43 protein-coding genes and 2 pseudogenes (1 of these 45 running past the window's edge) are annotated in these 57,671 nt (G+C 62.4%); 13 read left to right on the forward strand and 32 right to left on the reverse strand.

All coding sequences use genetic code 11. The annotated features are described in order from the left end of the window. From TK06_RS06935 to TK06_RS06960, 6 genes are all read right to left on the reverse strand, one after another. On the reverse strand, positions 1–894 hold the start of the coding sequence (locus TK06_RS06935) for an efflux RND transporter permease subunit (protein WP_063321431.1). 1,527 nt of this gene lie to the left of the window's left edge; the window shows 894 of its 2,421 coding nt (coding positions 1–894); its start codon is at positions 892–894; the stop codon falls past the left edge of the window. Between the two features lie 52 nt (positions 895–946). After that, positions 947–2,050, reverse strand: a complete 1,104-nt coding sequence (locus TK06_RS06940) for a WD40/YVTN/BNR-like repeat-containing protein (RefSeq protein ID WP_063325091.1) — start codon at positions 2,048–2,050, stop codon at positions 947–949. Between the two features lie 68 nt (positions 2,051–2,118). Further along, the gene (locus TK06_RS06945; RefSeq protein WP_063321432.1) at positions 2,119–3,480 is read right to left on the reverse strand and encodes a DUF1329 domain-containing protein; all 1,362 of its coding nucleotides are present in this window, start codon (positions 3,478–3,480) and stop codon (positions 2,119–2,121) included. A 15-nt stretch (positions 3,481–3,495) separates the two neighbouring features. Then, positions 3,496–5,145: a DUF1302 domain-containing protein gene (locus tag TK06_RS06950; RefSeq protein ID WP_063321433.1), complete on the reverse strand. Its 1,650-nt coding sequence runs from the start codon at positions 5,143–5,145 to the stop codon at positions 3,496–3,498. 87 nt (positions 5,146–5,232) lie between these two features. Beyond that, complete coding sequence (locus TK06_RS06955; protein WP_013693262.1) at positions 5,233–6,000, reverse strand: coniferyl-alcohol dehydrogenase; 768 nt, start codon at positions 5,998–6,000, stop codon at positions 5,233–5,235. A 69-nt stretch (positions 6,001–6,069) separates the two neighbouring features. Next, complete coding sequence (locus tag TK06_RS06960) at positions 6,070–7,542, reverse strand: benzaldehyde dehydrogenase (protein WP_063321434.1); 1,473 nt, start codon at positions 7,540–7,542, stop codon at positions 6,070–6,072. Positions 7,543–7,826: 284 nt separating this feature from the next. Here TK06_RS06960 and TK06_RS06965 point away from each other — a divergent pair, with 284 nt between their 5' ends. Beyond that, entirely contained in the window at positions 7,827–9,602 is a 1,776-nt protein-coding gene (locus TK06_RS06965; RefSeq protein ID WP_063321435.1) for a sigma-54-dependent Fis family transcriptional regulator, read from the forward strand. 150 nt (positions 9,603–9,752) lie between these two features. Here TK06_RS06965 and TK06_RS06970 read toward each other — a convergent pair whose 3' ends face one another. Further along, complete coding sequence (locus TK06_RS06970) at positions 9,753–10,655, reverse strand: AraC family transcriptional regulator (RefSeq protein WP_063321436.1); 903 nt, start codon at positions 10,653–10,655, stop codon at positions 9,753–9,755. A gap of 199 nt (positions 10,656–10,854) precedes the next feature. Between TK06_RS06970 and TK06_RS30660 the strand changes: the two are divergent. The 3 genes and pseudogenes from TK06_RS30660 to TK06_RS06980 form a co-directional block, all read left to right on the forward strand. After that, positions 10,855–11,037 (forward strand): annotated as a pseudogene (locus TK06_RS30660) (sugar ABC transporter substrate-binding protein); the annotation flags it as partial. A gap of 157 nt (positions 11,038–11,194) precedes the next feature. Further along, positions 11,195–11,968, forward strand: a complete 774-nt coding sequence (locus TK06_RS06975) for an L-iditol 2-dehydrogenase (protein WP_063321437.1) — start codon at positions 11,195–11,197, stop codon at positions 11,966–11,968. 194 nt (positions 11,969–12,162) lie between these two features. Then, positions 12,163–13,014: a CAP domain-containing protein gene (locus TK06_RS06980; protein WP_063321438.1), complete on the forward strand. Its 852-nt coding sequence runs from the start codon at positions 12,163–12,165 to the stop codon at positions 13,012–13,014. Positions 13,015–13,130: 116 nt separating this feature from the next. Here the strand turns inward: TK06_RS06980 and mqo are convergent, their stop codons facing one another. The 12 genes from mqo to pedF all read right to left on the reverse strand — a co-directional run bounded on the left by mqo (position 13,131) and on the right by pedF (position 28,084). After that, on the reverse strand, positions 13,131–14,774 hold the full coding sequence (mqo, locus tag TK06_RS06985) for a malate dehydrogenase (quinone) (RefSeq protein ID WP_063321439.1): 1,644 nt from the start codon (positions 14,772–14,774) through the stop codon (positions 13,131–13,133). Between the two features lie 384 nt (positions 14,775–15,158). After that, entirely contained in the window at positions 15,159–16,364 is a 1,206-nt protein-coding gene (locus TK06_RS06990; RefSeq protein ID WP_063321440.1) for a DUF1624 domain-containing protein, read from the reverse strand. Between the two features lie 174 nt (positions 16,365–16,538). Then, positions 16,539–17,909: an ATP-binding response regulator gene (locus tag TK06_RS06995; RefSeq protein WP_063321441.1), complete on the reverse strand. Its 1,371-nt coding sequence runs from the start codon at positions 17,907–17,909 to the stop codon at positions 16,539–16,541. After that, complete coding sequence (gene ercA, locus TK06_RS07000) at positions 17,893–19,050, reverse strand: alcohol dehydrogenase-like regulatory protein ErcA (protein WP_086936767.1); 1,158 nt, start codon at positions 19,048–19,050, stop codon at positions 17,893–17,895. The genes TK06_RS06995 and ercA overlap by 17 nt, the downstream gene beginning before the upstream one ends. Positions 19,051–19,182: 132 nt before the next feature. Beyond that, positions 19,183–19,254: a pyrroloquinoline quinone precursor peptide PqqA gene (gene pqqA / locus TK06_RS30665; RefSeq protein WP_003253598.1), complete on the reverse strand. Its 72-nt coding sequence runs from the start codon at positions 19,252–19,254 to the stop codon at positions 19,183–19,185. 275 nt (positions 19,255–19,529) lie between these two features. Then, the gene (gene exaC, locus TK06_RS07005) at positions 19,530–21,050 is read right to left on the reverse strand and encodes an acetaldehyde dehydrogenase ExaC (RefSeq protein ID WP_063321443.1); all 1,521 of its coding nucleotides are present in this window, start codon (positions 21,048–21,050) and stop codon (positions 19,530–19,532) included. A 305-nt stretch (positions 21,051–21,355) separates the two neighbouring features. Further along, positions 21,356–23,131 (reverse strand): PQQ-dependent methanol/ethanol family dehydrogenase, encoded by a 1,776-nt coding sequence (locus tag TK06_RS07010; protein ID WP_063321444.1) that lies wholly within the window; start codon positions 23,129–23,131, stop codon positions 21,356–21,358. Positions 23,132–23,539: 408 nt separating this feature from the next. Then, on the reverse strand, positions 23,540–24,640 hold the full coding sequence (locus TK06_RS30670; protein WP_086936593.1) for an RHS repeat-associated core domain-containing protein: 1,101 nt from the start codon (positions 24,638–24,640) through the stop codon (positions 23,540–23,542). A gap of 386 nt (positions 24,641–25,026) precedes the next feature. After that, on the reverse strand, positions 25,027–25,956 hold the full coding sequence (locus TK06_RS07020; RefSeq protein WP_063321446.1) for a quinoprotein relay system zinc metallohydrolase 1: 930 nt from the start codon (positions 25,954–25,956) through the stop codon (positions 25,027–25,029). Between the two features lie 16 nt (positions 25,957–25,972). Beyond that, positions 25,973–26,731 (reverse strand): quinoprotein dehydrogenase-associated SoxYZ-like carrier, encoded by a 759-nt coding sequence (locus TK06_RS07025; protein WP_063321447.1) that lies wholly within the window; start codon positions 26,729–26,731, stop codon positions 25,973–25,975. A 10-nt stretch (positions 26,732–26,741) separates the two neighbouring features. Continuing rightward, positions 26,742–27,617 carry a substrate-binding periplasmic protein gene (locus TK06_RS07030; protein WP_063321448.1) on the reverse strand — a complete coding sequence of 292 codons (876 nt, stop codon included), beginning with the start codon at positions 27,615–27,617 and terminating at the stop codon, positions 26,742–26,744. A 5-nt stretch (positions 27,618–27,622) separates the two neighbouring features. Next, a complete protein-coding gene (gene pedF, locus TK06_RS07035; RefSeq protein WP_063321449.1) occupies positions 27,623–28,084 on the reverse strand; it encodes a cytochrome c-550 PedF in 462 nt (153 codons plus the stop codon). A 254-nt stretch (positions 28,085–28,338) separates the two neighbouring features. On the opposite strand from pedF, the gene exaA reads away from it, so the two are divergent. Both exaA and TK06_RS07045 read left to right on the forward strand, forming a co-directional pair. After that, on the forward strand, positions 28,339–30,195 hold the full coding sequence (gene exaA, locus TK06_RS07040) for a quinoprotein ethanol dehydrogenase (RefSeq protein ID WP_063321450.1): 1,857 nt from the start codon (positions 28,339–28,341) through the stop codon (positions 30,193–30,195). Positions 30,196–30,342: 147 nt separating this feature from the next. Further along, entirely contained in the window at positions 30,343–30,987 is a 645-nt protein-coding gene (locus TK06_RS07045; protein WP_063321451.1) for a pentapeptide repeat-containing protein, read from the forward strand. A gap of 165 nt (positions 30,988–31,152) precedes the next feature. Here TK06_RS07045 and TK06_RS07050 read toward each other — a convergent pair whose 3' ends face one another. Continuing rightward, the gene (locus tag TK06_RS07050; protein ID WP_063321452.1) at positions 31,153–31,791 is read right to left on the reverse strand and encodes a response regulator; all 639 of its coding nucleotides are present in this window, start codon (positions 31,789–31,791) and stop codon (positions 31,153–31,155) included. Next, positions 31,791–33,045: pseudogene (locus TK06_RS07055) on the reverse strand (HAMP domain-containing sensor histidine kinase). Before TK06_RS07055 ends, TK06_RS07050 begins: the two are co-directional and overlap by 1 nt. A gap of 285 nt (positions 33,046–33,330) precedes the next feature. Here TK06_RS07055 and TK06_RS07060 point away from each other — a divergent pair. The 6 genes from TK06_RS07060 (at position 33,331) to TK06_RS07085 (ending at position 38,437) form a co-directional block, all read left to right on the forward strand. Continuing rightward, the gene (locus TK06_RS07060) at positions 33,331–34,497 is read left to right on the forward strand and encodes an ABC transporter substrate-binding protein (protein WP_063321453.1); all 1,167 of its coding nucleotides are present in this window, start codon (positions 33,331–33,333) and stop codon (positions 34,495–34,497) included. Positions 34,498–34,524: 27 nt separating this feature from the next. Next, a complete protein-coding gene (locus TK06_RS07065; RefSeq protein WP_063321454.1) occupies positions 34,525–35,514 on the forward strand; it encodes a YVTN family beta-propeller repeat protein in 990 nt (329 codons plus the stop codon). Beyond that, a complete protein-coding gene (locus TK06_RS07070) occupies positions 35,511–36,242 on the forward strand; it encodes an ABC transporter ATP-binding protein (RefSeq protein ID WP_063321455.1) in 732 nt (243 codons plus the stop codon). Before TK06_RS07065 ends, TK06_RS07070 begins: the two co-directional genes overlap by 4 nt. Continuing rightward, complete coding sequence (locus TK06_RS07075; protein ID WP_063321456.1) at positions 36,239–37,030, forward strand: ABC transporter permease; 792 nt, start codon at positions 36,239–36,241, stop codon at positions 37,028–37,030. The genes TK06_RS07070 and TK06_RS07075 overlap by 4 nt, the downstream gene beginning before the upstream one ends. 147 nt (positions 37,031–37,177) lie before the next feature. Beyond that, positions 37,178–37,711 (forward strand): PQQ-dependent catabolism-associated CXXCW motif protein, encoded by a 534-nt coding sequence (locus TK06_RS07080; protein ID WP_063321457.1) that lies wholly within the window; start codon positions 37,178–37,180, stop codon positions 37,709–37,711. Positions 37,712–37,771: 60 nt separating this feature from the next. After that, the gene (locus TK06_RS07085) at positions 37,772–38,437 is read left to right on the forward strand and encodes a response regulator transcription factor (protein ID WP_063325092.1); all 666 of its coding nucleotides are present in this window, start codon (positions 37,772–37,774) and stop codon (positions 38,435–38,437) included. A 159-nt stretch (positions 38,438–38,596) separates the two neighbouring features. Here the strand turns inward: TK06_RS07085 and nahK are convergent, their stop codons facing one another. The 8 genes from nahK to nosR all read right to left on the reverse strand — a co-directional run bounded on the left by nahK (position 38,597) and on the right by nosR (position 50,439). After that, on the reverse strand, positions 38,597–41,236 hold the full coding sequence (nahK, locus tag TK06_RS07090; RefSeq protein WP_086936594.1) for a hybrid sensor histidine kinase/response regulator NahK/ErcS': 2,640 nt from the start codon (positions 41,234–41,236) through the stop codon (positions 38,597–38,599). Then, positions 41,166–42,329, reverse strand: coding sequence for a nitric oxide-sensing protein NosP (gene nosP, locus TK06_RS07095; RefSeq protein WP_063321459.1), 1,164 nt, complete (start codon positions 42,327–42,329; stop codon positions 41,166–41,168). The genes nahK and nosP overlap by 71 nt, the downstream gene beginning before the upstream one ends. A 332-nt stretch (positions 42,330–42,661) precedes the next feature. Beyond that, positions 42,662–43,189, reverse strand: a complete 528-nt coding sequence (locus TK06_RS07100) for a nitrous oxide reductase accessory protein NosL (RefSeq protein WP_063321460.1) — start codon at positions 43,187–43,189, stop codon at positions 42,662–42,664. Positions 43,190–43,219: 30 nt separating this feature from the next. Continuing rightward, a complete protein-coding gene (locus TK06_RS07105; protein WP_046062341.1) occupies positions 43,220–44,050 on the reverse strand; it encodes an ABC transporter permease in 831 nt (276 codons plus the stop codon). Beyond that, positions 44,047–44,964, reverse strand: a complete 918-nt coding sequence (locus TK06_RS07110) for an ABC transporter ATP-binding protein (RefSeq protein WP_063321461.1) — start codon at positions 44,962–44,964, stop codon at positions 44,047–44,049. The genes TK06_RS07105 and TK06_RS07110 overlap by 4 nt, the downstream gene beginning before the upstream one ends. Continuing rightward, complete coding sequence (locus tag TK06_RS07115) at positions 44,961–46,274, reverse strand: nitrous oxide reductase family maturation protein NosD (protein WP_063321462.1); 1,314 nt, start codon at positions 46,272–46,274, stop codon at positions 44,961–44,963. Before TK06_RS07115 ends, TK06_RS07110 begins: the two co-directional genes overlap by 4 nt. Before the next feature lie 25 nt (positions 46,275–46,299). Further along, positions 46,300–48,219: a TAT-dependent nitrous-oxide reductase gene (nosZ, locus tag TK06_RS07120; protein WP_063321463.1), complete on the reverse strand. Its 1,920-nt coding sequence runs from the start codon at positions 48,217–48,219 to the stop codon at positions 46,300–46,302. A 51-nt stretch (positions 48,220–48,270) separates the two neighbouring features. Next, positions 48,271–50,439, reverse strand: coding sequence for a transcriptional regulator NosR (nosR, locus tag TK06_RS07125; protein WP_238992597.1), 2,169 nt, complete (start codon positions 50,437–50,439; stop codon positions 48,271–48,273). Between the two features lie 982 nt (positions 50,440–51,421). Between nosR and TK06_RS07130 the strand changes: the two genes are divergently transcribed. Further along, positions 51,422–54,079, forward strand: coding sequence for an excinuclease ABC subunit UvrA (locus TK06_RS07130; RefSeq protein ID WP_063321464.1), 2,658 nt, complete (start codon positions 51,422–51,424; stop codon positions 54,077–54,079). A gap of 146 nt (positions 54,080–54,225) precedes the next feature. Here the strand turns inward: TK06_RS07130 and hemN are convergent, their stop codons facing one another. The 3 genes from hemN to TK06_RS07145 form a co-directional block, all read right to left on the reverse strand. Further along, positions 54,226–55,614 (reverse strand): oxygen-independent coproporphyrinogen III oxidase, encoded by a 1,389-nt coding sequence (gene hemN / locus TK06_RS07135; protein WP_063321465.1) that lies wholly within the window; start codon positions 55,612–55,614, stop codon positions 54,226–54,228. Further along, entirely contained in the window at positions 55,611–56,984 is a 1,374-nt protein-coding gene (locus TK06_RS07140; RefSeq protein ID WP_063321466.1) for a hypothetical protein, read from the reverse strand. Before TK06_RS07140 ends, hemN begins: the two co-directional genes overlap by 4 nt. A gap of 95 nt (positions 56,985–57,079) precedes the next feature. After that, positions 57,080–57,523 (reverse strand): CopD family copper resistance protein, encoded by a 444-nt coding sequence (locus TK06_RS07145; protein ID WP_063321467.1) that lies wholly within the window; start codon positions 57,521–57,523, stop codon positions 57,080–57,082. Positions 57,524–57,671 lie beyond the last annotated feature (148 nt).

The raw sequence follows: 57,671 nt of genomic DNA on the forward strand, positions 1-57,671 counted from the left end.
GGCCGAGTAAGGGTCCAGTTCATAACCGAGCAGCGCCAGCAGCCCCAGTTGCCAAAGCACCGCCGCCAGTGAACAGATCACCACCACCAAGGTGCTTCGCGCGCAACGGGTGTAGCCAAACAGCACCAAGACCGTCACCAGCACCGCCACCACGAAAAACAGCAGTACCTGGGTCATGCCCTCGATCAGGTCGCCGACGATCTTGGTAAAGCCAGTGACATGAATCCGCAGGTCATCGGTCTGGTACTTGTCTCGCAGCGCCTCCAGTTGTCGGGAAAACTCGCCATAGTCCAGCGCCTTGCCCGTCTGCGGATTGATTTCCAGCAACGGCACGAAAATCACGCTGGACTTGAAGTTGCCGGCGACCAATTGACCGACTTCCCCGGAGCGGGCGACGTTGGTTCGCACCTGCTCGAGGCTGGTGGCCGAGCCATCGTAGTCGTCAGGGATCACCGTGCCGCCGTCGAGCCCGTCTTCGGTCACGGCGGTCCAGCGCGTGGTCGGGGTCCATAATGATTTCATGTAGGGGCGGTCGACGCCCGGCAGCAGATAGAGCTCGTCGTTGAGCCTGGCCAGGGTGTCGAGGTAGTCCTTGGTGAAAATACTCCCCTGCTTGACCTCCACGGCGATGCGCAGCGAGTTGCCCAGGCCGCTCAGTTCCTTGCGATTCTCCAGGAAATTGGCGACATAGGGATGCCCCGTGGGAATGGTCTTCTCGTAGCTGGCATTGATGCCGATGCGCGTGGCTTGCCAACCGAGCACCAACGTCACCAGCAGGCACAGCAGGATCACCAGCGGTCGATGGTTGAAGATCGCTCGCTCAGCGAAGTTGCCAGACGCCCGGTCAAAGTCTTCCTGGCGGCCGATCACGGTTTGAGTTTTATCGTCTTTCAAGTTTGACTCCTGTTGCACGAGCCGTGGCCCGATAGCGCTACACCGTGAAGTTTCAAGGTTGACCTGCGGCCCGCGGATCCTGGTCAGCGGCCACGCCGGTCAAGCCGACACTGGTCAGGCTGCCGTCGACCGCCTGCTGCACGGCAGCGAGGGTCCCGCCGCTGCGGCTCTGCCGCTTGTCAAAGCTTCGCCCCTGGTCATGGCTGAATAAAAGCTCACCACTCTGGCTGGCCAACAACAGGCCGCCGTCGCGCAGTTGGAGGGCACTCGCCAGTGTCGATTCGATACCGGTATCAAGGCGGCGCCAACTGTTGCCACGATCCCCGGACCACCAGGCGTTGCCGCGCAGGCCATAGACCACCAAGGCCCCGTCGCGGGTGCCGAGCAGACCGAAGAAGCTGCCCTCATACGGCGACTTCAAGGCCTGGAATGACTGCCCTGCGTCGGTCGAACGCAACAGCAAACCGCGCTCACCCACCAACCACAGATCGTTGCCCACGGCGCGGATGCCATACAGGTTCAAGCCCTGGGGATTGTCCACATGCCGCATCCACGGCTGCCAGCTTCGCCCGCCGTCGTCGGTACGGAAGATCTGGTTGTAGGCACCCACGACGTAGCCGTGCAGGCGGTCACTGAAGTACAGGTCGAGAAACGGTTTATCCGGTCCGTCATCGAGCATGCGCCGTGCCTGCGCCAAGTGGCTGGTACCGTCGGGTTGATTGACATCGCGCTCAGCGAACTGCACCGCCAAGGCGATGGCACGCTGACCGTCGAGTTGCTTTTGCCAGGTTTCCCCGCCGTCCTGGGTGTGCAACACCACGCCCAGATGACCGACCGCCCAACCCTGCTCGGCATCGACGAATTGCACCGCCGTCAGGCTGACACTGACCGGCACGCGGGCCTGGCGCCAGGTCGTCCCGGAATCGTCCGAGAGCAACACAATGCCGCGCTCACCGACCGCCACCAGACGCTCCCCGGCCCGGGTCAAGCCAAGCAACACCGCACGCGGTGCCTTGGCCGTCGGTAAGGCCGATTGCTGGAGCGCGGCGAACGTCGTGGCCGGTGCCGCGATGGCACTATTGGCCAACAGGCACGACGCCAGGACACAGGCTCCCCAGCGCCGGGCAAAACTCGCAAAGCATTGTTCAACGTTCATGTCTTTTCCCACTTCGAAAATCGCCAGCATCCGCGACGAGCCTCTCACCCGCCGCGGTGCTCCAGGGTTCAACGCATGTTTTCGTTCGCCATGGCATCCGGGGTGTAGAAGGACGCCGAAGGCGTGGCGATCTTCTGGTACTGGACCGCCAGGTCGTTGCTCGACGAATTGAGGAAATAGGCGCCGGTATCGAGGTTGTAGCTGCCCCACATGACCTGTGAAGTGAGCACCGGCATGTCCGGGGCCAACAGCGTCAGCGAATACATCTGCCGTCCCAACTTGCCTTGGGCGTCATAGCCGTCGACCAACAGGATCTGCCACGAATCCTCATCGATGTAATAGGTCCGACGCGGCACCACATGGCGCTTGCCGGATTTGAGCGTGGCCTCGACCACCCAGACCCGATGCTTCTCCCAACGCACCAGGTCAGGGTTGAGGAAGTTCGGCTTGACCAGCTCGTCGCTCTTGACCAGGCCGGCGCGATTATTGTTGTAGGGAACGATCAGTTCTTTCTTGCCCGCCAGCTTCAGGTCGTAGCGGTCGGTGGGGCCGAACAGCATGAACGCTTCGTCGAACAGACCGACGCCAGAGGTGACGAAGTCCGGCGTGTCATAGGCGATGTTCGGCGCCCGCCGCACTCGGCGCTGGCCGACCAGGTATTGCCAGGCCGCACGGTTGCCCGGGTCCAGGTCCCAATGAGTCATCAGGCCTTCTCCGGCCTTGGAGGACGGCAGCTCAGTCAATAACTTGCCGACCTGGTACTTGCCAGCGAATTGTTCCGGGCTACCGTTCTCGGAATAGTAGGGAAACTGGTAGCTGAACAGGGCACGGGTGGCCTGGACTTTCTTGCCGCCAGCGGTCATCAGCCACGTATCGAACGGCGCACTGATGGTCTCGGCCCCCTGCCAGGACAAGCGGTAATTCCACAACACCTGCGTGCCGTTGTCCGGGATCGGGAACGGAATGCCGCCGAAGGCACCGCTGACTTTCTCGGTCTCGACATCCAACGTGGCGCGGCCGGCATTCTTGGCGGTGTTGTCATACACCCATTGTGGTGCCGCCGCCGAGCGATGAGTGGGGTACACGTCCAGTCGGTAGTCCGGGTATTTCTTCAGCAGAAGCTTGGTACCTTCCGCCAGTTGGCCGGCGTACTGCTCCATGTTCGACGCCTTGATCGAGTACAGCGGCTTGTCGCTGGCAAACGGATCGGGCCGCTTATCGCCCGGTTTGTAGCCGGCCACGACCTTGGTGTAGCCACCGTCCCAGGCCGGGATACTGCCATCGGCGTTACCGGCGCGCTCGGCGCCGAGGGGCGTGAGTTCAGTCTTCAAGCGTGCCACCTGTTCAGGCGACACCGCCGCCTGGGCCAGGCTCACCCCGGCCAGGGCCAGCGTCAGGAGGCAGGTGTTGAGCAATGTGTTGTTCTGCATGGCGAATCCACCTTATTAGAATGAGGTTTTCACGTAGAGCGAGACGAAGTCGCGGTCGGCCAACGACTGTCCGTAACTGAAATTGCCGTCCTCGCGCAGCCCGGCTTTCGGTGCGCCGAAGAAGTTCACGTAGTTCAGGCCGACGTCCCAACGCTGCAGGTAGGTTGCCTTGACCCCGACGCTCCAGTCACCGGAGTGGGTGTTGCCGAAGCCTGCCTTGCTGACGGCCGATGAACGCCCATCGAGTACCACGCCCATACCAATCGGCACGGTCAGGTCGATGCCGTCGATCACCTGGAAGTACGCCGGTTCCAGCAGTACCCGCAACGCCGTGGCATCGCGGGTGGTATTGGAGTCCAGGGCCGCCGCGTTCTTGGTCACGCTCAAGGTACGGTTCCAGGCCAGTTCGGCCAGCGCGGAACCGCCGTCCCAGAACGAGGTGGGCGACAACAGGTAAATCGCCGACAGGTTGGCGTGGGCGGTCTTGCCTCGGGCAAACAGCTCATCGTTACCGCCATCGACGTCCAGGCCTGGCGCGACCACTTGCAGATTGCTGACCAGCGGCGCGTTCCAGCGCACGGAGGTTTCACCGGCGAAGTTGAACGGCCCGTGGGCGGTGGAGAAACTGACGCCGGCGGTCTTGATGTCTTCGGCGTAGACCTGGCGATAGGAACCCAGGATCGGCAAGCCAGTGGCCGCCGAGGCGGGCCCGTCGAGGTAGGCGTACAGGCCACTCGGGGCTTTGTCGTGGTACTGCGCGGCGTAGAAACCCAGCTCCAGTTCGGTCCCATCAGGCTTGTAGCGGATCTGCATACCGCCCTGCCCCGAATTGCGCGGCTTCAAGTCACCGGCATTGACGGTGTCGTTGCCAAACACTTCGCGCAACGGACCACTACCGTAGCCAATGGCATCGACATCGCTCAGGTAGCTGCCGGCACCGGGAACGTTGGAGCGCTCCCACTCGAACTGATAGTAAGCCCCCACCGACAACTGCGGGTTGATCTGCAACTGCCCGGAAATCTGATTGACCGGCCGCAGGATCTCCTTGAACTGGGTCCCCGGCACGCTGAGCAACTTGACCACATCGCTCGGCCCCTGGGCATTGGCGATGCCGTTGCCGCCGTAGAACAGGCTTTCACCGTAGATGAGACTGTGCCGGCCCACGCGCACCACGCCCTGGGAGTCTTCGCCAAGGTCACCGCGCAGGAACACGAAGGCGTCGAGAATTTCCGCATCACGGCCGTGGAGCTTGCGGGTTTCGCTGAGGAAGTGGGGCTGCTCGCTGCTGTCGGTGTCCTGGTTGTAGATATCGTCGTACCAGGCTGCGCCGCTCACGCGCAGACCATAGTTTTGCCGGCTCAGGTCCATTTCGGAAAACAGGTCCAGGCGATTGGAGACCAGGCCGCGACTGAAATTCTTGTCGCCCTGGCTCTGGATCGAAGGGTACAGACCGTTGGCGGTCGAGGCGTTGGTCAGGCGGCTGTCCTGCCCTCGCAGGCGCCAGGCCTGGCTGTACTTGATGGTGTTGTCCCAGCGCAGTTTCCAGTCGGAGTCACCCAGGTCCATTTGCATGGCCTGGACCCTTTCGACCATCACACCGGTGCTGCATAACGCCAGGAACAGGGCGCAATGCTTGAAACCAAAGCAATCTTTGAGGTTATCCATGGACGCTTCTCATTATTGTTATTTTTGGGCATGGCTTTGCAGCCAACACGCTCGGGTAGCGGCTTGCACCGTTCTACGGATGCGCATTCAGATGTAGGTGGAGGCCAATCCACCATCGACCGGCAGGTTGACGCCGTTGATCCAGCGCGACTCGTCGGCACACAGGAAAGCGATCACCGCCGCCACCTCATCGGCGTAAGCAGGACGTTTCATGCGATGGGCATCGGCCTGGGTCCGGGCCTCGCCGAGCATGCTCACGAAGTCGTCGAGGATCGGCGTGAACACTGGGCCTGGCGCAACACTGTTCATGCGCACCGAATGCTCAAGAAACCAGGGTTGGGCCTGCAGGTAGGTCCAGACGATCAAGGCTTCCTTGAAGTACTGGTAGCAGGTCTGGTCCGGCACCCGGTGGTCGGCCAGCCAGGCTTGCGCGGCGGTAAAATCCTCGATGCGCGCCAGCGCCTTGTGCTGTTCCAGGCGCAACGGCCATTCGGCGCCGAGGATCGAGGCGATATTGACGATGCTGCCGCCAGCGTTGATGCGCGGCAGCAGCGCACGGCTCAAGTGGCGCAACCCAAGGTAGTTGACCCGCGCCAGCAGTTGCGGGTTTGCGGTGCCCGGCACCCCGGCGATGTTGCACAGGCTGTCGAGCCGTGCGGGTAGCTGCGGCAGCAACCGTTCGATGTTTTCGGCGCTACTCAAATCGCCTTGCACAAAACCGTCCAGGGTCATGTGCGGCGCCTTGAGATCGACGCCAATCACCTGGGCACCATGAGTGCGCAGCAGGCTTGCCGTGGCAGCACCAATGCCTGACGAGACACCGGTGACCAGCACAATCTTGTTGTCGAGTTTCATGTTGAGTCCTCTTATTATTTTTGTGTACTCGCAGGGCCCTCAGCTCATCGGGCCCTGTAATCCTGTCTGTCAGAAGGGGTAGACCGGCGCCTTGTCCTTGACCGTCACCCACTGCCATTGGGTGTATTCGTCCCAGTCCGCCGGGCCGCCGACGCTGCCGCCATTGCCCGAGGCGCCGCGTCCGCCGAACGGGTTGATGCACTCGTCGGCGACGGTCTGGTCATTGATGTGCAACATGCCGCACTGCAACCGCTCACCGATGGCCATGGCCCGGCCCACCGACGACGAAATGATCGCCGCCGCCAAACCGTACTCGGTGCGGTTGGCCAACTCGACGGCTTCATCATCGGTGGCGAAGCTGACCACCGTTGCCACGGGGCCGAAGATTTCCTCGTCGAAGGCACGCATGCCCGGTTTCACGCCGCTGAGCACGGTGGCCTGGTAGAACAGTCGATCGTGCTCGCCGCCTGCCTCCAGCCGGGCGCCGGCGCGCACGGAGTCGCTGACGATGTCGTGCACCCGTTTCAGTTGGCGCTGATTGATCAGCGGCCCCAACGCGGCTTCGCCCTGGGCGGCGTTGCCTACCGTCAAGGCCCGGGCCTTTTCCACCAGTTTGCGGGTCAGTTCTTCGGCGATGGATTCATGGGCGAGGATCAACCCCGTGGCCATGCAAATCTGCCCTTGATGCAGCCAGGCGCCCCAGGCCGCATTGCGCGCGGCGAGGTCGAGGTCGGCGTCTTCAAGAATGATCAGCGGGTTCTTGCCCCCCAACTCCAGCGCGACCTTCTTCAGGTTGCGCCCGGCGACTTCAGCGACCTTGCGACCGGCACCCGTGGAACCGGTAAAGGCGATCATGCGCACGTTAGGGTCGCGGCACAGCGCCTCACCGGCATCCGCCGCGCCGGGCAACACTTGCAACAGGCCCTTGGGCAGCCCTGCCACCTCGAACAACCGAGCGATGAGGAAACCGCCGCTCACCGGGGTCTGCGGATCCGGCTTGAGCACCACCGCATTGCCCGCCGCCAGGGCTGGCGCAACGGAGCGCATGGACAGCACCAGGGGGAAGTTGAAGGGCGAAATCACGCCGACCACGCCATGGGGCTGGCGCCGCGCATAAGACAGGCGCCCCGCCTCGCTGGGCAGGACCACCCCATGGGCCTGGGACAGCAGGCCGGCGGCCTGATGCAACAGCACGATGGCTTCGCGCACTTCGTGTTGCCCCTTGAACAGTGCGGCGCCGGTCTCCCGAGCCACGTACAGTGCCAGTTCGTTGAAGGAATGCTCGGCCACCTCGGCGGCCTTGCGGAAGATCGCCGCGCGTTGCCGCGGGCCCAGCGCCGCCCACCCCGGCTGCGCCAGGGCTGCGTCGCGGCTGGCCTTGGCAATGTCGGCGGAGTCAGCCGTGGCACAGCGCATCAACCGCTCACCGGTGGCCGGTTCAATGATCGATTGCAATGGCCCCGACGCAGGCACCCAGTCACCGTTGAAGACACATTCCGACTCGATCACCTGGGACAACAGGTGGCTTTTGGATGCAGACATTTAACACTCCCGGCTCTTTGTTGTTGTCATCGTTTGCCGCACCTGGAAGGTATCGAGGCAAACGCCGTGCAAGTGCTTGAGCAAGCGCTGTGCCGGTTTCGCCTGCGGACGTTGATAAACCTGGCGCAGGGCTCTGGATCAATGCTTTGCATCGAGTGCAAGCCTGATGACGCATCTGCCGACGTGGCCGTTGGCCAGCTGCCACTTGTTCATTTGATAAAGTTATGCTTAATAACTATCTCGCCAGATGATCATTTCGATCACCCGCCATCAGGGGCATAACAATGAATAATCCCCACTGCCAATTGCCGGATCACCGGATCGCCACCGAGCACTTCCGTCCACGGGGTGACAGCAACGAGCTGACCGACAACAGCTCGCCCACGACGGCAGAACTCACCGCATGTCTGTTTTTCTCCCCCGACGATGGCCGTATCTGGCTCAACGACCAACGCATGTTGCTGCTGCACAGCTCATCCTTCGGTGCGTTGCGCCGGGAAATCATCGAACGCCAGGGGCTGGAACAGGCCCGCGGGATGCTCACCCGCACCGGCTATTCCTCCGGCGCCCGGGACGCCCGGCTGATTCGCGAACGTTGGCCCCACGCCGATGCCGCAGCGGTATTTCGCGCCGGCACGCATCTGCACACCCTTGAAGGCATGACCAAGGTCGAGCCACTGCATTTCAAGTTCGATGCCGACTCCGGGTTCTATGAAGGGGAATTTCTCTGGCACCACTCCTGTGAGGCCGACGAGCATGTCGCCGCCTATGGCACCGGGCAGGATCCGGTGTGCTGGACCGAGCTGGGCTATGCCATCGGTTTCGTCAGCGGGTTGTTCGGGCAACTGGTGATCTTCCGCGAAGTGGAATGCCGAGGCATGGGACACGAACGCTGCCGAGTCGTCGGCAAGACCGCCGAGCAATGGGGCGATGTCGAGCAGGACCTCAATTACCTCAATGCCTCACCGCCAGCGGTCGTCGCGCGCACCGACAGCCAGTCCGACAGCGTTGCCGGCACCGCCCCGCTGCCGGACAGCGAACAGCCGCTGATCGGTGCCAGCGCCGCCTTCAACGCCGCGACCCAAGCCTTGCGGCGGGTGGCCTTGACCCCCGCCACCGTACTGGTCAGCGGCGAATCCGGCGTCGGCAAGGAGATGTTCGCCCGCCAGCTGCACCAACTGAGTCGCCGACGCGATGGTCCGTTCATCGCCCTCAACTGCGCGGCCATCCCCGACAACCTGATCGAAGCCGAACTGTTTGGCGTCGAACGCGGTGCCTATACCGGGGCCACCCATTCACGTCCCGGTCGTTTCGAGCGAGCCCATGGCGGCACGTTGTTCCTGGATGAGATCACCTGCCTGAGCCTGGCCGGGCAAAGCAAGTTGCTGCGCGCCTTGCAGGAGCGGGAAATCGAACGGATCGGTGGTGGCCACGGCATCAAGGTCGATGTGCGGGTCGTGGCGGCCACCAACATCGACCTGCGCAAGGCCGTGGCGGACGGCGCGTTCCGTGAAGACCTGTTCTATCGGCTCAACGTCTACCCCATCGCCCTGCCGCCCTTGCGCGAGCGTCGCGATGACATACCGCTGCTGATCAATGCCTTCCTCAAGCGCTTTTGCCAGGAATACGGCCGCACCCCGATGGGCCTGACCATGCGCGCCTTGAAGGTCCTGCTGCGCTATGACTTCCCGGGCAACGTGCGCGAATTGCAGAACCTCATCGAGCGCGGCCTGATCGCCAGCGAAGAAGGCCAGGCGATTGACCTGGTCCATCTGTTTCGCAATGAGCAACTGCCGGTGGATGCGTATTCCGTAGACCTGCACGGCGGCCTCTCGCCGATGGGCACGGCCGCCAACGACCCCGCGGAAAAACCGGCGTTGCTCCAGTCCCTCAGCCAACTGGACTCGGACTTCTCCATTGACGGCCTGGAGTCACGGCTGATCAACGAAGCCCTGCAACTGAGCAGCGGCAACCTGGCAGCGGCCGCACGCTCATTGGGGCTGAGCCGGGCACAGTTCGCGTATCGGTTGAAGAAGCATCAAAAAGGTGTACCGGACTGAACACCGAACCTGGGAGATGCTGCGAAGGCAGGTCTTGGGGCCGCTTCGCGCCCCAGCGGGAGCAAGCTCCCTCGCCACGGGTATATCGCCGGCCTTGAGTGAACAACATTACCTGTTGGAGTTCAACGACGGTCAACATGGCAGGCTCCGTCAAGCAGGGGCAAAAGCGCCCCGCCGGTACTCGCTGGGGGTCTGGTTCATTTCTATCCGAAAATGCCGGTTGAAGTTGGACAAGTTGTTGTAGCCCACTTCAAAACAGATATCGGTCACGGGCATTTCACTCTGCAACAGCAAGCGACAGGCACGCTGGACCCGCAGCTTGCGCATCAAGTCAATGAAACCGTGCCCGGTGATGCGCTTGAAGAACCTCGAGAAGCCTGGCTCGCTCATGTCCAATTGGCGGGCGATCACCGACAGGCGCAGGTCGCCGGTGAGTTCGGCCTGCAAGTATTCGAAGGCTTTATGGATGCGCTCGGAGCTGCGCGCATCGAGGGTCGGCGCATAGCAAGGGCTCGCCAGGCTCAAGGCTTCGTCGCCAGGGGCTTGGTTGAGGGTGTGAAGCAGTTCCAGGAACAGCGCCAACCGCGCCAGTCCCTGGGCCGGGCCGATGGCTTCCAGCAGGTGCGCGGCCTGCCGCGCGGTGTTGCCGCCGAAGGCCAGGCCGCGGCGGGCGCGTTCGAACAAGCCCTGCAAATCGCCCAGTTCGGGCAGGGTTCGGCGCAAGGTCAGCAACGTGGCACCGTCGAACTGCAAGACCACGTCGCGCCCGGGCAGGTGCTCGCCCGACGCCAGGTCGCCCATCCAGTCGTGGGGCAAGTCCGGGCCGATCATCGCCACATGGCCAGGGCCAAACGGACCGATGTAGTCGCCCGCCAACAGCTTGCCGCTGCCCTGGCGGATCAGGTGGATTTCAAATTCAGGGTGATGGTTCCAGCGCGCCATCGGGTACGGGTAATCATGCTCGTACCAGCGAAAACTGTGTTCGGGCTCAGGCAGGATGACTTCCAGTTCGGCTGGTCGCTGCTCGAACAGGGGCGTTCGGGGATCAGGCATGTCGCGCCTCTTTTATCGTTATAGCGGGCACCTTACGCCGAGTGCGCAGCGCTTCGCCAGCCTCGGCCTGACCGGCCACTGATACTTTTTTAACCCGCACCTGTCGCCCTCAAGGCGTTAAAAAAAGTATCAGCGCACGATCCTCCCTGCGTTTGCCGGCCTCCACGGGCGCTGCTGTAATCGGCTTGCCATTGGCGACGAACCGGTGCCGTACGTGGGCATCCAGTACGTGACGATTCCAGAGTTCCAAGCCATCGGCACCTCCGTCGGCCAGCTGTTTACCGCCGCCATCACCGGACAGATCACAGTGGAACAGGCATTGGCCTCGGCGCAATCGAGTACCGAGCGGGAGATGAAACGGGCCGGGTATCCAAAGTTATAACGATTGGTACCGGCCTTTTGTGGCGAGGGAGCTTGCTCCCGCTGGGTGGCGCAGCGGCCCCACATCGGCGAGTGCTACGCACTCGAGCGGGAGCAAGCTCCCTCGCCACACGGCTGTGTGCGCCGCCTACTACCTAGACTGAAGACAGGACAACCCCATGAAAAGACTGGAAGGAAAAAGTGCCCTGGTGACCGGTGCCGCCCGCGGTATCGGCAGGACATTCGCCCAGGCCTACATCAACGAAGGCGCCACGGTAGCGATCGCCGATATCGACCTGGAGCGGGCCCAGGCCACCGCCGCCGAACTGGGCGATAGCGCCTACGCGGTCAAAATGGACGTGACGGACCAGGCTTCGATCGACCAGGCCATCGAGGCCGTGGTGGCCCGGGTGGGCAAGCTGGATATCCTGATCAACAACGCCGCGCTGTTCGACCTGGCGCCCATCGTGGAAATCACCCGCCAGAGCTACGAGCGGCTGTTTTCCATCAATGTCGCCGGCACGCTGTTCACCCTGCAAGCGGCGGCGCGGCAGATGATCCGCCAGGGCCATGGCGGCCGGATCATCAACATGGCCAGCCAGGCCGGTCGGCGTGGCGAAGCGCTGGTCGGTGTCTATTGCGCCACCAAGGCAGCGGTGATCAGCCTGACCCAGTCCGCCGGGCTGGATCTGATCAAGCATCGGATCAACGTCAACGCCATCGCCCCCGGCGTGGTGGATGGCGAGCATTGGGATGGCGTGGATGCGTTGTTCGCCCGCCACGAAAACCTGCCGTTGGGGGAAAAGAAGCGCCAGGCAGGGCAACAGGTGCCCTATGGCCGGATGGGCACTGCGGAAGACCTCACCGGGATGGCGATTTTCCTCGCCTCGACGGAGAGCGAGTACGTGGTCGCGCAGACCTATAACGTCGATGGCGGGAACTGGATGAGCTGATAATCTGCAATTTTATGGCCTTGAAACGATGGAAATGGACTTATTCGCCTGAAAGTTGATCCCACTATTTGAGGATCATCCCGAACGCTACCCAACGGTGCCGTTCCAAGGGATTTCAAAAGAGCGTGAATACCGTTGCCCCAGCGGGGCAAAAATTGCGCATCATAGGCGCCGTCCGCTCAAGGGAGATTTACATGCGTGCCATTTCATCCGTCATGGGTCTTGTCGTGCTGTCGCTGGGCCTGCTATTCACCACCGGTGCCACGGCCACCGAAGAGACGCAACTGGTCGAGTCCATCAACCTTTACCGCAGCCAGTCCCAAAGCTGTGCCGGCCAGGCCTCGCTGGAGTTGCCACCGCTGGCGATGGATTCCCGGCTGATCCTGTCGGCCAATGGCATCGGCGACCTGCAGCAGGCGCTGGCGCGGGCGGCCTATCCAATGGTCAACGTGCAGGCCATCAGCCTGTCCGGGCCGCGCGACGCGCAATCAGCCATGAAAGCCGTCCAGGAAAGCTTCTGCCAGGTAGTACTCGACCCGCAGTTCATCGACATCGGCGTCAGCCGCCTGGACCGCGAATGGCGTATCGTGCTGGCGCGCCCACTGTTGTCGGCGCGCCTGGGTGATTGGCAAGCCGAGGGCCAGAAGCTGCTGAAACTGATCAACAGTGCCCGCACCCAGCCGCGTCGCTGTGGCACCGAAACCTTCGCCGCCACCACGCCGCTGGCCTGGAACGCCACCTTGGCCCTGGCCGCTGTGAACCACACCCGGGCCATGGCCAACAACAATTTCTTCGACCACAAGGACCGCGACAACCGCATGCCGGGCGACCGCGCCGAACTGGCCGGCTATCTGGGCCAGTTGATCGGCGAGAACATCGCCGCCGGACAGGACACTGCGCTCAAGGTGGTGGACGGCTGGCTGGCCAGCCCGGGGCACTGCGCCAACCTGATGAACCCGCAGTTCCGCGAATTGGGCGCCGGGTACGCGAGCGACCCGAAAAGCGATGCCGGGATCTATTGGACGGCGATGTTTGGCACTCAATAGCGCGGTGGCCGGGCCATCGCTATCGCGAGCAGGCTCGCTCCCACAGGGTTAACCGAGCCCAAAAAAAACGCCGCTCAATGAGCGGCGTTTTTGTACCTCACCAGACGGCGTCCGGTTTACAGCGCCATGTCAGCCGCTGGGTTGGCTTCACGGGCTGCGCCCGGCTTGGCCGGTGCCGCGGTGGCGCCTGGCTTGCCAATCGCCGGCGGAGGATCCAGTTGCAGGACCTCGCTGGTGTAGGCCCATTCCTGGGCGACACGCTCAGGGCTATCGTTGAGCTTGGTGCCGTAGCTTGGCACGATCTGGTGCAGTTTTTCCTGCCAGGCCGGGCTGGCGACCTTGTCCTTGAAGACCTTTTCAAGCACGGTCAGCATGATCGGTGCGGCGGTCGAGGCGCCTGGCGAGGCACCCAGCAGGCCGGCGATGCTGCCGTCCTGGGACGCGACCACTTCGGTGCCGAGTTTCAGCACGCCGCCCTTCTCTTCGTCACGCTTGATGATCTGCACGCGCTGACCAGCCTGCCACAGGCGCCAGTCTTCCTGCTTGGCCTCCGGGAAGTACTCTTTCAGGGCGTTGAAGCGATCTTCATCCGACAGCATCAGTTGACCGGCCAGGTACTCGACCAGTGGGTACTGTTCGATACCGACCTTGGTCATCGGCCACACGTTGTGGGTGGTGGTGCTGGTCAGCAGGTCGAAGTACGAACCGTTCTTCAGGAACTTGGTGGAGAAGGTTGCGAACGGGCCAAACAGGATCACGCGCTTGCCATCGAGCACACGGGTGTCCAGGTGCGGAACCGACATCGGCGGTGCGCCCACCGAAGCCTTGCCGTAGGCCTTGGCCAGGTGCAGCTGGGCGACGGTCGGGTTTTCGGTGACCAGGAACGAACCACCCACCGGGAAACCTGCGTATTCACGGGCTTCCGGAATGTCGGACTTCTGCAGCAGGTGCAAGGCACCACCGCCGGCGCCGATGAACACGAACTTGGCGTCGGTCTCGGTTTCGGTACCGTCTTTCAGGTTCTTGTACGAAACGCGCCAGGTGCCGTCTTCGTTGCGGGTGATCTCTTCCACTTCGCTGGACAGCTTGAGGGAGAAGTTCGGCTTGGTTTGCAGGTAAGCTGCGAATTGACGCGTGATTTCGCCGAAGTTCACGTCGGTGCCCAGTGGACTCCAAGTGGCCGCGACTTTCTGGCTCGGGTCACGCCCTTGCATCATCAGCGGCACCCACTTGCTGATCTGCTCGCGATCTTCGGAATACTGCATGCCGGCGAACAACGGGCTGGCCTGGAGGGCTTCGTAGCGCTTCTTCAGGAACGCGATGTTCTCGTCGCCCCACAAAAAGCTCATGTGCGGCGTGGAGTTAATGAACGAACGCGGGTTCTTCAACACGCCGTTCTTGACCTGCCAGGACCAGAACTGACGGGAGATCTGGAAGGCTTCGTTGATTTCGATGGCCTTGGAGATATCGACCTTGCCGTTCTTGTCTTCCGGCGTGTAGTTCAGCTCGGCCAGCGCAGAGTGACCGGTACCGGCATTGTTCCAGCCGTTGGAGCTCTCTTCGGCAACACCGTCCAGGCGCTCGACCATTTCCATGGTCCAGCCCGGCTCCAGCTCATTGAGCCAGACGCCGAGTGTCGAGCTCATGATGCCCCCACCAATGAGCAAGACATCCACTTTTTTTGGCTCGGCGGCATGCGTGGTCGCAAGACCCATCGCCATCGCCAGGCCCAGTAGCGCCGTGTGTGTTTTCTTCAACATGTGTGTATCCCTAGGATGAACGCCATTCCGTCCACCTGTCCTGATCACGGATAGCCCACGTCCATGGCCGGCAACGCCAGCAGGGCGGCTATCGAGAAGGACCGGAGGATGGACCTACAGGGCCGAGCAATACGTCGGCCTCTCGTTTATATCTCTCCGGCGCTGACTTCTTGTAGGTCTTGGCTTCAGCTGGGGTGAGGGACGCTGCGAACGGTGTTCATCGGGCATGGCGCGGCCGTGTCCGATTGTCGCAGCGGGGGGAGTTTACATAAGGAAATAAACAGACCGAAACGTCTTTTTACATTCCTGACAAAAACGCCGACCAAATGACGGCATTTTAATAGCCCTGATCGCCATCGTTCGCGCGACCAGAGCCCCTGCGGGTCAAAGATACTTGAGGATCGCGATATCACGCCGCCGTTGCTTGAGCCCGGCAAACCAACGTGTCGGAAAAAACAGCACGACACCCAGCAACACACTCCACAACCACACCATGGGTAAATCATCGAATCCGAAATAGGTACCCTGGTTGGTGCCCCAGATGGCAACGGCGGTCAGGTACAGGGCCTTGAGCACGTAAAGGTGCAGCAGGTAGAAAAACATCGGTGCGCCGCCATAGATCGCCAACAGCGCGATGGCTCCCCGATCCTGGGCTTTTTCAAAGAGTGCCAGCAACATCAGCCCTATTCCCAGGGTCGGCATCAGGAACATCAGCGACGGCGGATACTTCGTCGCGCTCATGAAGCTCATGAAGGTGCGTAGCGCGTCGCCGGTCTGGAGCCAGGGTTTGTCGCCGTACACGTTCAGGTAACGAATGAGCACAAAGGCCAGCAGCAGGCCCAGGCCCATCTTGAACAACCGTCGCAGGCGCACGGCGGGTTCAACATCCTTGCCAAACCACGGCCCGATGGCCCAGCCCAGCAGGATCACGCCGATCCACGGCAGCACTGGATACGTGGTACGGGCCCGGGTGAACTCGGTGATATCGATGAATGCCCGTTGATGAAGAATCGACCACGGCACGAAAAACGGTGAGTCAGGCCCTGGCACCACACCGTCCAACAGATTGTGTCCAGCAACGATGGCAACGCCGAGGAGAATCAGCCAACGGCGCTTGAGGTGCAACAACGCAGCCAGGACAATCATGCAAATGCCAATGCACCAGATCACTTGCAACCACAGTGTCTTGGGCGGGAACTCGGCGTTCCAGGCGAAACACACGAAAGTCAGTTCCAGGAAAACCAGGAACAGGCCACGCTTGAGCAGGAACAACGAGGTCTGGCCGGCGGTGTGTTTCTGGCTGTAGAGCCAGGCCGACAAACCGGTGAGGAAGATGAAGACCGGGGCACAGAGCGTACTGAGCAGGCGGGTGAAATACAGGTCCGGGGTCACGCTCAGCGCATCGATGGGGTCGGTGACCTGACGGTGCAGCAGGAATGTCTCGCGAACATGATCCACCAGCATCAGCAGCATGACGAAACCTCGCAAGGCATCGATGGCGAGCATGCGCACATGGGTTTTGGCGGCGCTGATTGCAAATAAAGGCACGATGACGCCGGACGGGCTCGTCATGCTTGAAGGTAGGCTCATGGCTTTACTCGGATGGAGGTCGTTGGTCCGTGCAAGGCAGGGAATGAGAACTCCTACCAAACGGGAACGGATAACATAACACTAATTTGTTATCGCGCGCAGCCTCGCTGCCACTGGGGATTGTGGTGGAGACGGTTTCGGGGACCTCACCAGGTGAGGCCTGCCTCGGGTCCCCTACCCGAGCATCTGACTCAACACCGCCCGCAACTTGCCAGGCTTGAGCGGTTTGTTGAGCAGCGGCGCACCCAGTTTGCGCAAGGCGCGGCGGCACTGGTCGCTGCGGTCGGCGGTGATGATCACCGCAGGGATCGCCTGGTGGAAATGCTCGCGCAGATGCTTGACCACTTCACAGCCCACGACCCCGTGATCCAGGTGGAAATCCGCCAGGATCAGCTCCGGCGCACGGCCTTGCAGCACATCCAGGGCGCCCGCTTCGTCGGTGGCGGTCAAGACTTCGCAGCCCCACTGCCCCAACAACGCCGCCATGCTTTGCAAGATGCTCAACTCATTGTCGATCACCAACAAACGGCGTCCCGGTAGCGGGTTGCCCGCGACCGCCTGTACCGGAACCTGGGACACTGGCAGGGGTTTTTCGCTGGACAGCGGCACCTCGATACTGAACACCGAGCCCCGTCCCGGCCGAGAACGCACCTTGACCCGGTAACCGAGGATGTGGGCGATACGTTCGACAATCGCCAACCCCAGGCCCACGCCTTTGCGATCCGCCGCCCGGCCGACATCGAGTTGGTTGAATTCGAGGAAAATCGACTCCAGGCAATCGGCAGCGATGCCCCGCCCAGTGTCCCAGACCTCGATGCTCAAGCGCCCTCCCCGGCGCCGGGCCGCCAGGAGAATACCGCCCTGAGTGGTGTAGCGGCAGGCATTGCTCAGCAGGTTGCGCAGGATACGGCTGATCAATCGCAGGTCGGTCAGCACGGCTTCATCGCCAAACCGCACCCGCAATTCCAACCCCGCGGCGCCGGCCACCGATTGAAACTCGGAAACCAGCGGCCCCAACAACTCATCCAGCCGATACGGCGCCAGGTCGGGCTTGACGGCGGCCTGGTCCAGCCGGGAAATGTCCAGCAAGTCGGTGAGCAGGTCTTCGGCCCCTTCGAGCGCCTGATGAGTCCGTTCCACCAGCACATGCTCGGCGGTAGGTAAATGGCGCTCACGCAACGTGGCGATCAGCAGGCGGGCCGCGTTGAGTGGCTGCAACAGGTCATGGCTGGCGGCGGCCAGGTATTTGTCCTTGCTGCGGTTGGCGGCCTGGGCGGCGTCCCGGGCATCGCGCAACTGTTGCTCGATCAGTTCGCGCTGGACAATCTGCTGCTGCAGGTTGTGGTTAGCCTCCAGCAACGCGTCGGTGCGCTCGGCCACCCGCTGTTCCAGTTGATCATTGAGCTGTTGCAGGTGTTGCCGGGCCTGCTCCAGTTCATCGAGGCGCGCCGCCAGTTCCGGGTAGTGACTCTTGCGCGTTGAGTGATTGCCCAGCCCCAACAGCCCCGCCAGGGCTTTTTGCTGCTCGTCAGAGGGCTTCGCCATAGACGACCTCGACATCCCGCTGGCTCGACTCCCGAGGGTTGGTGAGGATGCACGGGTCGTGCATCGCATGCTGCGACAGGAACGGAATGTCCGAGGTGCTCACGCCATGCAGGCCCAGCGTCTCGTGGAAGCCGATAGTGTGCTTGAGGGCAATCAGGTGCTCCACCAGCCGAGTGCGGATCTGCCGGTGGTTGAGCCCTCGGCAGTCGATGCCCAGCGTCTCGGCAATCACCTTGAAACGCTCCGGCGCCGAGTTGTAGTTGAACGCCACCACGTGCTCCACCAGTACCGCGTTGCACAAACCATGGGGCAAATCGAGGAAACCGCCCAGGCTGTGGGACATCGCGTGCACCGCGCCGAGGATTGCGTTGGAAAACGCCAGCCCGGCCTGCATGCTGCCCAGCATGATTTTTTCCCGCAGGGCGATGTCCGCCGGGTTGGCGATCATCTGCACCAGGTTGCTGTTGATCAGGCGCATCGCCTCTAGGGCATGGGGGTCGGTCAACGGCCCATGGCCGGTGGACACGAACGCCTCGATGGCATGCACCAGCGCGTCGATGCCGGTACAGGCGGACAGGAACGGGTCCATGCTCAGGGTGGTTTCCGGGTCGATCAGCGACACGTCCGGCACCGCCGCCTTGCTGACGATGGAGAATTTCATGCGTTCTTGCTGGTTGGAGATGATCACGAACTGCGACACGTCCGCCGACGTCCCCGCCGTGGTGGGGATCAGGATCAGTGGCGGGCTGGGCACGTGCAGGGTGTCGACGCCTTCGAACTCGAGGATGTTGCGACCGTGGGCAACGACAATGCCGATGCCTTTGCCGCAATCCATCGGGCTGCCACCGCCCACCGCGACGATGACATCGCAATGGTTTTCCCGGTAAAGGTCGGCACCGAGCATCACTTCCTCGACCCGCGGATTGGGCGAGACTGCGCTGTAGACGCAGTAGTCGATGCCTTGGGCCTGGAGACTGGCTTCGACGTCAGCCACCCAACCGGCGGCGATGACCCCGGGATCGGTGACGATCAGCACCTTGCGTGCACCGAAAGTCTTGGCGTAATTGCCGACATTGTGCCGACAACCGGCACCGAACATGATTTCAGGGGAAACGAACTTGCGCAGCGGGCTGAGGCTCATCTTTTCAGGTACGTGGCTCATCGGTAAGCCTGTTGTTATTGTCTTGGGATACCTTGAGCCTAAAGCATCCCACCGCGATTGCAATCAGACCAATGGGTAGCCCGGCCTGAACGCGTCAGGCCGGGCTGGCACTCATCGGTTGGCGAAGTACATCGTCACTTCGAAGCCAATACGCAGGTCGGTAAACGCGGGTTTAGTCCACATGGGTCTTTCCTCTTCTTGTACCGGGCGATTCCGGCAAGTCATTAATGCATACCCCGCCCAAGGCTCGAATGCTACTTTCGAAGCGGTGGAGGGAGTGCGTTGGTACTACTGGAGAGCGGGCACCTGTGGCGAGGGAGCTTGCTCCCGCTGGGGCGCGAGGCGCCCCTTCTTCAAGGCACTGCATTTGAGTGCTTGATGATTACTTTTGGGGCCGCTGCGCGGCCCAGCGGGAGCAAGCTCCCTCGCCACAGTGTTCACTCACTCGATGTCGGGGGTTAGAAGAACCCCAACGGATTGATGTCGTAGCTCACCAGCAGGTTCTTGGTCTGCTGGTAGTGATCGAGCATCATCTTATGGGTTTCACGGCCGACACCGGACTTCTTGTAGCCACCGAACGCGGCGTGCGCCGGGTACAGGTGGTAGCAGTTGGTCCAGACGCGACCGGCCTTGATCGCCCGGCCCATGCGGTAGGCGCGATTGATGTCGCGGGTCCACAGGCCGGCGCCGAGGCCGAACTCGGTGTCGTTGGCGATCGCCAGGGCTTCGGCTTCGTCCTTGAAGGTGGTCACGCCCACTACCGGGCCGAAGATCTCTTCCTGGAACACACGCATTTTGTTGTGGCCCTTGAGCAGGGTCGGCTGGATGTAATAGCCGCTCGACAAATCCCCCTCGAGTCGCTCGGCAGCACCGCCAGTGAGCAGCTCGGCGCCCTCTTGCTGGGCAATTTCAAGGTACGACAGGATCTTGTCGAATTGCTGCTCGGACGCCTGGGCGCCGACCATGGTCTCGGTGTCCAGCGGGTTGCCACGCTTGATCTTGGCGATCTTTTTCATCACCTCGGCCATGAACGGCGCGTAGATCGACTCTTGCACCAGGGCCCGGGATGGGCAGGTGCAGACTTCGCCCTGGTTGAAGAACGCCAGCACCAGGCCTTCGGCGGCTTTCTCGATGAAGGCCGGCTCGGCCTGCATGATGTCTTCGAAGAAGATGTTCGGTGACTTGCCGCCCAGTTCCACGGTGGACGGGATGATGTTCTCGGCGGCGCATTTCATGATGTGCGAGCCGATCGGGGTGGAACCGGTGAAGGCGATCTTGGCGATGCGCTTGCTGGTGGCCAGGGCTTCGCCGGCCTCGCGACCGAAACCATGGACGATGTTCAGCACGCCGGGCGGCAGCAGGTCGGCGACCAGCTCGATGAAGACCATGATCGATAGCGGCGTCTGTTCAGCCGGCTTGAGCACGATGCAGTTACCGGCAGCCAGGGCCGGGGCGAGTTTCCAGGCGGCCATCAGCAGCGGGAAGTTCCACGGGATAATCTGCCCGACCACGCCCAGCGGCTCGTGGAAATGATAGGCCGTGGTCAATTCGTTGATCTCGGCCGCCCCACCCTCTTGGGCGCGGATGCAGCCGGCGAAATAACGGAAATGGTCGGCCGCCAGCGGCACGTCGGCATTGAGGGTTTCGCGTACGGCCTTGCCGTTGTCCCAGGTCTCGCTGACAGCGAGGATTTCCAGGTTCTGCTCGATACGGTCGGCGATTTTCAACAGCACCAGGGAACGGTCCTGCACCGAGGTCTTGCCCCAGGCATCGGCGGCGGCATGGGCGGCATCCAGGGCCTTGTCGATGTCGGCGGCGCTGGAACGTGGGAATTCGGCAATGACTTCGCCATTGACCGGGGACGTGTTCGTGAAGTATTCGCCGTTGACCGGCGCGACGAATTCGCCGCCGATGAAGTTGCCATAGCGCGGCTTGAAGGAAACGACGGCGCCTGGAGTTCCGGGTTGTGCGTAGATCATGATGGGCCTCTGCCTGGTCGATGCCTGTCGCGGGACAGGCGATAGACCGATGGTAGAGAGCCCCGCGCGGCGGACGAATGCGTCGTTGGCAGGGGGACTCTCGTTATTTGGTCGTAGATTCAGAGCAAGGCATCCGCGAACGTGAACCCATCGCAGATACCTTTGTGGCGAGGGAGCTTGCTCCCGCTGGAGTGCGAAGCGCTCCCCTTACCTCGGTTCATGGCCGAAAAACCTGGCCCGCCGGGTTGGCGACTGCTTCGCAGCCGAGCGGGAGCAAGCTCCCTCGCCACGGTTCAGTGCGGATATCAGCGTTTGGCCACCAACGCTTTCGGCAACTTGAAGGTCCAGAGCATCCCGCCCTGGTTGAAGTCCTTCACGCGCTTGGCCACCTCGCCCCCCCACAGCGGCACCGCGCCGCCCCAGCCGGAGACCACGGAGACGTATTGCTCGCCGTCCATTTCCCAGGTGATGGGCGAACCGAGCACGCCGGAGCCGGTCTGGAATTCCCAGACCTTTTCCCCGGTCTTGGCGTTGAACGCCTGCAGGAACCCTTCAGGCGTGCCGGTGAACACCAGGTTGCCCTTGGTGGTCAGCACCCCACCCCACAGCGGCGCGTAGTTCTTGTGGCGCCAGACTTCCTTGCCAGTCTTGGGGTCGATGGCCCGCAGCACGCCGATATAATCCTCGTTCAGCGGCTTGATGGTGAAACCGGCGCCGAGGAACGCCGCGCCTTTCTTGTAGGCGATGCCTTCGTTCCAGATGTCCATGCCCCATTCGTTGGACGGCACGTAGAACAACCCGGTGTCCTGGTTGTAGGCCATCGGCATCCAGTTTTTCGCGCCGAGGAAGGCCGGTGCGACGAACACCGAACTGCCCTTGGCTTCGCTGCCCGGCGCGCCCGGACGGCTGGCCTCGTTGTAGATCGGCCGTCCATCCTTGTCCAGGCCAGTGGCCCAGGTGATCTTGTCGACAAACGGGAAGCCGCGGATGAACTTGCCGTTGGTGCGATCGAGCACGTAGAAGAAGCCGTTACGGTCGGCGGTCGCTGCCGCCTTGATGTCCTTGCCACCTTCCTTGTAGTTGAACGAGATCAGCTCGTTGACACCGTCATAATCCCAACCGTCATGAGGCGTGCTCTGGAAGTGCCATTTGATGGTGCCGTCGTCCGGGTTCAGGGCCAGGCGCGACGACGAATAGAGGTTGTCGCCAGGCCGCAGGTGGGAGTTCCACGGCGCCGGGTTACCGGTGCCAAACAGCAGCAGGTTGGTTTCCGGGTCGTAGTAGCCGCCCAGCCAAGGTGCGGCACCGCCGGTTTTCCAGAGATCGCCCGGCCAGGTCTTGCCCGCCTCGCCGCCGGAAATGCCATTCTCGACGGCCTTGCCGTCCTTGTAGACGTAGCCCATGTGGCCTTCCACGGTGGGGCGGGTCCACAACAGCTCACCGTTCTTCGGATCATAGGCACTGATCTGGCCCACCACACCGAACTCGCCACCGGCCACGCCGGTGATCAGCTTGCCATTGACGATCAACGGCGCGGCGCTGATGGAGTAGCCTTCCTTGTGGTCGGCAACCTTCTTGCTCCACACCACTTTGCCGGTGTCCTTGTTCAAGGCCACCAACTTGGCGTCGAGGGTGCCGAAGAACACCAGGTCGCCGTACAGCGCCACGCCACGGTTGATCACGTCGCAGCAAGGGCGGATGTCATCGGGCAGGCGCGCATCGTATTGCCACAGTTTCTTGCCGGTGCGCGCATCCACCGCGAACACCCGTGAATAAGAACCGGTGAGGTACATCACCCCGTCCTTGATCATCGGCTGGGCTTGCTGACCGCGCTGCTTTTCGCCCCCGAAGGAAAACGCCCAGACCGGCCGCAGGTCCTTGACGTTGTCAGTGTTGAGGGTATCGAGCGGGCTATAGCGCTGGCCCTGGACACCCAGGCCGTTGGTCACGATCTGCTCGGGGTTCTTCGGATCCTGGAGAATTTCCTGATCGGTCACGGCTGCAAGGGCCGAACCGGACAGCAGCATGGCACTGAGCAGCAGGCTCACGGCGAACGGTTGGCGACGTGCGGGTTGACTCATGACGGCTACCTCTGCGGTTATTGTTATACCCGGGAAATTTTCCCGGTCTGTCGCAGATTCTTGGCCCCAGGGCCGCTGGCAACAATTGCCCGCAGTGTTGAGTTTTCTAGTTCCTTGGTACATGCCAAAGGCGGCTTGGTCGGCCAACGCAACGCCCCCGTGGTGAGGAAATGAGCAACTGCTCCCTCTTATTTGAGCACCCTGACGTTTGTGCGGCGGTCTCGTCGGTAAAAACCACAACTCCTTGGGCATCTGTCCAATGCAGTCTGCTTAAGGTCTTTCTATCCACCGCCCAAGTACTCTATGCGTGAGCTCGGTTACGTTCCTTCACCAATGTAGCAACCTCTTGAAATGTGGCTGATTGCAGTCTAGCGCGATACGGATTCAACTATTTCCGGGGCGATGCCCTCAAGGAAGATCAGTCAAGTATTTATCGCGAATTCGGTTTTGCTCTGCAACCAAATCAGACTCAGACCTAGCTTTCAGTGCATACAATCGCAACCTAAGTTTATATGCATCAACTATTTCCTCGTCGAACTTGAGACTGTTGTCTTCTAGGGCGCCTGCAAGATACTCGTTTTCATCCGCTACCTTCTTCTCCAAATAATCGAAGATACCACGATGCTTAGTTTGTTCGATGGCCGCTTGGCGCTGCATCGGCTCTAAATGAGGTTTTTGGAATTTGTCTGTCAGTGAAGAAAACGGATGGTTTTCAGGGCGCGCCGCCTTATAAGCAAGGTTATCAAGTCGGATTCCGGTTTGTGGCGTGGTGTTTTTTTTGGGGCCGCCCCCCGCGTTCAATACCTTCTTATCTGCTTGGAAGAGCTGCCTCTGAGCATCACGTTTAATCGCCTCAATCGGTTCATCTAAAGCTTGAATTCTTTTTAACGCACGTTTTCCTTCAAAGCTGGTGACCCCTTTCTTTGTCCAAAGACCTTCACCCACGTACGTTTTTTTCAGGCCGAACAATTCCAGTGGAGTGTTCCCTGTAGGATCGCATCTATTAATCGGGTCGCCCAAGCAGTATGCATATCCATTTAGTCCACCTTCCCCAAACGGACTAAAACTGTCTGGACTGTTAAATCGCATCAACACCGGGCTGAACGCCCGACGCCCATTACCCAATAAATAATGCCCGGTCACCGGATCCGCTCGTTCGCCGTTGAACCCCAGCAAACTGGCTACACCGCGTTCAATGGGGCGATGGCCGTAAGGTGAATAGGCGATGGGTTGTCGCTGGCTGTTTTCACTGAGCCTGTGCAACACCGACCGCTGGCAATCGGTTATCAGCAGCGCAGTGTCAAACTTAACGCCATGACACTGTTGCGCGAGTAGCTGGTCGTTGTATTGGAATATTGAATTTTTTATCGTGCCTCGAATCTCTGTGACCAGGCGCTTTCTGCAGTAGAAACGCTGAGATTCAGGCCCATTCAGCAACGTACAGCCGATCAAACGGTCGAGCGGGTCGTAATGGTATCGACAGAGCAACGATTCGTGTTGGGTAGGCATAGGATGACACCTAGTAAGTTTTGACGTGCAACTGAAGGGTAGTGGGTAACTGCATCAGGCGACTACTAACAGAACTGTTAGGTTAGCGAATTGGAACACCGCGCTTTTGGATGCTTCAGGCAGCTGCGCAGCCCTGCGGGAGCAAGCCTTCATGAAAAAAATCACAACCTGCTGATTTTTAAAAAACTCTGCTAAACACAGTTCGGCAATGTGGCCTCAGTTAGGCGAGCACCTCCCTTTGTGGCGAGGGGATTTATCCCCGCTGGGCTGCGCAGCAGCCCCATGAGCCCGTCCAGTCACCCCGATAGTCGGCAGAAGATAGAGGGCCGCTTCGCGCCCCAGCGGGGATAAATCCCCTCGCCACAGAGGATTTGCTCAGCCAACGGTCATTGGGCGTCCACCCGCTTCATCCCCGCCCGCTCATAGCGCGGATAGAGATGGCTGACACTGCGAATCAGCTCATAACGACTCAGGCTGATCCCGGCAAAGCGCTCGGGAATGGGGCTGCGGATCATCTCGGCCATGTCATCGCCCCGCGCCGCGCCGTCGCGCATCAGTTGGTCGAGCCAGCCCAGGTAATCGCGCATCTGCGCAAAGGGTTGGGCGCCGGTCGCCACTGGGCCGTGGCCGGGCACGATCTGTTTCCAGGGCAAGGCCTGCAAGGTGTCGAGGTCCTGGAGCCAGACCTCCAGCCCCGGGCTGTTGGGGGTGGTCAGGGCGCGTTCGTAGAACACCAGGTCGCCGGCGAACAGCACGCCCGTGGTTTCGTCGAGGATCGCCAGGTCGGCCCCGGTGTGCCCGGCCAGTTGCAGCAGCCGCAACGCGTGATTGCCCACCTTGAGCACACCGAGCGTCAACGCTTGGGTGGGCAGCACCACCTCGGTGCCGCGCATCCAGTCGCCCACCAGCCGGTACATGTTCTCCGCCATGGCGTCGCCCTGCTGGCGCAGCAGGTCCGTGGTCCCGGCCAAGGCGCCGATGGGGACGTCGCTGAAGGCCTGGTTGCCCAGTACGTGATCGGGATGATGATGGGTCAGCAGGACCTGGATCACCGGCTTATCCGTCGTTGCCGCAATGACCTGGCGCAGGGCTTCGCCGTAGCGCTTCGACGGCCCGGTGTCGATCACCACCACGCCGGCATCGGTGACGATGAACGCGGTGTTGACGATGTTGCCGCCGTTGGCCTTGGCAAAATTCTCGGTGCTGCCTTCCAGCAGCCAGGTGCCTTCGGCGATCTGCCGGGGCTTGAGCGCGTAGTCCGTCCCGGCCCACGTCGGCCAGCACAGGCTCAGAAACATCAGCAACAACCAGCGCATGGCGCGCTCCTTGTGGTCAGGGGATCGCCGCCTCGAACGTATTGCCGCTGTTGTCGCGCAGCAGCAGGCGGGTCTGGCCCGGGCCTCGGATGTCGAAGCCCAGGTTGGGGTTTTCACTGACCGCCGGGAACAGCTCCAGGCGCGCCAGCACCTGGCCGTGGGCGTCCAGCAGTTGCGCCTGGTTGAGGAAGAATTCCGGGATACCGCTCACCAGGCCGTTATCCATCGGGTGGGCCACCTGCAGGCGCAGGCGACTGCTGTCACCACGGGGATAACGGGCGCCGAGCACTTCGCCCAGATGTTCCTCCCAACCCGGCTGGGTGCGCACCACACTGGGCGCGGTGCAGCCGCCACCGGCCGCGTCGATCAGGGTCGAGCCGACGTGCCACAGGCCATCGCGGGTCTGCACGGCAGCACGCAGTGGCGTGGCTTGCTCGATACGAATCCGGATCGACAGCCAGGGCAGCACCCGCTCCCCCGGTTGGAAGTCGACGATTTTCGGCAACGGGTTCAGTTCGGCCCAGGCCAGCACCCGTACGACGTCGCCAGTGAAGGCCCGGGCATCGATTTCCAGTGGCACCTGGCGTGCGTCTTCGGCAAAGGGTGGGGCCAGCAGGCGCACCCGGTCATCGAACACGAACGGCGCATCGCCCAGCAGTTGCTTGTGATAGAAGGCCCACATCACCGAGGGTACCGAGTCCTTCCCCGGTTCGACCGCCGCCAGCGCAATCGTCGGCAGGCCGCACCACAGCAGGCACCACATGGCCCATTTCATCCCTGCGCTCCTATTGATACATCTCCGGCACTTCGTAACGCAGGCCGTAATGGGCATAAAGAGTCTTGACGCTGCCGTCGCGGATCAAGCCTTCCAGCGCCTCTTCCACCGCATAGGCCAACTGACGGTTGCTTTCATGCACCGCCATGCCGATTTCCCAACGTTGCTTGCCCATGCTCGGGTAGGCGTTTTCCGCCAGCGCCAGTTGCGGATCAGCCGCCTCGTGCACTTGCCAATCGACCTCACCGCGCATGGCCATGACGGCGTCCACCTCCCCGGCCTGCATGGCCTTGAAGGCCTGGCTGACACCGGGGTAATGGCGGGTCTTGGCACTGAGCATGCCGTTGAACACCGAGATCAGGTAGAACGACGGCACACTGTCGACTTCCACCCCGATGGGGTGTTGCTGGAACACTGCGACACTGCCCACCGAATCCAGTCGGCGGCGGTCATATGCCACCTGCCAACATTCCTGCTGATAAGGTCCGAACATCACCACCTGGGCATTTTCCAGCTCACCGATGTCGTTGCGCTTCTGCACGTAGTCGTGGTCGTACGGCACACGCATCATCAGGTCGGCCAGTTGCCGGTCGTGCAGCGGGCTGCTGCGCCAGATGTAATCGCGCAAATCGTCATCAAGCTTCTCGCCGGGAGGCGCCCACATCAATGTCAGACGCACGCCCATGGCCTTGGCCAATGCCTGCGCTAGCTCCACGTCGACGCCCCGGGGCTGGCCTTGGTCTTCGAAACTGTAAGGGGCGAAATCCTTGTAGACCGCCACTTTCAACTCTCCGGCGGCGATTATCTGATCATAGCTGCGCACCTGCGCCTGCGCCGCCTGGCCACACAGCAGCAGGCTGCACATCACCCACGCGAACAGGCGCATGGCGATCACTCCTCGACGTGTACGCTGTCGAGATAGGTGCGCACCGCCCACAAGGCTTCCTGGCTCAGGTAGTCGGCCATTTTCGGCATGTAGACCCGGCCGTCGCGCACCGCGCCGTGACGTACGCGCTCGACGAACCATTCATCCCCGGCTTCGGCGGCGTCCAGCATCCGCAGGTCCGGGGCGATTCCGCCCGACTTGGCCTCCAGGCCATGGCACGCGGCGCAGTTCTGGTTGTAGGCCGAAGCGCCGATTTCTATGGCTTTGTCACGCTCGGGGGAACTGCGATAGGGGTTCTGGGCGGCCCAACCATCACCGTCCAGCGGCAGGTTGGTGTCCTTGATCGGGGTCAATCCCTTGGTTTCCACTGCCTGGGGCACTACGTTGCCATGGGCCCATGCGGAGCCTGCGCCGGTCAGCCCCATCAGCAGTGCGGTAGCGATGATGGCGTTGCGTTTTGTTGTCATTGTTATGCCCTCTGGATTGCACGCAAGACCTCTGTGAAGAAGCCGTGCCGTCATCTTAGGAACCGCCCTGCCCCAGCCGAATGCTGCTTTGGTGGCCGGGGTCTAGTTCCTTGGTAGCAGGCCATCCGACGCAGGTCGTAAAGACAGGTGGTTTGGGAAGTCTTCCCGGCAAGGGCGGGACTTTTTCCGTATCGGCCGGGTCGTGGCACCACTCACCCTAGTCAGGCCAAAACCTTTCACTGGGAACTGCCACCATGAGAATAAAAACGCTACCCGCCCTCTCCTCCCTGACGGTCGCCTTGCTGCTGGCCGGCAGTCTGTCAACGAGTCCGTTGGCGCGCGCTGCCGTCACCTGGGAAGACATCGCCAACGACCACCTGACCACCCAGGACGTGCTGCAATACGGCATGGGCACCAACGCCCAGCGCTGGAGCCCGTTGGCCCAGGTCAACGACAAGAACGTGTTCAAGCTGACCCCGGCCTGGTCCTACTCATTCGGCGACGAGAAGCAGCGCGGCCAGGAATCCCAGGCCATCGTCAGCGACGGCGTGGTGTACGTCACCGGCTCGTACTCGCGGGTATTCGCCCTCGACGCCAAGACCGGCAAGCGCCTGTGGACCTACAACCACCGGCTGCCGGACAACATTCGCCCGTGCTGCGACGTGGTCAACCGTGGCGCGGCCATCTACGGCGACAAGATCTACTTCGGCACCTTGGACGCGCGAGTCGTCGCCCTGGATAAGAACACCGGCAAAGTGGTGTGGAACAAGAAGTTCGGCGACCACGCCGGCGGCTACACCATGACCGGGGCGCCGGTGCTGATCAAGGACAAGACCAGTGGCAAGGTCCTGCTGATCCATGGCAGTTCCGGCGATGAGTTCGGCGTGGTCGGCCAGTTGTTCGCCCGCGACCCCGATACCGGCGAAGAAGTCTGGATGCGCCCGTTCGTCGAAGGCCACATGGGCCGCCTCAACGGCAAGGACAGCACCCCGACGGGCGATGTCAAGGCGCCCTCCTGGCCCGACGACAAGACCACTGAAACCGGCAAGGTCGAAGCCTGGAGCCACGGCGGCGGCGCACCTTGGCAGAGCGCCAGTTTCGACGCCGAGACCAACACCATCATCGTCGGCGCGGGCAACCCTGGCCCTTGGAACACCTGGGCGCGCACGGCCAAGGATGGCAACCCTCACGATTACGACAGCCTCTACACCTCCGGCCAGGTGGGCGTCGACCCAAGCACTGGCGAAGTGAAGTGGTTCTACCAACACACGCCCAACGACGCCTGGGACTTCTCCGGCAACAACGAGCTGGTGCTGTTCGACTACAAGGACAAGGACGGCAAGGTGGTCAAGGCCACCGCCCACGCCGACCGCAACGGTTTCTTCTACGTGGTGGACCGCAACAACGGCAAGCTGCAGAACGCCTTCCCGTTCGTCGACAACATCACTTGGGCCAGCCACATCGACCTCAAGACCGGTCGCCCGGTGGAAAACGCCGGCCAGCGTCCGGCCAAGCCATTGCCGGGTGAAACCAAGGGCAAGCCGGTGGAAGTCTCGCCGCCCTTCCTCGGCGGCAAGAACTGGAATCCCATGGCCTACAGCCAGGACACCGGCTTGTTCTACGTCCCCGGCAACCAGTGGAAAGAGGAATACTGGACCGAGGAAGTGAACTACAAGAAGGGCTCGGCCTACCTCGGCATGGGTTTTCGCATCAAGCGCATGTACGACGATCACGTTGGCAGCCTCCGGGCGATGAACCCCACCACCGGCAAGGTAGTCTGGGAGCACAAGGAACCGCTGCCACTGTGGGCCGGAGTACTGGCGACCAAGGGCAACCTGGTGTTCACCGGCACCGGCGACGGCTTCTTCAAGGCCTTCGACGCCAAGACCGGCAAGGAGCTGTGGAAGTTCCAGACTGGCAGCGGCATCGTCTCCCCACCCATCACGTGGGAGCAGGACGGTGAGCAATTCATCGGCGTGACCGTCGGCTACGGTGGTGCCGTACCGTTGTGGGGCGGCGACATGGCCGAACTGACCAAGCCGGTGGCCCAGGGTGGGTCGTTCTGGGTATTCAAGATTCCGAGCTGGGATAAGGCAACGGCGCAGAAATAACCTGAGCCCAACTGGGTCCTGACCCACACCACAACCCCCTGTGGGAGCGAGCTTGCTCGCGATAGTCCAGTGTCAGTCAACATGAATGCCGGCTGAACCACCGCCATCGCGAGCAAGCTCGCTCCCACAATTGCCCGAGTTCGTGTCATGAAATGCTTGCCATTGCTGCTTCTGTTCATCGGTGCCTGTGCCCATGCCGACGACTCTGATACCCCTCTGACGATCAACGGCTGCCTCATCGCCGAAGCCAGCCAATGCCCCGGCGCCAACCTGCGCGGTGCAAGACTGGCGAACCAGGACCTGCGCAAAATGAACCTCAGCGGTGCCGACCTGCGTGATGCCGACCTGCGGCACGCACGGCTGGACCTGGCCAACCTCGAGAAAGCCCAACTGCAGGGCGCCAACCTGACCCGTGCCAGCCTGCAACAAAGCAACCTGCGTCTGGCGGACTTCAGCGGCGCCACGCTCAAGGCGATCCAGGGTTGGGGTCTGTTCGCCCAAGGCACGCAGTTCCAACGTGCTGACCTGACCGCCGCCTACCTTCAGTTCGCCCGCTTGTCCGGTGCCCGCTTGCACGAGGCGAACCTGCAGGCGGCGGACCTGGAAATGGCCTGGTTGAGCAAGGCCGACCTCAAGGGCGCCGACCTGCGCGACGCCAACCTGCAGGAAGCCAAGCTCGGCGAAAGCAACCTGGAACAGGCCAACCTGAGCGGTTCTCGCCAGCACTACGGGAATTTCCAGGATGCGAATATGGAGGGCTGTACCGGTTGCCCGACTTCCTGGGATCAGTAAGGATTGCCACAACCCCCTGTGGCGAGGGAGCTTGCTCCCGCTGGGCTGCGCAGCAGCCCCCCTCCGCCGGCCAACTCAGTCAATCCGTCCTACCGAGGTGCCTGGTTTCAGGGCCGCTTCGCGCCCCAGCGGGAGCAAGCTCCCTCGCCACAATGAACCCGGGATTTATCCCGCCACCCGCACCACCCCCATATCGATCCCCAAGTGCACCAGCTCGGCATGGGAGCTGACCTGCAACTTGCTCTTGAGCAGCGTCAGGTGGTTGGACACGGTCTTGGCGCTGATGCACAGCTGTTCGGCAATGGTGCGGGCGGGGGTGCCCTTGGCGAGCATGACAAAGATCTCCAACTCCCGTTGAGTCATGCATTGCAGCCGCGGGTCGACATCCTGGCGCGAACGGGTGCAGGCCAGTTGCGTGGCCAGGGATTGCTCGATGTAGACATGCCCGGCCAGCACTCGCCGCACCGCGTCGACCAGCACCTGGGGTGCCGAATTCTTGGTCAGGTAGCCCGCGGCGCCAGCGTCCAATGCCTGGCGCACCAAGGGCAATTCATCGTGCATGCTGAAAAACAGCACCCGCAGTTGCGGCAGGCGCTGGCGTAGCCGGCGGGTGGTTTCCAAGCCACTGATACCGGGCAGGCCGAAGTCCATGATCACCAGATGCGGCACCTGCTCCTGCACCTGGCTCAACGCCTCCTCACCGGTCGCCGCTTCGCGGACCTGCAGGTCCGGCATCAACACCCGCAAAAGGCTGGCATAGCCCTGCCGAACCACCGCATGGTCGTCCACCAACAGAATGTTCATCACGCCTCCAGGGCAATATTCAAGGCCAGCGCCCAACCGGCGCCAGGCTGGCTGAGGATGCGCAGCTCACCGCCCAGGCTGCGCGCCCGCTCGGACATCGAGTGCAAGCCGACACCGGCGCGCGATGGTTGCGTCGCTCCACAACCGTTGTCGCGCACCAGCAACCGCAGGCGCCCGGCGCGATGTTGCAGGCGAATCCGCACCTGCGTGGCGCCGGCATGCCGGGCAACGTTGGTCAACGCTTCCTGCAACAAACGATACAAGTGGGTCTTGTCCGGACCGGACAAGGACGGCAGCGTTTTGTCGATCCACACCTGACAGGTGATGCCCTGGCTGGCCTGCCATTGCCCGGCCAATAGCCTGATGGCCTCGCACAATGGCAGGTACTGCAACACCACTGGGTACAAGTCATGCACCAGTGCCCGGAAACCCGATTGCAAATGCTCGCAATGCTCTTCGAGCTGGCTGACGGTCTGCTCCAGCACCGGCGGCTGATCCATCACCAGCCGCAGCAGGCAGGCGCGAGCACGAATGCCGGCCACGTATTGGCCCAAGTCGTCGTGCAGGGTCTGGGCCAGCTGGGTACGCTCCTGTTCCTGCACGGCCAGCAAGGCCTGGGTAAGCCGGGCGTTATCGGCCTGGGCCTCGGCCAGGGCAGCGGTCATGCGATTGAAATGCCCCGCCAGATGCTGCGCCTCCGGGACACCCTCAGTGCCCAGGCGCACCTGCAGGTTCCCGGCTGAGACCTGACGCAACGCATGCAGCAGCTCATCGAGCAAGCGCATGCCCCGGCGTACCCCCCCAACGAATCACCAACAGGCTGAGCGACAGCGCCAGGGCACAGACGTACAACAGTTGCACCAAGGAATCGAGAATCTCGTCGATTTCATCGCGAGGGTCGACGGCAATCCAGGCCCGCCGACCGTCCGGCAAATCCACCACCTGGGCCGCAGGTCCGTCATCCATTAACCGGCGGCCGAGCCAGGCCTTCATCCCGGCTTCATCCGCCGGGAACAGCTCCCCAGGGGCCAGCCAACGGACCCGCACATGCCGCAGGCTGCCGGTCAACCGCGGCTGGAAACTGCCCGGATCGCGCTCGGCGGTTTCGCGCAGGTAACGCACCACCGACTCGGCCGATTGCAGCTCTCGTTTCACATCGGCCGTGGCCTGGTGCAGCAGCAGGACGGCACAGGCCAGGGTGACCAGGGCGAAGAAGGCGGAAACCCATAGGTTGATGCGCCAGAGGGCTGACATGGCTAGCGCTCCAGGCCTGAATTGGCACCCACAGGGGGGGCTTGGGAGTTTCCAGGTTTTGGGATGATCAACCCCGATCAAACTCAGGATCAGCAGAAACGGCAACAGCAGCGCTTTGAGAATCCGCATGGTCTGCCCCCTCCTGGTCAATGACGATGCCTTGCATGCTAAAACCCCGGCTTCCAAGGTGAGTTACTACCTTGGTACTGCACCGGCGGTACTTTCTGCATATTTCCCCATGACCCTGGGCTTCCTATGCTGGCGCTACCTGCAATGGAGGATGTCATGCGCCGGCTCGTCAGTTACGCCCTGGTTTCTCTGCTGGCAGCGGCAACTGCTCACGCGGACGATGCCACGCCGCTGCAAGTGCGCATCGGCTACCTGGGTTACCGTCCCGATCCGGGCCCGTTGCTATCCAACGTCATTGCCGAACCGGCCGATGCCGGGTTGCGCGGCGCTGAATTGGCGATCGTCGACAGCAACAGCACCGGGCGTTTTCTCAAGCACGACTACCGCCTGGAAAGCACCAGCGTCGACACTCCCGAAGCGCTGCTCCAGGCCGCCCGGACCCAACATGACCAGGGCCTGCGGCTGTTCGTGGTCAACGCACCGGCCGCCAGCCTGCACCAACTCAGCGCCGCCCTGCCCGACAGCCTGCTGTTCAACGCCGGTAGCCCCGACGACAGCCTGCGCACCACCGACTGCCTGGGCAACGTGCTACACAGCCTGCCCGACCGCGCCATGCTCGCCGATGCCCTGGTGCAGTTCAGCGTCGTGCGTAAATGGCAGCGGGCCTTGCTGATCGTCGGCCAGACGCCCGAGGACCAGGCCTATGCCGCCGCATTGCGCCGGGCCATGAAACGCTTCGGCATGAAGATCGTCGCCGAGAAGGCCTGGCAGTTCGACAACGACCAGCGCCGCAGCGCCCAGGCCGACATGCCGCTGTTCACCCAGACCGCCGAGTATGACGTGGTGCTGGTGGCCGATGAGCGCGGCGACTTCGGTGAATACCTGCCCTACCAGACCTGGTACCCACGCCCGGTGGCCGGCACCCAAGGGCTGACGCCCACCGGTTGGCACAAGACCGTGGAAACCTACGGCGCGGCGCAACTGCAAAAACGCTTTGAAGCCCTGGCCGGACGCTGGATGAACGACCGCGACTTCGCTGCCTGGATCGCCGTGCGCAGCATCGCCAGCGCCGTGAGCAAGTTGCGTCAGGACGACCCGCTCGCCATTCGCCAGCTGGCCCTCAGCGACCAGTTGCCTCTGGACGGCTTCAAGGGTCGCAAGCTCAGCTACCGGCCCTGGAACGGCCAATTGCGCCAACCGATTCCCCTGGTCCAGCCACGGGCACTGGTCAGCACCTCGCCCCAGGACGGTTTTCTCCACCCTTCCAATGAAATGGACAGCCTGGGTTATGACCGGCCCGAAGTAAGCTGCCGTTACCCCTGATCGATAACAACAATAAGGAAAACCGCCATGCGCCGCCCGCTGTTCAAACCAGCCCTGCTCTGCCAAGTCCTTGCCCTGGGTGCTGTTCTGCTGGCTGCCGGCCCCGCCGCCGCCAGCATCGCCTGGGTCTCGAACGAGAAGGACAACAGCCTGAGCCTGATCGACATGCAGAGCCTGGAAGTCATCGAGACCCTACCGGTTGGCCAGCGCCCCCGGGGCCTGCTGCTGTCCCACGACAATCGCCTGCTGTACATCTGCGCCAGCGACTCGGACCGGGTCCAGGTGATGGATGTCGCCACCCGCAAGATCATCAAGGAACTGCCTTCCGGCAAAGACCCGGAGCAATTCGCCCTGCACCCCAACGACCGCTGGCTGTATGTCTCCAACGAAGACGATGCCCTGGTCACGGTGATCGACACCCAGACTTCCGAAGTGCTGGGCCAGATCGGCGTGGGTGTCGAACCCGAGGGCATGGCCGTCAGCCCTGACGGCAAGTGGGCGGTCAACACCAGTGAAACCACGAACATGCTGCACTGGATCGACACCAGTACCCAGACCCTGGCTGACAACACCCTGGTGGACCAGCGGCCACGTTTCGTCGAGTTCAATCGCGACGGTACGCAGCTCTGGGCCTCGGCGGAGATCGGCGGCACGTTGACCGTACTCGACGTCGCCACGCGCCAGGTGCTCAAGACCCTGACGTTCCAGATCAAGGGTGTGCACCCGGACAAGGTCCAACCAGTGGGCATCAAGCTCAGCGCCGACGGTAAGCTGGCGTTCGTCGCCCTGGGCCCGGCCAACCATGTGGCGGTGATCGACGCCAAGACCTTCGAAGTGCTGGATTACCTGCTAGTGGGCAGACGGGTCTGGCAACTGGCGTTCACCCCGGACCAGAAGCAGCTGCTGGCGACCAACGGCGTCAGCGGCGATGTCTCGGTGATCGATGTAGAGAGCCGCAAGGTCCTGAAGTCGGTGAAAGTCGGGCGCTACCCTTGGGGCGTGGTGGTCACGCCATGAACGCCCTGGAGGTCAGCGACCTGAGCTTTGCCTATGGCGCGCGCGAAGCTCTCAAGCAGATGAACTTCAGCCTGCCCGCAGGCCGTTTCGCCGCGCTGCTGGGTCCCAACGGTGCCGGCAAGTCGACGCTGATCGCCCTGCTCACACGCCTGTACGACCTGCAACGTGGCGAGATCCACATCGGCGGTCATTCCCTGCAGAAATCACCAAGACCGGCCCTGCGCCAGTTAGGTGTGGTGTTCCAACAGAGCACGCTGGACCTGGACCTGAGCATTGAACAGAATCTGCGCTATCACCTGGCGCTGCACGGTTTTTCGCGGCGCCAGGGCAGCGCCCGCATCGACGCCGAACTGACCCGCCAGCACCTGACGGAGCGCCGCCACGAGCGGGTACGCGACCTCAACGGTGGCCATCGACGCCGGGTTGAGATCGCCCGCGCCTTGCTCCACGAACCGCACCTGTTGCTGCTCGACGAACCCAGCGTCGGCCTCGATCCGGCCAGCCGCCTCGCCCTGGCTCTGCACATCCGGCAACTGTGCAGCGAGCAAGGCATCAGCGTGCTCTGGACCACTCACTTGCTCGACGAAGTGCAGCCCAGCGACGACCTGTTGATCGTGCACCAGGGCCGTCTGGTCGCCAGCGGACAGGCCGACGCGGTGAGCCTGGAACATGGGGGCACCCTCGGTTCGGCCTTCACCCGCTTGACCGCCACGGGAGTCGGGCCATGAATGCGTACTGGCAATGTTTCAGCGGCATCGTGACGCGCGAATGGCTTCGCTTCGTGCTGCAACGCACACGGCTGCTCAGTGCCCTGGTACGGCCCCTGCTGTGGCTGCTGGTGTTCGCCGCCGGTTTTCGCGCGGCACTGGGCATCGCCATCATCGCGCCCTACGACACCTACATCCCCTACGAGGTGTATATCGTGCCCGGGCTGGCCTGCATGATCCTGTTGTTCAACGGCATGCAGGGCTCGCTGTCGATGGTCTACGACCGGGAGATGGGCAGCATGCGCGTGTTGCTCACCAGCCCCTTGCCCCGGGCTTTCCTGCTGGCAAGCAAGTTGTTGGCGACCTCGCTGATCTCGCTGTTGCAGGTCTATGCCTTTCTCGCTATCGCCTGGCTGTACGGCATCCAGCCACCGACCATGGGCCTGCTGCTGGCCCTGCCGGCCCTGTTGCTGGTGGCCCTGATGCTCAGCGCCCTGGGCTTGCTGCTGTCCAATGCCATCCGGCAACTGGAAAACTTCGCCGGGGTGATGAATTTCGTGATCTTCCCGATGTTCTTCCTGTCTTCGGCGCTGTACCCGCTGTGGAAAATGCAGGAAGCCAGCCCGTGGCTGTACTGGCTTTGCTCGGTCAGCCCGTTCACCCACGGCGTGGAGTTGGTGCGTTTTGCGCTGTACGAGCAGTTCAACCTGCTGGCGATGGCGGTGTGCGTGGGGTTGACCCTAGTGTTCGCGCTGTTGGCGGTGTGGACGTTCAATCCGCAGCATGCGGCGTTGCGCAAGGCCAATTGAACTGCCCCATCCCCATATCCCGTAAGGGCTCTGTGCAGGGTCCATGGCCAAAATTACTACTTTAGTACTGGTTTTCCTGTCTATGGTCGCATTCACAAGACCTCGACCCTGGCATGTAATGGGCGCATAACAAAAAGGATAAATCCTATGCCCCGTTTGCTGGCGATCCTCCTGCTGGGCCTGGCGCTGAATGTCGCGCAGGCCGATACCGCGCTGTTTTCGGCGCAGGGTTATCGCATCGCCCAATACCGCAGCCCGACGCCCGCCACTGTCGACGGCGCCCAGACCCTCGATACCCAGGCCCTGCAACAGCTGCTTGAGCAAGCCTCGCCCCCGGTGCTGATCGACGTTTATCGCCGGGCGTGGGTCCAAGGGCGTTTCATCGACAACGAACCCCACGCCAACCTCCCTGGCAGCCTGTGGCTGGCCAATACCGGTGACGGCGACCTCGACCCGACCTGGCAGGACTACTTCAGCCATCACCTGCGCACGGCCACCGGCGGGCGGTTGGATTCGCCGTTGGTCTTTTATTGCCGCGCCGATTGCTGGCTGAGCTGGAACGCGGTAAAACGCGCCGCTGCCATGGGCTATAACCATGTGTACTGGTATCGCGATGGCCTCGATGCCTGGGAGGCGGCCAACCTGCCCCTGCAAGCGGCCCGGCCCGAACCCTTTCCCTGATTTTGCAAAGAAATGCGTGCAACTGCCCTGCCCCACACGACAATAACGAGGTGAATGGCCATGTATAAAATCCTGATAGCCGACGATCACCCACTGTTTCGCGAAGCCATCCACAACGTCATCAGCGACGGTTTTCCTGGCAGCGAGGTCATGGAGACCGCCGACCTGGACAGCGCCCTGGCCTTGACTGTCGAGCACGACGACCTGGACCTGATCCTGCTGGACCTGAACATGCCCGGCATGCACGGGCTCAATGGCCTGATCAACCTGCGCAACGAGGCACCGACCATCCCCGTGGTGATTGTCTCCGCCGAGCAGGACAAACAGGTGGTGCTGCAGGCCATCACCTATGGTGCGGTGGGCTTCATCACCAAATCCTCGCCACGCTCGCAGATGACCGATGCCATCGAGCAGATCCTCAACGGCAACGTGTACCTGCCGCCCGACATCATTCGCACGCAAAAAAGCCCGATGGGCCGCCGCCTGAACGAAACCCCGGCATTCCCGCCGGAACTGCTCCAGGCCTTGACCCGCAAGCAACTGCTGGTGCTCGAACGCATGACCAAGGGCGAGTCGAACAAACAGATCGCCTACACCCTGGACATCGCCGAAACCACGGTCAAGGCCCACGTCTCGGCGATCCTGCGCAAACTCAACGTGCACAACCGGGTGCAGGCGATCCTCAGTGCCGGGGATATTGATTTCGGGGCTTATTTGCGGCGCTGAACAGGCGCCATGAATCCCTGTGGCGAGGGAGCTTGCTCCCGCTGGGGCGCGCAGCGGCCCTGAAAAGTCTGCAACAACACCGATAATCAGGGTGGCGCGCGAAGGGGGCTGCTTCGCAGCCCAGCGGGAGCAAGCTCCCTCGCCACAACAGTGTTCGGCTCAAGATCGGGGGGGATTCAGCAGATGACTCATCGCAATCTTGAGCTTCATCGGCCGCACCGGCTTGTGCATCAGGGTGTGCCCGCGTTCGCGGATCTGCTGCTTGAGTTCGTTGCTGTAGTTGGCGGTGATCATCATGGCCGGGATCGGTGAGGCCCGGCGGGCGTTGATCCTGGCCACCGCATCGACGCCATTCTGATCGTTGTCCAGATGATAATCGGCGATCAACAAGTCGGCCTCGGCATGGTAGTTATCCACTTGGCGGGCCAGGTCCTGTTCCGACAACGCGGTCACTACCTGGCAACCCCAGCCCTCCAGCAACGTACGCATGCCGGCGCAGATCGCTGCATCGTTATCCAGCACCCAGACCCGCGCCCCGCGCAGGCGTTCGAGCATCGGCTCGCTCATGTCCAGGCACGGCAGCGGCTTGGGCGCGGTGGCGCTCAGCGGCACGTCGATGGAGAACATCGAGCCCTTGCCCGGCCAGGAGCGCACCTGGATCCGGTGCCCGAGGATCCCGGCGATTTTTTCGACAATCGCCAGGCCCAGGCCCAACCCACGGTCCTGGTTCGGGCGTTGCACGTCGCCACGCTTGAACTCCTGGAATATTTCCTCAAGGCGGTTCTCGGCAATACCGATGCCGCTGTCCCAGACCTGGATCGACACGCGCTGGCGGTGTCGCCGGCAACCCAGCACCACCCGCCCGCTGGGGGTGTAACGAATAGCGTTGCTCAGCAGGTTGCGCAAAATCCGCGCGAGCAATTGCATGTCGCTGCGCACCAGCACCGAACAACCGACAAAGTGCAGCTCCAGCCCTTCGCTGCGGGCGATCTGGGCGTATTCGGCGGCCAGGTTGTCCAGCAACTCACTGAGGCCAAACGGCGCAACGTCGGCCTTAATCACCCCGGCGTCCAGCTTGGAGATGTCCACCAGGGTGCCCAGCAGGTTCTCCACGTCCTGTAGCGAATTGCTGACGTTACGCACCAGTTGCGCGTTGGCGACCGGCTCGCGACGCTCAAGCAAGGCACTGGTGAACAACCGGGCAGCGTTGAGCGGTTGCAGCAGGTCATGGCTGACCGCTGCGAGAAACTTGGTCTTCGACAGGTTGGCCTGCTCGGCTTCGCGCTTGGCCTCTCGCAGGCGCAATTCCACCCGGCTGCGCTCGTCGATCTCGCGCAGCAACTGGTCATTGAGCGTGGTCAGTTCGGCGGTCCGTTCCTGGACCCGCTGTTCCAGGTTCTGATAGGCCTGGTGCAGCGCCTCGGCGGTGCGCCGGCGCTCAGTGATGTCGCGGATCAGCACGAAAATCCCCACCACCTCGCCGTTGGCCAAGCGGTTGGGTACATAGGAGCGCAGCATGTAGCGCTCCTGGTTGTTGATGTTGGTCTCGGCGAACTCGAACGTCACGCTCTCCCCCGCCAACGCCCGGGCCACGTAGGCTTCCAGGCGCTGGTAATGCTGCTCGCTGTGGGCCTCGCGCAGGCTCTGGCCGAGCATCACGCCACGGGGCCAGCAATACCATTGCTCGTAGACCTTGTTGGTGAATTCGTAGACCAGGTCGGCGTTGAGGTAGGCAATCAGCGCCGGCACATGGTCGGTGATCAGGCGGATCCAGCGTTCGCTTTCGCTCAGCGCCTCGGCGTGCTGGTAGCGTTCGGTGATGTCGGTGAAGGTGTTGACGTAGCCGCCAGTGGGCAAGGGATGCGTACGGATCTCCAGGACCCGGCCATCGGACAGGCGCTGCTCGGATTCGTGGATCAACCGGCCGTTGCTGTCGCGACTGGCCGGGGTCAACAGTTGCAACTCACTGTCGGCAATCACTTCGTTGAACGGCCGGTGGGCCGCTACCGGTGCCAGGCCGCTGAGTTCGAGGAAGCGTCGGTTCCACAGCTCCAGCACGCCTTGGGCGTTGATCATCGCCACGCCCTGGGACAGGTTGTCCACCGCCCGCTGCAACAGGTGGGATTTCTGCGCGATGGCCTGCTCGCGGCGCACGGTTTCGCTGAGCTTGACGTCGGTGATGTCGGTAAACAGGATCACCCGCCCGCCTTCCTGGGTCGGCCGCTCGCTGACTTGCAGCCAACGCCCGTTCTGCAAGCGATACAACACGTGCTCGTCGGCCTGGCCCCGGGGCTCTTCGCTGAACAGTCCGTTGGCGGTCATCAAGCGCTTGACCTCGGAAAGGCGCATGCCGGCGATGATGCGCACCCGGCTGTTGGCCCAGAAAGCCTTGAAGCGGCTGTTGAACAGGACAATGCGTTGCTGCTCGTCGAACAGCACAAACGCATCGGAGATGCTTTCGATGGCGTCGATAAGGTGCCGGTGGGCGGTTTCCGCTCGCAGCCGCGCCTCGCCCAGCAAGTGATTGCCGGCCTTGAGTTCGGCCATGGCCTGGTTCAGGGCATCGGTGCGCTCGCGCACCTGCTCGGCCAGCACCACCGAGTGCTGGAACGCCGCGTACGGGTCGTTGCCCCGAGTTACGCCGGACTCCACCCGTTCGATCAGCGCCTCATTGATGCGCCGCAACTTGCGGTTTTCATGCTGCAGGGCAGCGAGCTGGGCCTGCAGCTCAGCGATGGCCGGGGACGCGATGTCGGGCAATGGCAACTCCGGTGAACGTCTGGTTGATATGCATGCCATTGAACTGTTCTCCATAGGTGTTGAACCCCATCACCCGTTGTTCGCGCAGGAACTGACCGATCTGCTCCAGGCCGCCGCGATCTTCCAGCTCCAGGCGCCGGAGAAAGCAATCGCAGCCGATGGTCAGCAGCAAATCGCCGAGGCGTGCCTGCAAACCGTCGAACAGCGTTTGCAGGTTGTGCAGCAAGGGCCCGGGAGTCATGGCGGTGAGCACGATGCCGTTCTCCACCGCACAGTAGAAACTCAGGCTCAGGTCCGGGTGCACCTGCTGGATGGCGCGCACGTAGTACTGGTCGTTGATGCGCACCGCCAGTGGATGGGCGGCGAAGACCCGGTAGTCGAGGGCGCTCACCGGCACGCCGATGTGCCGGGCGTATTCTTCGGCGGCGGGTTCGGCGTTGAGCTCGTAGACCCGTCGCGAGGCGCTGTCGGCGCCGGTCACCACCAGTTTCTCCTCCCGGGGCAGGATGTGATGGGTGGTGAAGACTTCGAATTCCAGCCAGGTGTTGATCAGCACCACCACAGCCGCGCCACTGTGGAACTGGCCTTCGAAGTACACGTGGGTGTGAGTCAGGTAGTTGTCATCGCCAGCCGAACCGCCGAAATGCGGGATGTCCCCCAGCGCGGCGCTCAAGGCCGCCAGCACCATCTCCTCGCGGCTGGACAGGCCATCGAGCAGGGTCAAGGCGAAGCTGTGGCCCTTGATCGGGGCCAGGGCGTTGCTGCGACAGCCGCTCGCCAGACGTTCGACCATTTGCTGGGCGTCGATCAGGCTGAAGTGCTCCATCTCGCCGATCAGTTCGGCGGCGATGGAAAAGTGCCGGTGATCGAAACCCACCGCCGTCACGCAGTTGCGACCATAACCTTGCGCGGTGATTTCACCGGCGCTGGTACAGCCCACCAGGCGAATCCCACCGAAACTCTGGGACAGCGCCTGGCCCAGGGCCGGCAGGTCATATTCGGCGGAACAGAAAAACAACACGAAGCCCAGGTGCGGGTGCAACAACTGCCGCGCCAACTCCTGGGCCACCTGCTGGACGTCCGTGGCCTGGGACATGGCGCTCACCACACCTTCGCTCTGGGCCTGCTGCATCTTCGCCTCCGACGGGTGCGTGATAGGAGCCCTGAGTGTACGAAGCCGCGTCGAGTCGACGTATGCTACTTGGGTAGCGGGTGGACGCTTCCATGGGATGAGAAGATCGGCGCACATGACGGTGCCGCCACCACCCACACCCCTGATATGGAATACCTTTGTGGCGAGGGAGCTTGCTCCCGCTGGGTTGCAAAGCAGCCCCAAGCAAATTGAATGCAGTCAACCTGACACAGCGCGTTGTCAAGTCTCAGGGCTGCTTCGCAACCCAGCGGGGCGGTGCGACGTTTCGCTAAATCCCTTCACCACAAAAGCGGTTCGGTGTGCAGGCAATATCAGTGACTCATCGGCGACATGGCGGTCGCCTGCCCCAGCAGTTCCTGGTCGATGTCTTCCAGGCGCAGCACCCGACCACCGGTATCGCTGGCGAGTTTTTGTGCCGCCTGGGGGTCGGAGAACGAAGCCAGGACAACGCCCATGGCGCCCTTGAGCCCGCTGCCGATGACGAAGTAGGCGGTCCGGGCGTCGATCAGGTGGGCGTCATCCGGTGTGTCCCAATGGCTGCGGCCCATGTCGTGGACATACAGCTTGACGTCGGCCCGATGGTTTTCCGGCTGCAACCACCAGCCCAGCATCTCCGCCGGCGAGCAGAATTTCTTTACGCCCCCTGCCCCGACCGCCGCGCCCTTGGGTCCGGGAAAGTCAGTGATGACCATGCCGCACACATGGCATTCGTCACTGGGATGGAACGCCAGCGCCGCCTCGCTGGCCGCGGGTGGCTCGGCCTTGCCGCAGGCCGCCAGTGCCAGGCACATCAATACCCCGACCCAAAGGCGACCCGCCTTGAAATACACCCTGTTCATCGTTGCATGCTCCCTTATCAAGATTGAAATTCACGGGCATCGGCGATTGAACAACCGATAGGCCAGCCACAACGGCACCGCCATCCATAGGCCCAGGCACAGCCAGAGCAAAGGCGCCGACACCGGCAGGTCGCTGCCCAAGGTCAGCACCGCGGCGCCGCTGGACGCCGCATCGAACCCGGACAGGTTGATCAGCCGATACACGTCGGTAGGGTTGAACAGCAGCAGCCATGGCAACAGTTCCGGGCTGAAGCGCCCTTCGCTCAGCACCAGCAATGCCAGCAACGCCAGGTCGAACACCAGCACGAAGAAAAACCAGACCCCCAGCGCCAATCCGGCCGCGGTGGATTTCTCTGCCGACAAGCTGCTCAGCACATAGGCCAACCCGAGGAACACCCAGCCCAGCAGCGTGCTGGACACCATGAAGCGACCGAAGGCCCAGAGCAGCAGGCTCAACTGGACATCGTCCACCCACAGGGCGATAGCCAGCATCGCGCAGCCAAAACCGATGAAGGTGGCCAGGGCCAGGATCAAGCCGTGCCCCACAAACTTGCCCAGCAGCAATTGTCCGCGGCCCAACGGGTAGGTCAGCAACAGCAGCAAGGTGCCGCTCTCGTCCTCGCCGACAATCGCGTCATAGGCCAACAGCAAGGCAATCAGCGGCATCAGGAAGGTCGCCAGGCTGGACAGGCTCGCCACCGTGGCCGGCACCGAGGTGAACCCCAGTTGACCGGACGCCGCCGCGCCGAGCCAGGCGATGCCGATCGCCAGCACCGCGAACAACAGACTGATCGCCAACAACCAGCGATTGCGCAGGCCATCGCTGAATTCCTTGCGGGCCATGTTCCAGACCGGATTCATAGGCGGGTCTCCTCGGCTGCGGCACGGACCATGTAATGACGGTACAAATCCTCCAGCGACGGCGGCTTGATCTCGACATCCGACGGGTCATCCTGGGCCAGCAGCTGGCGCAGCAATTTAAGCTTGCTGCCATCCGGCGCGGACACCTGCACCCCTTCGGCGCCCCAGCCTTGGGTGGCGTGCCCTTCGCTGCGCCAATGCTGGCGAAGCCAATCGGCCCGCGACAGGCCCGAGGCGCGGATCAGCGTCGGCAACCCGGCGTCCTCCCTCAGGCGGGCCAGGCTGCCCAGGGCCAACAGGCGACCCCGGGTGAGAATCGCGGCGCGGTTGATGTGAGCTTCCACGCCAGGCAGGACATGAGAACAGAGAATGATGCTGGTGCCCTGCCAACGCAGGCGGTCGAGCAACTGATAGAGGTCCTGGGTGGCGATGGGGTCCAGGCCCACGGTCGGTTCATCCAGCAATAACAGGCGCGGTTGGCCGAGCAGCGCCTGGGCCAGACCGAGACGCTGGCGCATGCCCTTGGAATACGTCTTCACGCGTCGTGTCGCGGCACCCGCCAGCCCGACCTCTTCCAGCAAACGCTGCACCTGCTCCGGTGCAGCGCCTTTGAGCCGGGCAAAATGGCGCAAGGTTTCCAGCCCGCTCAATTGCGGATAGAACATCACGTTCTCGGGCAGATAACCGAGCATCTGCCGCACGCTCGGGTCACTGGGCGCGCGGCCGAAGACACGCACCTGCCCCTCGCTGGCCCGCAGCAAACCGAGGATCAGCTTCATCGTGGTGGTCTTGCCCGCACCGTTATGCCCGAACAGGCCGAGCACTTCGCCCTGGGCCAGGTTCAAGTCCAGCCCGCGCAGCACGGCGACATCGCCATAGTACTGGCTGACGCCTTCGATCTCGACGACGTTCAAGACGCGTCCTCCTGGGCACTGTTGCGTGGTGGGGGCTGGACAGGCGTTTCCATCAGCGGATGGCTGTCCATCACCCCGGGGGATTTCATCACCGGGAAGGCTCGCTGCACCCAACGCAGCAGTTCGATCCCCGGGCTGTTCATCAACAAGCGCACCTGGGGATACAGCCACAGCAGGCGATCGACGTTGTCGTTGGGTTCATAGGCGACATCGCCCAAGCCATCGCCATTGCGATCCCAACCCAGGTAGTCGCTCCAGTAATTGCCGTGGCCATCCACCGACCATTCCTGCAACCGCGTGGCCACGTATTTGACCTGGCGCTGGTTGTGGACGAAGGCATTGCCGGCGATGCGGTTATCCTCCGAGCCCGCCGTCAGGTGGATACCCACGGCGCTGCGCTCGAAATGGTTGCCTTCGATGCGGTTGAACAATGAGTTGTAGATGAACAGGGCCTTGCCCTCGGCGCCGGTGATCATGGTGTCGCCGGTGGACCCGTCGCGCACGTCGGTGACGAAGTTGTCGCGCAGGGTCGAATAGGTGATGTAGTTCATCAGGATCCCGTAGTTCTGATCCTGTTCAGAGCGATTGCCGATGACCGTCAACTGGCGGCTTTGCATCAAGGCATAACCGGTTCGAGTACGCCGGGTGACGTTATCCAGCAGGCGGTTATCGTTGGCGAACATGTAATGCACGCCGTAGCGCAGGTCCTCCAGGACATTGCCCTGGAGCAGGTTGCCGCTGGAGGTGTCGATGTAGATGCCATCGCGGGTTTCGCGCACCTGGTTACCGATGACCCGGGCGCCGTGTACGGCATACAAATGGATGCCATTGCCACGGTCCTGGGAGCGCAGGCTGGGGTCGCCCTGGATGCGGTTGTCGATCAGGCTGACGTCCCGCGTGCCATCGACCCAGATACCGAAGCCCTGGCCCTGCATCCGGTTGCCACGCACCACCGCTCCTTGGGCAACCGGTTGGATGAACACGGCCGCGTTCATGGCCGTCAGGTCGTGGCCCCAGTCCAGGAACGTACACCCCTGGACCCGCACGTTCGGGGCGCGAATGATCACGCCATTGCCCTCGCCCTGGCCCTGGAATACCGCATCCGGCGCACACGTGAGGGTCATGGGCTGGTCGATGCTGAACGAGCCCCGGTACTGGCCCGCAGGCAGGCGCCATTGCTGGTCGCCCTCGGCCTGCAAAGGCAAATCGGTGATCGGCTGCGGCGCGCCGAGCACGCCGCCCGACAGCAGGCTGAACACCAGGGCAATGACCAGTCGACGAACGTTTGGATGCTGCATATTCCCGGTCATTGCGCCTGTCTCCCTAGTGAATGACTCAGGCCTTTTCAACCAGCATGCGCCCGACCATCTCCATGTGCAGCGCGTGGCAGAACCAGCTGCAGTAGTACCAGTGCAAGCCGGCCTTGTCGGCGGTAAAGGTGATGGATGAGGTCTGTTGCGGACTGATCTCCATGCTGACGCCATGGTTGGTCATGACAAAGCCGTGGGACACGTCCTCGATCTGGTCGATGTTGGTGATGGTCACCGTCACCTCATTGCCTTGTTTGACGGTGAACTCCGTCAGGCCATAGGCCGGCGCCATCGACGTCATGTACACCCGCACCTTGTTGCCGTCGCGGATGACCTTGTTGTCGGTTTCCAGGTTGATGCCGTCCTTCTTCGCCCGGGCCACGGTGTCGGCGAAAAACGGATCGTTGCGGTTCCAGATCTTCTGGGTCTTGATCTGATCGCGCCGCGCGAGAATGCAGTCATGCGGTTCGGCGAACGCCGGGCCGTCGTGCACCAGCTTCATTTCTTCACCGGAAATGTCGATCAGTTGATCGTTCTCCGGGTGTAATGGGCCGGTGGGCAGGAAGCGGTCCTTGGAGAACTTGCACAACACCACCAGCCACTTGCCGTCCGCCTCGCTGGTTTCGGTGAGAGACGCATGGTTGTGGCCAGGCTGGTATTGGACGTCGAGTTTCTGCTTGATGTAATTGATCTTTTCGCCCTTGTAGGCGCGGATGGCCTCGTCCATGTTCCACTTCACCACCTGGCTGTCGATGAACAAGGTGGTGTAGGCATTGCCGCGCCCGTCGAACGTGGTGTGCAATGGCCCGAGCCCCAGTTCCGGCTCGGCGACGATCACTTCGCGTGGGTCCTTGAAGCGGTCGGCGAACAAATCGTCCAGGCGATCGATGGCGATCATCGAGACCGTAGGCGACAGCTTGCCGTTGGCGATGAAGTATTTGCCGTCCGATGAGGTATTGAGCCCGTGGGGGTTCTTCGGCACGGGAATGTAGCGGGTGAATTCGGAGTCCTTGCCATCGATCTTGCGGCCATCGACCACCGGCACCTTGGAGCCGTCCAGGTTGATGAACTTGCCGGCCTTGATCGCCGCCTCGATACGCGGGATGTTGAAGACCACCACCCAGTCGCGCTCGTTGCGCATCATGCCGCCCAGGTCGTAGGCCTTCTCGGAGTTGTAGCAGGTGCTGGCGGCGTATTTGCCGGTGTAGTCAGCATCGGAGTTGTCCAGGTTGCCGTCGACGATCACCTGGAACGCCATTTCCATTTTCTCGGCATCGATGGCGTTGAACATCGTGAAGCTGTTTTTGTCCTGCAGGTCGAAGGTATGGCCGTCGTTGGGGTGCGGGATCACGAACTCAGCGTTGGCGAACACGTACTTGGTGTACGGCACCTTTTGCAGGCGCAGGCCGTGGATGGCTTGCACGTTGGGCACGGTGAGGATCTTGTCGCACTTCATGATGTCCAGGCGAATACGCGCGACCCGGGAGTTGGCCTTGTCGTTGATGAACAGGTATTTGCCGTCGTACTTGCCGTCGGTCATGGAGATGTGCGGGTGGTGGCAGTCGCCGTTCTGGTACTTGGCGCTGTCGCCCAGGATGCGCTTGCTTTCGTTGGTCAGGCCCCAACCGGTGGCAGAGTCGACGTTGAACACCGGGATACGCATCAACTCACGCATCGATGGCACCCCCAATACCCGTACCTCGCCCTGGTGGCCGCCGCTCCAGAAACCGTAGTATTCGTCCAGCTCCCCAGGCCCGACGTGAATCTTGGACTTGGCCTCCTTGGCCGCCGCAGCCCAGGACTCACGGGTGAACGTCCCGGCCCCCAGCGCCGTCGCGCCGGCCAGTACGGCACCGGTTACCGCGCCAGTGCCGAGAAAACTGCGCCGGCTGACACCCTTGGGTTCTTCCACCACGCCCGGGGTTTGGTTTTTTTTATCGCTCATGCTGTGTGCTCCATGAAGAATGAAACGGTCAAGGGACAGGCCATTGGGGCCTCAAGGCGCCGGGTTCACCTGCACCACGGGAATCAGTTGCGGATCGCTCACGGCCGCCTTGCCGCGCTTCTTGCGCTTGTTGATCAGCGGCGGACATTTGTTTTCGTTGTGCCAGGTCATCTGGCAGTCGAGGCAGTAATGGCATTCGTTGGCATTGATCCGGCCATCGGGATGAATCGCCTGGATCTCGCATTCCTTGGCGCACAGCTGACAGGGGTTGCCACACTCCTTGCGGCGCTTGAGCCAATCGAACAGCCGCAACCGGGTCGGCATCGCCAGGGCAGCACCCAGCGGGCAGACGTAGCGGCAATAGACCTTGCGGGTAAACAGGTTGATCACCAGCAGGCCCACTGCGTACGCCACGAACCACCACTGGCGGTCGAACCTGAGGGTGATGGCGGTCTTGAAGGGCTCCACTTCGGCCAGCCGCTCGGCGGTGGCCATCGACTCCAGCGAAACGCCGAACAGCACCAGCAAAATGATGTACTTGATCGCCCAGAGCCGCTCATGCACGGCAAACGGCAACTCGTATTGGGGCACCTTGAGCTTGCGCGCCAGTTCGTTGATCAACTCCTGTAACGCGCCGAACGGACACAGCCAGCCACAGAACACCCCACGCCCCCACAGCAGAATGCTGCCGGCGGTGAACACCCAGAGAATGAAGATCAGCGGATCGGTGAGAAACAGTTCCCAGCGAAAGCCTTCGAACAAGGCGTGGACGAAGGTCAGCACGTTGACCACCGACAACTGCGCCAAGGCGTAGCCGCCCAGAAACACCACGGTGAAGACCAGGTAGCCGCGGCGCAGCCAGTGCAACAGCGTCGGCCGCCGGGCCAGTGAATCCTGGAAAAACAGGATCGCCGTCAGCACCAGCAGGGCTACGCCAAGCACGGTGATTTCGACACTTTTCTGATACCAGAGCGTCAGCCACATCGGCCGGCTCGCTTCTTCGGCGGCCGCCAGTTGCTCGGCGGTCGGCAATGGCCGCTCCAGGTAGGGCTCCGGCAACTGATAGGCCAGCTCGAAGCTGCTGAAAATACCGCTGACCGGCCCGGTCTGGCGGCGGATCAGCAGCTCCAGGCTCCAAGGCGAACCGGGGTCGAAACGGTGGGACGCGCGAACGATGAACACCGCCATTTCGTCGAACTCAGGCATGTCCTCGGCGGCCACGTCATCCAGGCGCTGGAAGTCCATGTCGCGGAAGCTGATGACGTCGCCGAACTGACGCACCAGCACCCGGTCGAAAATGCCGCCGCGCACATAACCCGAGCCCTTGAAGGAATAGCGCCCGCTGCCCATCACGGCAATGGCTTGTTCGCCGGGTTTGAGCTCGCTCATCAGCGTGCGATATTGCCCATCGCCCAACAGATTGCGGCCAATGGTGGGCGGGTTGAGGTGGGTGACGTACAGGTCGATGAACGTGTCGTCGGCCTGGGCGGCGCTGGCAACTTCGACCTGTTCGGCGTCGGTGCCTTTGAAGGTGGCGTCTACTTGACCGCGAGTCAGGTGCAGGCGCCGTACAGCGCCGTTGCCGGTCAGGGTCTTCCAGTCGGCGGGCTCGTAGATGTCCTCGCGCACACGAGCCGGCGCCACGGCCAACCCCGCATCGCCCTTGACCAGGCCCAGGGACACCGCGACATCGTGGGCGGCACGCATGATGACTTCGTTGACCACCATCGCCGTCACGGTAGCCCCGGCGATGGCATCCACGGTCACGGCATTCGGGTCGCTGGAATGCCCCACCACCACCCGCTGGTTGACCTTGATGCCGCTGTAGCGCGCGCTGAACGCGTGGAGTTTTTCTTCGGCGATGCCGATCAGCAGAATCGGCTCATGGTGTTCGAGCACATAGGCATCGAGGATCACCCCCGCAGGATCGAGAATGACCTGGACGTTGATCGGCTTGCCGGAATAGGCGGGAATGTCCACCACGTCCAGGCTCTGGAACACATAGCCCAAGACCTTGCCGGCAGCGGACAGCGTGCGCACCTTGAACCGCCCTTCGGGCTCGGAGATCGCGTCGGTCTGGCCCAGGACATGGTGGATGCGCTGTTGCGGGGTATCGCCGTAGTCCTTGGCCTGGGCCAGGCCCGTGAACAACAGCAGGAAAACGAACAGTCCACGGAGCCAGAGGCGGGATAGGTGCAGCATCACAAAGGGAGGGGTCATGGACGCCAGGGCTTAAAGACAGGATCTTGGCGATCATGGTAGGGGCCGGCCCCATCTTCGGCCCTTGATTGAAATCAACTTGGGAAAAACTTAAGCCCTACTCAGTCTGTAGAAACGGAACGCGGAGCGTCCCTGGCGGCATTCCCACGCGGAGCGTGAGGAACGATCTTCCACCGCCGCCGCGACCCGATCGTTCCCACGCTCTGCGTGGTAATGCATCCCGTGACGCTCTGCGTCACCTCCCAGAAGCGGAACGCGGAGCGTCCCTGGCGGCGTTCCCACGTGGAGCGTGAGGAACGATCTTCCACCGCCGCCGCGACCCGATCGTTCCCACGCTCTGCGTGTTAATGCATCCCGTGACGCTCTGCGTCACCCTCCAGAAGCGGAACGCGGAGCGTCCCTGGCGGCATTCCCACGCGGAGCGTGAGGAACGATCTTCCACCGCCGCCGCGACCCGATCGTTCCCACGCTCTGCGTGGTAATGCATCCCGTGACGCTCTGCGTCACCTTGCAGAAGCGGAACGCGGAGCGTCCCTGGCGGCGTTCCCACGTGGAGCGTGAGGAACGATCTTCCACCGCCGCCGCGACCCGATCGTTCCCACGCTCTGCGTGGTAATGCATCCCGTGACGCTCTGCGTCACCTCCCAGAAGCGGAACGCGGAGCGTCCCTGGATGCATTCCCACGCGGAGCGTGAGGAACGATCTTCAACGGCCTCCGCGACCCGATCGTTCCCACGCTTTGCGTGGTAATGCATCCCGTGACGCTCTGCGTCACATTCCAGAAGCGGAACGCGGAGCGTCCCTGGCGGCGTTCCCACGCGGAGCGTGAGGAACGATCTTCAGAGCCTTGCGCCCGGAATGAATTTTTATCGCACGCGAACGGTTGAACCCGGTCGCATAATTGTCAGCGCTGTGATCCAGTTCACTCTGCCAGCGCCATAACACCCTGAAACGTTGCGCCAACGTCCACAAGGAATGCCCGATGCCCCCACGCCACGCCCCCGCTTCAACCGCAGACTTGCCGCAAGGCACCGGTTTCGTCCGGGTGCGTGGCGCCCGCGAACACAACCTCAAGAACGTCGACGTGGATATCCCCCGCGATGCCCTGGTGGTGTTCACTGGTGTGTCGGGGTCCGGCAAGTCATCGCTGGCCTTCTCCACGCTCTACGCCGAAGCACAGCGTCGTTATTTCGAGTCCGTCGCACCCTACGCACGGCGCCTGATCGACCAGGTCGGCGTGCCGGACGTGGACAGCATCGAGGGCCTGCCGCCGGCAGTCGCCTTGCAGCAACAGCGCGGCACCCCCAGCGCACGCTCATCGATGGGCAGCGTCACCACTCTGTCGAGTCTGATTCGCATGCTTTACTCCCGCGCCGGCAGCTACCCGGCCGACCAACCGATGCTCTATGCCGAAGACTTCTCGCCCAACACGCCACAAGGTGCCTGCCAGGAATGCCATGGCCTGGGCCGGGTCTATGAGGTGACCGAAGCCTCCATGGTGCCGGACCCGTCGCTGACCATCCGCGAGCGCGCCGTGGCCGCCTGGCCCATGGCTTGGCAGGGGCAGAACCTGCGGGACATCCTGGTGACCCTGGGCTATGACGTCGACATCCCCTGGCGCGACCTGCCGAAGCAGCAGCGGGACTGGATTCTCTTCACCGAACAAACCCCTACCGTCCCCGTATACGCCGGGCTCACCCCGGCCCAGACCCGCGCTGCTCTCAAACGCAAGCTCGAACCGAGCTACCAGGGCACGTTCAGTGGCGCCCGACGCTACTTGCTGCACACCTTCATGCACTCCCAAAGCGCGCAGATGCGCAAACGCGTGGCGCAATACATGCGCGCCAGCCCCTGCCCCGTGTGCGAAGGCAAGCGGCTCAAACGCCAGGCGTTGACGGTGACCTTTGCCGGCCTGGACATCGCCGAGCTGTCGCACCTGCCGTTGCTTGAGTTGGCCGAAGTGCTCAAGCGCGTCCTGGCACCCGACTACCTGGAACAGGCCGAAGAAACGGGCGACGTCCTCAGCCACCAGCAAACCCGAAAAGCCCGCGAGCAACGCGCCGCCAGGGGCGACAACCCGCACGCGGGTGGGCCCGACGCGCGCCACACACCCAATCTCTCCCTGGAGAAACGCCTGGCCGCCCAACGCATCGCCGCCGAGCTGCTGGAGCGGATCGTCACCCTGATCGACCTGGGCCTGGGCTACCTCGCCCTGGAACGCAGCACGCCGACGCTTTCGTCCGGCGAACTGCAACGCCTGCGCCTGGCGACCCAGCTCAATTCCCAGTTGTTCGGGGTGATCTACGTGCTGGACGAACCCTCCGCCGGCCTGCATCCGGCCGACAGCGAGGCGCTGTTTGGCGCCCTGCAACGCCTCAAGGCAGCGGGCAACTCGGTGTTTGTGGTCGAACATGACCTCGATACCATGCGCCGGGCCGACTGGCTCATCGACGTCGGCCCGGACGCCGGCGAACAAGGCGGGAAAGTCCTCTACAGCGGTCCGCCGTCAGGCCTCGGCCAAGTGCCGGAATCACGCACCCGCGCCTACCTCTTTGGCGAGGAACACGTTATGGCACGCAGCCCTCGGACACCCAGGGATTGGCTGCGCCTGGAAGGCATCACCCGCAACAACCTCGACAACTTGAGCGCGGCCTTTCCCTTGGGTTGCTTCACCGCCGTGACCGGCATCTCCGGCTCAGGCAAATCCAGCCTCGTCAGCCAGGCCCTGTTGGATCTGGTCGGCGCCCACCTGGGCCAGGCCAGCCCCAACGCCGAACCCGATGAACAAAGCCTGGAAGACGAACCCGTGCAAACCAGCGGCGGGCGCGTTAGCGCTGGGCTTGAAGCGGTCAGGCGGCTGGTGCAGGTGGACCAGAAACCCATCGGCCGCACCCCGCGCTCCAACCTCGCCACCTACACCGGGCTGTTCGATCACGTGCGCAAACTGTTTGCCGCGACAGCGCAGGCGCAAGAACTGGGATTCGATGCCGGACGGTTTTCCTTCAACGTCGCCAAGGGCCGTTGCGAGACCTGCGAAGGTGAAGGCTTTGTCAGCGTGGAATTGTTGTTCATGCCCAGCGTCTACGCGCCCTGCCCCACCTGCCACGGGGCGCGGTACAACCCGCAGACCCTGGAAGTGAACTGGCAGGGCTTGAACATTTCCCAAGTGCTGCAACTGACCGTGAACCAGGCACTCGAGGTGTTTGCCGAGCAAGCGGCGGCCAGGCGCTCATTGCAGGTGCTGCAGGATATCGGGTTGGGCTACCTGCGCCTGGGCCAACCGGCCACGGAACTGTCCGGCGGCGAAGCCCAGCGGATCAAGCTGGCGACAGAACTGCAGCGCAAGGCCCGGGGGGCGACGTTGTATGTGTTGGATGAGCCCACCAACGGGCTGCACCCCCAAGACGTCGACCGCTTGCTGGTACAGTTGAATCGCCTGGTGGAGGACGGTCACACGGTGGTTGTGGTGGAACATGACATGCGCGTCGTGGCACAGAGTGACTGGGTCATCGACATCGGCCCGGGCGCAGGTTCCCAAGGTGGGAACGTCGTGGCCTGCGGGGCTCCGGAGGAAGTCGCGGCCTGCCGGGAAAGCCGGACGGCGGAGTTTCTGAAAAGGGCTTTGCAGCCCGGAAGATAACTCCCGTGGCGAGGGAGCTTGCTCCCGCTGGGGTGCGAAGCACCCCCAATGAAGCTGACTACATCAACCTGATACACCTCAGTGACTGGCCTTGGGGCTGCTTCGCAGCCCAGCGGGAGCAAGCTCCCTCGCCACAAGAGCGGTTTTCAGACCGTACGCGAATACTGAACCGTCTGGTCCGCCCCCAGGTACGCGTCGAAAGCCATGGCCACGTTGCGCATCATCAATTGCCCTTGGGGCAACAACACCAGCTCGTCGTCGCGAAGGTCCAGCAATCCGTCGCGCACCAGCTCCTGGAGTCGGTCCAGGGCATCGGCGAAGTACTCGGTAAATCGAATGCCGTGGGCGCGCTCGATCTGGCCGAAATCGATGCGTGCGTGACACATCAGTTCGCTGATGACCTCACGCCGCAGGCGATCGTCGTCGCTCAGCCGATAACCACGCTGCACCGCCAACAAGCCTTGATCCAACCGGGCGTAATACTGGGAAAGCTCCTTGACGTTCTGGTTGTAACTGTCGCCCACCTTGCCGATCGAGGACACCCCCAGGCCAATCAGGTCGCAGTCGGCGTGGGTGGAGTAACCCTGGAAATTGCGCTGCAGGCTGCCCTGGGCGCGGGCGCGTACCAGTTCGTCATCCGGCAAGGCAAAGTGGTCCATGCCGATATAGACGTAGCCGGCTTCAGTCAGGCGATTGATGGTCAGCTCGAGCAACTCCAGCTTGCGCTCTGGCGGCGGCATGTCTTCTGGCCGGATCATCCGTTGCGCCCGCACCCGTTGCGGCAGGTGGGCATAGCTGTAGGCCGCGATCCGGTCCGGACGCAGGGCGATGATCTTGCTCAAGGTGACATCGAAACTGGCGATGGTCTGCAAAGGCAGGCCATAGATCAGATCGACGCTGACCGACTTGAAGCGCGCCAGGCGCGCGGCCTCCACCAGCTCGACGACCTGGGCTTCGCTTTGCACTCGATTGACGGCGATCTGCACCTGGGCATCGAAATCCTGGACGCCAAAGCTCAGGCGGTTGAACCCCAGCTGGCGCAGGCCTTGGATCTGTTGCGCATCGATGGTCCGCGGATCGACCTCGATGGAAAACTCGTGGGCGTCGCTGTCGTCCATGTCGAACGACTGGTGCAGGCAGTCCATCAGGTCGGCCAGTTGCTCATGGGTCAGGTAAGTCGGCGTGCCCCCGCCCAGATGCAGTTGGGTCAGTTTGCGCGAGCGGTCGAACAAGCCCGCCTGCAGGGCAATTTCGCGCTTGAGGTAGGTCAGGTATTCGACGGCACGATGGCTTTTGCGCGTGATGATCTTGTTGCACGCGCAGTAATAGCAGAGGCTCTGGCAGAACGGGATATGGATGTACACCGATAACGACTTGGGCTGCGGCGCCTGGTTGCTGCGCTGGGCAGCCTGCTGGTATTCGTCCATGGCAAAGGCCTGGTGGAACTGCGGCGCCGTCGGATAAGAGGTGTAGCGCGGCCCCGGGCGGTCGTATTTCTCCACCAGGGCACGATTGAAACCGGATACAGCATTCATGATGGGTTCAACTTTTCAAAAGGGTGTGGGCCTGCGTCATCCATTCCTGGGTCGAACAGATTGCAGATCGCATCGACGTTCAAGCGCCCGGCGGGCAGGATGCCGATAAACCGGCTCGACAGTTCGATCAATCCCTGGTCATGCAACACTTCCAGCGACGGCCAGACAGACGCGAAATGTTCGCGAAACACCAGGCCGAAGCGTGCCTCGATGGCCAGGATATCCAGCTCCAGATCACAGGACAGCTGCTCGGTCACGCTCGCCTTGACCTGATCCTGCGCTTCACAGCGCCAGCCGCGACACACCGGCAACTGCCCGGCATCCAGCTGTTGGCAATATTGATGCAGGTCGTCGGTGTTCTGTACGTACAGGTGCTCGATCTGAGTAATGGCCGACAGACCAAAGCCCACGTGATCACAGCAACCGTGACGGGTAAAACCCTGGCAATTGCGATGCAGGCGTCCGTGTTCCTGGGCCACCGCCAGGTCATCGTCGGCCCTGACGAACTGGCCCAGGCCGATGTAGTGATAACCGGCGCCAATCAGTTGCTCGCAGCAGATCCGCCGCATGGCGTCCTTGTCGGCCGGGCTGCAAAAGGCACCGGCCACCCCGGCGTTCTTCGAGCGGTAACGATAAGGCGCGCGGGCATAGTCGAAAACGTGCAACCGGTCCGGTTCCAGTTCGATCAACGTCGCCAGTTTCAGGGCGAAACTGCTGGGCGTCTGCCAAGCGTGACCGTAGCCCAGGTCAATGTTGATGGAGCGAAAACCAAACGTGCGCGCCGCATCGATCAACGAATGGATCGGAGCCGGATTCTGGTAGCAATCGACCGACAGGTCGCTGTCGACGCCAATGTCGGGGACGCCGATGCTGACATGAGTGAAACCCTGGTCACGGATCAGGCCCATGGTCGACCAATCCGTGTGGTGCAGGTCCACCTCGATACTGTGGTCGCCACCGTCGTATTCACTGAAGTCGAAGCGCTTGCGCAGGTCACTCATCAACTTCTGCAGATGAGCGATCACCGGTGTGCCACCGGTCAGGCAAAACTGCTCGACGCGCCGCCCTGCGCCCAAGTGGCAACCGACCAACCCCATCTCATACGTCAGACGTTGCAGATAACCCTCGATCTCGCCGCACCGGCAGTCACTGGCCAGGGGCGAACACGACGCCAGCCGCAAGCGCGAAGGCAGATGCACCGCCAGGGACAAGGGCCGTCGTTTCTGACGGCTGCTGCGCAACCCTCGAAGCAGGTCGAGCGAACCGATGCCTGTGTGGAATCTACGTGTACCGACCGGACAATCGAAATCAGCCACCACAGGCGCGCGGCCCGAAGGTCGCTCACCGAGGGTATGGAACGGGTCGAACATGACAATCTCCGAGTGGCAGTGCGGGAGCAGTTTGCGGGGTAACCCGCCGGGGCACCTTGACCTGTATCAAGCGCCTTGGAACCACGCGCCAGCGCTTACCAGGTGACGTAGAACATGGCCTTGGCCAGCAGCACGATCGCGACCATGTGCAAGAAAACGCTGGCATGGATGACGTGCACGTAGCGGGCGTTCATGCGCCCACTCCTGAACAGCCACATGGCCCAGAGGAAATGGCCCAGCACACTGCCCGCCAACAGGATCTTGAGCCCCAGCAGCAAACCGAAGGATGACTGCAACGGCGACGAGAGCACCGGCCAATAGCGCAGCCAGACCATGCCAATCCCCGCGCCGAACAGCACCAGCAGCACCCACGGCATCAACTGCCGGGCGCGTTGGCTGATGCCTTGCTCCAGCAGCACCATGACCTTGATGGGCAGTTGTTTGCGGATGCTCTCCAGGAACAGGACTTCGAAGAAAACCGTGCCGATGAAAACCAGCGCGGCAAACAGGTGCAAGGTCAGAAACAGCGGATAAATCATGGGGTCCTCGGTCGCCCTCTTCAGCGGGGCGATGGTTTATTCGAGGTTATCCCGCAGCCTTGGAAACGGGGTTGATGCCAATCAAGGAAACCGCATGTCCGCCACACCAACGGCCCCACAGTAGGCGGCGCCGGGCTTTAGAAAGCGT

This window comes from Pseudomonas fluorescens (assembly GCF_001623525.1).
GTDB lineage: Bacteria > Pseudomonadota > Gammaproteobacteria > Pseudomonadales > Pseudomonadaceae > Aquipseudomonas > Aquipseudomonas fluorescens_Q.

What these genes read in the sequence shown, in the direction of transcription:
- TK06_RS07130 (WP_063321464.1), top strand. Translation starts at nt 51,422, where the DNA reads ATGCCCCCACGCCACGCCCCCGCTTCAACCGCAGACTTGCCGCAAGGC.
- TK06_RS06990 (WP_063321440.1), bottom strand. Translation starts at nt 16,364, where the DNA reads ATGAGCCTACCTTCAAGCATGACGAGCCCGTCCGGCGTCATCGTGCCT.
- TK06_RS07045 (WP_063321451.1), top strand. Translation starts at nt 30,343, where the DNA reads ATGAAATGCTTGCCATTGCTGCTTCTGTTCATCGGTGCCTGTGCCCAT.
- TK06_RS30670 (WP_086936593.1), bottom strand. Translation starts at nt 24,640, where the DNA reads ATGCCTACCCAACACGAATCGTTGCTCTGTCGATACCATTACGACCCG.
- TK06_RS06940 (WP_063325091.1), bottom strand. Translation starts at nt 2,050, where the DNA reads ATGAACGTTGAACAATGCTTTGCGAGTTTTGCCCGGCGCTGGGGAGCC.
- TK06_RS07050 (WP_063321452.1), bottom strand. Translation starts at nt 31,791, where the DNA reads ATGAACATTCTGTTGGTGGACGACCATGCGGTGGTTCGGCAGGGCTAT.
- TK06_RS06980 (WP_063321438.1), top strand. Translation starts at nt 12,163, where the DNA reads ATGCGTGCCATTTCATCCGTCATGGGTCTTGTCGTGCTGTCGCTGGGC.
- nosP (WP_063321459.1), bottom strand. Translation starts at nt 42,329, where the DNA reads ATGCAGCAGGCCCAGAGCGAAGGTGTGGTGAGCGCCATGTCCCAGGCC.
- TK06_RS07025 (WP_063321447.1), bottom strand. Translation starts at nt 26,731, where the DNA reads ATGAAATGGGCCATGTGGTGCCTGCTGTGGTGCGGCCTGCCGACGATT.
- TK06_RS07105 (WP_046062341.1), bottom strand. Translation starts at nt 44,050, where the DNA reads ATGAATCCGGTCTGGAACATGGCCCGCAAGGAATTCAGCGATGGCCTG.
- nahK (WP_086936594.1), bottom strand. Translation starts at nt 41,236, where the DNA reads ATGGCATGCATATCAACCAGACGTTCACCGGAGTTGCCATTGCCCGAC.
- exaC (WP_063321443.1), bottom strand. Translation starts at nt 21,050, where the DNA reads ATGATCTACGCACAACCCGGAACTCCAGGCGCCGTCGTTTCCTTCAAG.
- TK06_RS07020 (WP_063321446.1), bottom strand. Translation starts at nt 25,956, where the DNA reads ATGCGCTGGTTGTTGCTGATGTTTCTGAGCCTGTGCTGGCCGACGTGG.
- hemN (WP_063321465.1), bottom strand. Translation starts at nt 55,614, where the DNA reads ATGAATGCTGTATCCGGTTTCAATCGTGCCCTGGTGGAGAAATACGAC.
- mqo (WP_063321439.1), bottom strand. Translation starts at nt 14,774, where the DNA reads ATGTTGAAGAAAACACACACGGCGCTACTGGGCCTGGCGATGGCGATG.
- TK06_RS07070 (WP_063321455.1), top strand. Translation starts at nt 35,511, where the DNA reads ATGAACGCCCTGGAGGTCAGCGACCTGAGCTTTGCCTATGGCGCGCGC.
- nosZ (WP_063321463.1), bottom strand. Translation starts at nt 48,219, where the DNA reads ATGAGCGATAAAAAAAACCAAACCCCGGGCGTGGTGGAAGAACCCAAG.
- TK06_RS06995 (WP_063321441.1), bottom strand. Translation starts at nt 17,909, where the DNA reads ATGGCGAAGCCCTCTGACGAGCAGCAAAAAGCCCTGGCGGGGCTGTTG.
- ercA (WP_086936767.1), bottom strand. Translation starts at nt 19,050, where the DNA reads ATGAGCCTCAGCCCGCTGCGCAAGTTCGTTTCCCCTGAAATCATGTTC.
- TK06_RS07010 (WP_063321444.1), bottom strand. Translation starts at nt 23,131, where the DNA reads ATGAGTCAACCCGCACGTCGCCAACCGTTCGCCGTGAGCCTGCTGCTC.
- TK06_RS07075 (WP_063321456.1), top strand. Translation starts at nt 36,239, where the DNA reads ATGAATGCGTACTGGCAATGTTTCAGCGGCATCGTGACGCGCGAATGG.
- TK06_RS07030 (WP_063321448.1), bottom strand. Translation starts at nt 27,617, where the DNA reads ATGCGCCTGTTCGCGTGGGTGATGTGCAGCCTGCTGCTGTGTGGCCAG.
- TK06_RS06955 (WP_013693262.1), bottom strand. Translation starts at nt 6,000, where the DNA reads ATGAAACTCGACAACAAGATTGTGCTGGTCACCGGTGTCTCGTCAGGC.
- TK06_RS07115 (WP_063321462.1), bottom strand. Translation starts at nt 46,274, where the DNA reads ATGACCGGGAATATGCAGCATCCAAACGTTCGTCGACTGGTCATTGCC.
- TK06_RS07085 (WP_063325092.1), top strand. Translation starts at nt 37,772, where the DNA reads ATGTATAAAATCCTGATAGCCGACGATCACCCACTGTTTCGCGAAGCC.
- TK06_RS07100 (WP_063321460.1), bottom strand. Translation starts at nt 43,189, where the DNA reads ATGAACAGGGTGTATTTCAAGGCGGGTCGCCTTTGGGTCGGGGTATTG.
- TK06_RS07060 (WP_063321453.1), top strand. Translation starts at nt 33,331, where the DNA reads ATGCGCCGGCTCGTCAGTTACGCCCTGGTTTCTCTGCTGGCAGCGGCA.
- TK06_RS06945 (WP_063321432.1), bottom strand. Translation starts at nt 3,480, where the DNA reads ATGCAGAACAACACATTGCTCAACACCTGCCTCCTGACGCTGGCCCTG.
- TK06_RS06950 (WP_063321433.1), bottom strand. Translation starts at nt 5,145, where the DNA reads ATGGATAACCTCAAAGATTGCTTTGGTTTCAAGCATTGCGCCCTGTTC.
- TK06_RS06960 (WP_063321434.1), bottom strand. Translation starts at nt 7,542, where the DNA reads ATGTCTGCATCCAAAAGCCACCTGTTGTCCCAGGTGATCGAGTCGGAA.
- pedF (WP_063321449.1), bottom strand. Translation starts at nt 28,084, where the DNA reads ATGACAACAAAACGCAACGCCATCATCGCTACCGCACTGCTGATGGGG.
- TK06_RS07080 (WP_063321457.1), top strand. Translation starts at nt 37,178, where the DNA reads ATGCCCCGTTTGCTGGCGATCCTCCTGCTGGGCCTGGCGCTGAATGTC.
- TK06_RS07065 (WP_063321454.1), top strand. Translation starts at nt 34,525, where the DNA reads ATGCGCCGCCCGCTGTTCAAACCAGCCCTGCTCTGCCAAGTCCTTGCC.
- TK06_RS06970 (WP_063321436.1), bottom strand. Translation starts at nt 10,655, where the DNA reads ATGCCTGATCCCCGAACGCCCCTGTTCGAGCAGCGACCAGCCGAACTG.
- exaA (WP_063321450.1), top strand. Translation starts at nt 28,339, where the DNA reads ATGAGAATAAAAACGCTACCCGCCCTCTCCTCCCTGACGGTCGCCTTG.
- nosR (WP_238992597.1), bottom strand. Translation starts at nt 50,439, where the DNA reads ATGACCCCTCCCTTTGTGATGCTGCACCTATCCCGCCTCTGGCTCCGT.
- TK06_RS06965 (WP_063321435.1), top strand. Translation starts at nt 7,827, where the DNA reads ATGAATAATCCCCACTGCCAATTGCCGGATCACCGGATCGCCACCGAG.
- TK06_RS07145 (WP_063321467.1), bottom strand. Translation starts at nt 57,523, where the DNA reads ATGATTTATCCGCTGTTTCTGACCTTGCACCTGTTTGCCGCGCTGGTT.
- TK06_RS06975 (WP_063321437.1), top strand. Translation starts at nt 11,195, where the DNA reads ATGAAAAGACTGGAAGGAAAAAGTGCCCTGGTGACCGGTGCCGCCCGC.
- TK06_RS07140 (WP_063321466.1), bottom strand. Translation starts at nt 56,984, where the DNA reads ATGTTCGACCCGTTCCATACCCTCGGTGAGCGACCTTCGGGCCGCGCG.